The following is a 57,671-nucleotide window of genomic DNA, read 5'->3' on the forward strand; positions in this document are numbered from 1 at the left end:
TCCGGTCGTACACCACACAAGCGTTTAAAGTCTTCTGGCTTTAAGATTTTTACTTGTTCGTATGTCATCAATGCTACCCAACTCTAACCTACTTGTCCCACGTATTTGGGACTTTTGCAAGAGGTCTCATGAACAAGCAAAGCAGTGGTTTCAACATAAACGTCAGCAAAATCAAGCAATGGTAACAACTAATTATGTTGTTATTGAACTGGTGGCTTTGCTGAATAGCCCTTTACGAGTCCCTCGTCCGCAGTTATTTAAATACGTAGAAGCTGTGAGAACTGCTCCTTATATCAACTTGATTTATATTGAACCAACAATAGATTCAGCAGCTTGGGAGCTACTCAAAACTAGAGAAGATAAAGCTTGGTCTTTGGTGGATAGTACTTCTTTTATAGTCATGCAACAGCTTGGCATAAAAGAGGCATTAACCACAGATCATCACTTTGAACAAGCTGGCTTTATTCGTCTGCTGAAGTCTGAATAAATAATAAAAGGCATTCATTAAGATATGCCCTTTATTATTAAAAATTGCTAACCCGTTAACCTACGCTCCAACAGCTTCCTTCGCAGCGTACAAAACTTCAGCGTTGATTTCCTTGAAACCGCGATCGCGGGCAAATTTTTCAGTATTACGCTTCACTTTGCCGCGCACAAATCCCGGAATCTTATTCAATTCTGCTTGACCATCTTTTGTCCAATTCAAATCAGAATCAGCAGAAATTCCTCTAGTAATAACTTCTTTGGTATCGTGACCACCGAAGATTTCTAATAGGTGATCTTCCATTCCCAAAGTGAAGGAATTGTAGATCAAATCTGTAATCTGATTCGTACCTTCATAACCCATAAATGGTTTGTAACCAATCGGGAAGTTTTGAACGTGGATTGGTGCAGCAATTACGCCGCAGGGAATATCCAAACGCTTACCAACATGGCGTTCCATTTGAGTGCCGAAAATGGCAGAGGGTTCAACACGAGCGATCGCATCTCCAATTGCACCATGATCTTCGGAGATTAGCACTTCATCGCAATACTCGCTAACCTGTTCGCGGAACCAGTCTGCATCATATTTACAGTAGGTTCCAGCCCAAACAACATGAATCCCCATTTCTCGCGCCAGAATCTTAGTAATAGCAGCGGCGTGGGTGTTGTCACCAAAGACTACAGCTTTTTTGCCAGTCAAGTTTTGACAGTCAATCGAACGGGAGAACCAAGCAGCCTGAGAGACATGGAGGGTTTGCTCATTGATGAAGTTTTCATAGTCAACTTCTGCACCTTGAGCGTTAATTACCTGCTGAATCTTGCGAATACAACGGGCAGTTTCCACTACACCCATTGGAGTAATGTCTATATAAGGTGTGCCAAATTGTTCTTCCAGGTAACGGGCTGTGGTTAAACCGAGTTCCCGGTAAGGTATCAGGTTAAACCAGGCTTGGGACATCTTTTTCAAGTCATTCACCGAAGCACCTTCAGGAATTAAGGTATTTACCTCAATACCCAAGTCAGCCATCAGTCGTTTGAGTTCGGTGCAGTCGTGATTGTTGTGGAAACCGAGGGTAGTAGTACCGATGATGTTAACCGAGGGTCTTGCAGTTTTGCCCTGTGCCAATTCGCCCCGCTTCCGCGCTTTTTCAATGTAGTATTGGACGATTTGATCCAAAGTGCGATCGGCAGCTTGCAGTTCGTTGTAGCGGTAGTGGTTCACATCCGCTAGCATGACATCTCCTTTCGCTTCCAACTGCGCCCGTTCGACAAAGTTGTGCAAATCCTCTTGCAAAATGCTGGAGGTGCAGGTGGGAGTTAACACAATCAAATCTGGGTGTTCCTCGGCATCCTTGCGGACGATGTTATCTACCACCTTCTCTTGGGAGCCGCGTGCCAAAACGTTGCGATCGACGACACTGGTTGTCACCGGAGTAAAATCCCTCTCCCGCGATAGCATGGAGCGCATGACGTTAAAGTAGTCATCGCCAATGGGGGCGTGCATGATCGCATGAACATTTTTAAAAGAACTAGCGATTCGCAGAGTGCCGATGTGGGCTGGGCCAGCATACATCCAGTAAGCCAATTTCATGTTTGTGTCTCCCTTTTAAACTCAATATAACTAAGTAAGTGGGCGTAAAAAATATAAGATAGAGCTTACCACCAACCCCTTCGTCGGTGCGTAGTTTACCGCTGTAGGCATCGCCCAGCGTGTTGTTGGTAGAGAAGGGGAGAGGTTTGGAGAGAGGTATTATCTTTAATTCAGCCCATTTACTTATAAGTGCTTGATTATTAAATCGTTTCTGATTTTCTCAAACCTGCTGGCTGAAAAAAAATAAGGTTTGTTGCGGGTTTTAGGGGAGGCGATATGGCTGGAATCTATTCACTGCTTGGGATACAGCTATCAATTTCAACAACATTGCTAGTGATTTTGTAAAAAAATCTTAATGTTCCGGTAAATTAGACCTAACCCCCAACCCCTCCCGAAGAGCGGGGAGGCAGGGTGGTTTCATACAAAGAAAGAAAAAACTTTATCAAGTTGGTTGGAGAGGGCGCGTTGTGCTTGAGGAATAGTTCGGAAACCAAGTTTGCGAGCGATCGTAATAAAAAAGTTGTGTAAGATAGACCTATTCATAGGGGCATTGCCACCACGCCGTGGTGGAAAGTCTTCTTTGAATGTCACATCTCTGACCCAATGCAGTCGATTTTCGATACCCCAATGCCCTTGAATGTCGGCAAGTAACTGTTGAGCTTCGAGATATTGACTACAGATATAGAATTGACGCTCGGAGAATGGCTGACCATTGCGCTCACCCTGACGCTCGACAACCACAAAAGTTTTGAGTCCAGACCATTTTTTTTGAAGTGGTTCGGGGGCAGCAAAAACCTTGCATCTCGTTGTATGAAACCACCCTGCCTTCTTGCTCTTCGGGAGGGAGACGAAGCGTAGCTTTGGCGGGGTGGGGTTCTTGGGGTTTAGTAAGTAATCAAGCGGACATGATATAACTTGAGTTCAACGGCTAAAATAGCAATACCGTTGAGTAAAGCCCAAAATTTTTGGTAAAGATGCGAAACTGGACTGTTATCTTGCTGCGCTAAGGTGTCTCTACAACTTTCTCGGCACACCTTAAACAAAAATGTGTAGACCTCAACAGCGCCCAAGCCCAAGTAACACAAAGAAGCGCAATAAGTATTATCTCTGCAAAAAGCAGGAACTTGTCAAGAAGATAATCTTGGTTTTCGACCACAATCTAGCGATCGCTACCCAAACGAAACAAGTGATTCGATTCCAAGATGGTGTAATTAGCTAATTATGCTGTTTCTGGGTTTGTGTGCGCTTCCAAACCTCCTTCCCCTTTTTTTCAGTACACGTCGTAGTCGATCTGCACTCAAGTTTACTTGACGCTCAGATGCCAGTTTTTTTGCTAATTGTTTAGAGTTATAAGTCTCTGACTCTTGAGCTAAACAATTTTCGAGATAAACCAAATCTGATTCTGAATAGCGGGGTTTTCCTCCTCGACCAGGAGCATCCCATAAACCTGCTAAACCCATTTTTTCCCAGCGATGAAGGGTTTGACGCACTGTTGAAATCGCCCAGTTCAAACCTTTTGCAATTTGCTCATTTTTTAAGCCGCGAGTATTCAGCAGTAAAACTTGAGCGCGATCCTTAGTACGTTGAGGAACATCTTTGGCTTTTCTCAACTCTTCTAAAGTTAGCTTTTCTTCTTCTGTGAGAAACACTTTTAATCGGCATCCCATAAAAAATAACCTTTTACAAAATCAATTTTTGTCATTTTTGTATCTATTTACGCCTGTATACCGAATTACTTAAGTATTTCATAATACATTTTAAATATCTTAACTACAAGTATTAGGGATGTCGGCGTCTATAAAGCTACTACGCGATAAGTATTGGCTTGGGAAAACTATCAAAATTTGCATTTTTTCATCAACAATGGATTTTGATAAAAAGTTCGGCACATCGAGATTACACATTAACTTATATAGGCAAACTCATCTGATAGCCTGAAGCTGTAGCTTATAGCTATACCAAGAAAAACTTGTTGGCGTTATCTTGATTAATGTTTCAAGTCGATAATAAAGGACTGTATCATTAAATTCCTGAAATTATTCCTATGCTTACGGAGGTTTATCGAAACTTTAAAAATTATTTTTATGCTAATTTCCTTTTAGACAAGGGGAAAAATATATATAAGCTTAGTTTCTTTTTATTCAACTAGTCTCTGGAAATTTGCCTTGATTATCTCCAAAAAAATATCTGTTTTATCGACTTTACATAAAGTTTATATTCTATACACCATATTTTTGATTAAGACAACAACATATTGAATACCTATTGAATAAACTAATGGTAACAGCCGATTCGATGCTGTTTGGAAGTCTAATAAGGTTTGTCCTACCTTTCCCACTTTTCCTACCTTTCCTACCTTTCCTACCTTTCCCACCTTTCCCACTTTTCCCACTTTTCCTACTTTTTTAATTAAAAAAGTACCCAAAGAACATAAATTTTTCTACTTTATAAATATATTGTCTGACAATATTAAGTATTGAAAGTAATTTAGACTTGATAGATCGCCAGCAATATAATAATGGTCAAATTATGCTTTCATAGTTAAAAAATATAATTGCTACGATATTTTTAAATTAAGATAAAACTAGAGAAATAGCAAAAACAAGTACTCAGTAAAATTTAGGGATAAATTAATATTTAGTATATTTTTCGAGTCATGTTTTTTGCTAAAAAACAGCAATAATTGATACAAGTTAAATTTTTCAAAAACTGATATTTATTACAACTTCAAATAAAAATAATAGAGACAATGGGGGCAGAAGAAAAACCTGTTAATTTGCGCTCGGAGACGAATAATGGTATCGATGTCTACGACCGGCAAGGCCAATGCAGAGAACGTTCAACATCGGCTAACTATACAAACTGTAGAAATTGCCCCTAACACAACGGCGATTCGCTCTCTTGATTGGGATCGCGATCGCTTTGATATCGAATTCGGACTGCAAAACGGTACAACCTACAATTCATATCTAATTAGGGGCGAACAAACAGTTTTGATTGACACTTCTCACCAGAAGTTTCGCGATCTGTATTTAGAGACTCTGAAAGGTCTTGTTAACCCCAAAACAATTGATTACATAATTGTCAGCCATACAGAGCCAGACCATAGCGGCTTAGTAGAAGATGTCCTCCAGTTAGCTCCTAGAGCCACTGTCTTAGCCTCAAAAGTTGCGCTTCAGTTTTTGGAAGGCTTAGTACACGATCCTTTTTCCAAGCGGGTTGTGAAAACTGGCGATCGCATCGATATCGGCAAAGGACACGAAATGGAATTCGTGAGTGCGCCTAACCTGCACTGGCCGGATACAATCTTTAGCTTTGACCGCAAAACCCAAATTCTCTACACCTGTGATGCTTTTGGGATGCACTTTTGTGACGATCGCACCTTTGACGAAGATTTAGAAGCGATTGAAGCTGACTTTAGATTTTACTACGACTGCTTAATGGGCCCTAACGCTCGTTCGCTGCTGAATGCGATGAAGCGGATGGGCGATCTCGGAAAGATTAATATTATCGCCAACGGTCACGGGCCATTATTATACCATCATTTAGATGTTCTAACCGGGTGCTACGAAAATTGGAGCCAAAAACAAGCTAAAGCAGAAACAACAGTTGGCTTGTTTTTCGTCTCAGAATATGGGTATGGCGAGCGCCTTGGTCACGCAATTGCCGAAGGTATACTGAAAACTGGTGTTGGCGTAGAAGTGCTGGATCTGAGTACTGCTGAAAGCCAAGAAATTCAAGAACTAGCCGGGAGAGCAGCTGGCATCATTATTGGTATGCCTCCAACTACTTCCGCCGCCGCCCAAGCTAGTATCAGTTCGGTGCTAGCTGTCGCCAAGAACAAGCAACTGCTTGGGCTGTTTGAATGTTACGGTGGGGATGATGAACCCATTGATACAATCCGCAGACAATTTCTTAACTCTGGCATCAAAGAAGCCTTCCCAGCGATTCGGATTAGAGAGGCTCCCAGCGCATCAACATTCCAGTTGTGTGAAGAAGCGGGTAAAGACATCGGACAATTGCTAGTGCGCGATCGCAACATTAAGCAAATCAAGTCCCTCGATGTCAACATGGAAAAGGCACTGGGTCGCATTAGCAGCGGACTATATATAGTCACTACAAAAAAAGATAATGTCTCAAGTGCAATGCTGGCATCCTGGGTAACGCAAGCGAGTTTGCAACCATTAGGATTCACAATTGCCGTTGCTAAAGACCGCGCCATTGACTCCTTAATGCAAGTAGGCGATGGCTTCGTCCTCAACGTTTTGGAAGAAGGCAATTATCAAGAACTCAAGAAACACTTCCTCAAGCGCTTGCATCCTGGTGCTGACCGCTTTGCGGGAGTAAAAACTCAAACCGCGAAAAACGGTTCGCCGATTCTAACTGATGCTTTGGCATACATGGAATGTGAAATACAGACCAGCATGGAATGCAGCGACCACTGGATTTTATACTGCACCGTCCAAGAAGGTCGTGTCTCCAAAAACGATGGATTGACAGCTGTTCGCCATCGCAAAGTAGGTAATTACTACTAAAGATGGGGCATAGGGAATGGGGCATAGGGAATGGGCTAAGGAGTACGGGTTATTCTCCTTGTTCCCAATTCCCAATGCCCAATGCCCAATTCCCAATTCCCAATTCCCAATTCCCAATGCCCAATGCCCAATTCCCCAACTTTTAACAGCTATGACCAATTCCAAGCCACGCGACGTACAAGTTTTACCAATTGCTACAAATACTAAAGCTATCAGAGCACGTAGTTGGTCACGTCTGCGGTTTGAAATTGAATACGCACTTGAAAGAGGTACTACCTCCAATTGCTATTTAATTGAAGCTGATAAAACCGCACTTATCGATCCACCGCCAGAAAGCTTTACCGAAATTTATTTAGAGGCATTGCGGCAGACTTTAGATTTACAAAGTTTGGATTATATAATTCTGGGTCATTTTAGCCCCAATCGAGTTGCAACCCTCAAAGCAATTTTAGAACTAGCACCACAGGTAACTTTTGTCTGTTCTCTTCCTGGTGCGAACAATTTGCGTGCTGCTTTCTTAGAGCAAGATTTAAATGTCTTGGTGATGCGGGGGAAAGAAACTCTGGATTTAGGTAAGGGTCATGTTTTGAAATTCTTGCCCACTCCGAGTCCGCGTTGGCCGGAAGGACTTTGTACCTACGATCGGCAAACCCAAATTCTTTACACAGATAAGTTATTTGCAACTCATCTCTGTGGTGATGAAGTGTTTGATGATAACTGGGAAGCGCTTAAAGAAGATCAGCGTTACTACTTTAACTGCTTGATGGCTCCCCAAATTCCTCATGTGCAAGCAGCTTTGGAGAAAATATCAGATTTGCAGGTGAGAATGTATGCTGTGGGTCATGGGCCTTTAGTACGCAGCAGCTTAATCGAACTCACCAAAGCTTATGGAGAGTGGAGCCGTTCTCACAACGATCGCGAAATTTCCGTTGCCTTACTTTACGCTTCAGCTTACGGCAATACAGCGACTTTAGCACAAGCGATCGCTCTGGGATTAACTAAAGGTGGAGTTGCAGTCAAATCAATTAACTGCGAATTTGCTACCCCTGATGAAATTCGCATCAACCTCGCACAGTCAGAGGGTTTTATCATCGGTTCTCCTACCATCGGTGGTCATGCGCCAACTCCGATTCATACTGCTTTAGGGATTGTGCTATCGAGTGGTGACAACAGTAAACTTGCAGGGGTATTTGGTTCCTACGGCTGGAGTGGCGAAGCCTTTGACTTAATTGAAGGTAAACTCCGGGATGCTGGGTATCGCTTTGGCTTTGACACTTTGAAGGTGAAGTTTAAACCTGATGATGTCACTCTCAAATTCTGTGAAGAATTAGGTACAGATTTTGCCCAAGCCCTGAAAAAGGCTAAAAAGGTACGCGTACCCCAACAAGCCGCGACTCCAGTGGAACAGGCTGTTGGTCGGATTGTTGGTTCCGTTTGCGTGGTGACAGCGAAACAGGGAGAAGTGTCTACCGCAATGTTAGGCGCTTGGGTTTCTCAAGCCACCTTTAATCCACCCGGAATCACAGTGGCGATCGCTAAAGAGCGAGCGATCGAATCTTTGATGTATCCAGGCGGTAAATTTGCCTTAAATATTCTCCCTGAAGGCAATCATCAAGACTACATGAAACATTTCCGTAAATCTTTCGCGCCTGGGGAAGATCGATTTGCCAACTTTAGTACAGCAGTTGCAGATAACGGCTGTACCGTCCTCACTGATGCACTAGCATATTTGGAATGCTCAGTCAACCAACGTCTGGAATGTGGCGATCATTGGGTTGTGTATGCAACCGTGGACGAAGGTAAATTACTCAAGCCTGATGCTGTTACTGCCATCAACCATCGGAAAACAGGCACTCATTATTAGATAATGAGGAATTTAACTTAACTAAATCGCCTTAGCTCGAATATAGCCAAGGCGTTTTATGACAAAAATTCTCTTTTTTTGTGGGATGGGCATCTTGCCCGTCCCAATTTTTTGTCGAGATACAGAGTACGCCCAAGGAAATTTTAGTTATCTACTAAGCTATCTTTCTTTAAATAGATGTTGAAGGTTTTTAAGTTTTAGATTACACACAATATACCTTTGTGTTACAAAACCATTTATAGTTTTAAAGGGTATCAAGGAGTCTAAACCAAGTGAATTCCAGTGACAGCAACATTGAGAAAGCATCTTTGGAAATCAATGCTTCTCGCCAGTTTACCGCTTGGTTGTATGAGCAAAACCTTAGTTTGTCCTTTACTACCTATCAAGCGGGAAAGTTATTTTTCATCGGCTTGCAACCAAACGGCAAATTGTCTGTATTTGAACGTAGCTTTGAGCGTTGCATGGGATTATATACCAATGGCAACAGCCTCTACATGAGTTCCCTGTACCAACTGTGGCGATTTGAAAACATTATCCAACCTGGAGAAAGTCACCAAGGCTATGATGCTCTCTATTTGCCCCAAATGAGTTATGTGACAGGAGATTTAGATATTCACGATATCGCTTTGAGTAAAGCAGAAGAAAAAGATTCAATTTCACAAAAACTATTATTTGTCAATACTTTATTTAGTTGTTTGGGAACAGTCAGCGAAACCCACAGTTTTGTTCCTTTATGGCAGCCAAGCTTTATCAGCAAGCTGGCGGCAGAGGATAGATGTCATCTGAATGGGTTGGCAATGCAGCAAGAAAAACCCAAATACGTTACTGCTGTTAGCCAATCGGACGTAGCCGAGGGCTGGCGGGACTATCGGGCAAATGGCGGCTGTGTCATTGACGTAGAAAGCAATGAAATCGTCTTGCAGGGGCTGTCTATGCCCCACTCCCCGCGTTGGCATCAGGAAAAACTCTGGCTACTCAACTCAGGTACGGGCGAGTTTGGCTTTGCCGATTTAAAGCGAGGAGTATTTGAACCAGTCGCCTTTTGTCCGGGATATCTGCGTGGTTGTGCATTTTATGGCAACTTTGCAGTAGTGGGAATTTCCCAACCCAGGCATAACAAGACATTTAGCGGCTTGGCTTTAGACGAGAAATTGCATCAGAAAAACGTTCAACCTCGCTGTGGGTTGCTAGTGATTGACCTGAAAAGCGGCGATATTGTCCATTCCCTGCGGATAGAAGGGGTGGTACTGGAATTGTACGATGTGGTAGCACTTTTGGGGGTACGTCGTCCAATGGCGATCGGGTTTCGCAGCGACGAAATTCGGCGGGTGGTAACGGTGGGATGAAAAGCAATTCAAAATTTATGTCTAATTCAGCAATTTCTCACCTATTTCACCTATTTAATTTCAACAACAGCAAGGTCTTTATATAACAGTTTGCCTCAAGGGAACCTTATTATGTACGCCCCTTGCAATGTCTTTGAAGCAAGAATTTTGTGAAAAGTCATAATATTTCACTGGATATGGAATCAGAAAAATGGTGCGTGCAATTCTCAGTATTAAAGCGTAAACAACATAGATTCACTTGCTGGAATTCCGCAATTGCCACAAAGACAATAGCAAAAACGCAGGGTAGCCTTTAACTAGAAAAACAGTATTAGGTAATTCCTAGACACAACTTTTATATTATTTTTCTTGTTCTTATGACTCCAAAACACACCAAAATTAAATTTCCTCTTTGGCAGTATCTGAACCAGCCCTTATTTAGTCGGGATACTAAATTAGTATTAAATCCCCAACGCTTTGTATTGATCTGGCGTCTGCAACTTTTAGAACGTTGCTGGACTAAAGAATGTGACGCCAAAGGACCTCAACAGCATTAGATATTTAAAAAGCTGCTGAACTCAACTAAAAGCTGGCAAACTAAGCCTCGTCTACAGAACGTGGCTTTTTGCCATCAAGTAAAGCACTGACAGTCATATCTCCCATAACATTAATCGCGGTGCGGCAGCGATCCAAAAACCAGTCTACAGTAACTAGCAAAGCGATGTACTGGGTAGGTAAGCCGACAGAAGTGAACACTAGTGTCATTGTTACCAGTCCCGCATTAGGAATATTCGCCGCACCTACAGATGCAAAAATCGACGTAAGGATGACAATTAACTGCTGTGTCAGACTCAGATGTTGTCCAATCAGTTGGGAAATATACAACGCAGACATTGCTTCATAGAGGGCAGTACCATCATTATTAAAATTTGCCCCGACTAATGCGCCCAAAGCAGCAGAAGATTCTCTTAAACCAACTTTTGTTTGCAAAACCTCAAAGGTTACAGGCATTGCCGCCGCCGAGGAAGAAGTTGAGAAAGCTGTCAAAAAAGCATCAGAACCGCCAGCGAGAAATTTTAGCGGATGTACCCAAGAACCAAATTTTACTCTGATCAGGTAGTAGCACGCTTGCAATACCAGTGCTAACAATACGGCGACGATAAATGCACCCAAAGATTTAAACGGTGCAAAGCCCTGCATCGCAATCGTTTTAGCTACAATCCCAAAAACTGCGAACGGCACTAAGGCAATTACCCAGTTGAGGATGCGGACTACCGCTTCAAATAAAATTCCGATGACATCCTCTATCGGCTGGAATCCATTCTTGCCTTGAGCGATTTGTTCAGATTTTAATGCCCGCAGAACGATGCCAAAACTCAGAGCAATCACAATCAGTTGAATGACATTATTATCCACCAATGGCTTGAGGACAGCTTCTGGTACAGCATCTTTGAGTATTCCCCAAGGATCGAGACTCTGAGGAGCTATTTCTGTACTTGTTGAGGTGTTTACATTACCCCAAGTCCCCGGACGCAGTACATTGGCTACGAACAGTCCCACCAAAATAGCTACAGTAGTGTTAGTTAAAAGTAACACTGCCAACCGCCGTCCGGCTGTACCAGGGATATTGGTAGTCATCAAAGTATGCAGCACCGCCACCAGAATCAGGGGTGTAGCCAAGGCGCGGAGAGCCTTTAGTACCAATTCAGCCGGAATTGCTAAATTGTTGATTAAAGTGGCGTTGCTGGGATTAGAATTCCCCGCACCAAGAGCAATTCCGACGCTGACTGCTGCTATTAAGGCGATGAGAATTTGCAACGTGAGAGGGATACGCTGCCACCAAGGGCTAGCTTTGGTTTCAGGCGAAGTAGTTCTCTCTGTTTGACTCATTGGCTAGATACTGGTTAACTGCTGTAACTATTAAAACAACACTAATAATAGTGATAATTCCCGAAAAAGAACAGCTTTAATTTTGGTTAAAAACTGTTAATCTAAGATTCCGTTGCTTTGCAAAATTTGGCTCGAAAGGGTATACCACAAGGTAGGCCCCTAGAGATATCTTGGCTTGTGGTTGGAGATGCTTATGTCCTTTGTGCCTTTACATATTCACAGTGACTACAGTCTACTTGATGGGGCAAGTCAGCTACCAGAGTTGGTGGATCGAGCGATCGCACTGGGGATGAAAGCGATCGCCCTTACCGATCATGGTGTCATGTATGGAGCCGTCGAACTGATCAAAATTTGCCGTAGTCAAAATATTAAGCCGATTATCGGCAATGAAATGTATGTAATTAACGGCGATATCGAGAAACAAGAGCGCCGCCCGAAATATCATCAAGTCGTTTTAGCTAAAAATACCAAAGGTTACAAAAATTTAGTCAAATTAACCACAATTTCTCACCTCAAAGGTGTTCAAGGTAAAGGAATTTTTTCTCGTCCTTGTATTAATAAAGATTTATTAAAAGAATATCATGAAGGCTTGATTGTCACCAGCGCTTGTTTGGGTGGAGAAATTCCCCAAGCGATTCTCAGTAATAGACCAGATGCCGCCCGGAAAGTTGCTCAGTGGTATAAAGATGTATTTGGTGATGATTATTATCTAGAAATTCAAGACCACGGCTCCCAAGAAGACCGGATTGTAAATGTTGAAATTGTCAAAATTGCGCGGGAACTAGGCATTAAAATTGTTGCGACGAATGATTCGCATTTTATTTCTTGTTTTGACGTTGAAGCCCACGACGCTTTGCTATGTATTCAAACTGGCAAGCTAATTATTGAAGATAAGCGGATGCGTTATAGCGGCACAGAGTATCTCAAATCTGGTGAGGAGATGCAGCAGCTATTTCGTGACCATTTACCAGATGATGTGATTGCCGAAGCGATCGCCACTACTGAAGAAGTCGCTGATAAAGTTGAGCCTTACCATATTATGGGTGAGCCTCAGATTCCTACACCTCCTATTCCTTCCGGCCATACTGCTGACACTTACGCCGAAGATGTTGCATGGAGTGGACTTTTAGAACGCTTAAATCGCAAATCTCGTCAAGAAGTCGATTCCGTCTATAAAGAAAGATTGGAATACGAGCTGAAAATGATTCAGCAGATGGGTTTTTCTAAATACTTTTTAGTTGTCTGGGACTACATCAAATTTGCTAGAGATAATAATATTCCTGTAGGTCCAGGTCGGGGTTCGGCGGCTGGTTCATTAGTCGCTTATGCGATGCGAATTACTAATATTGACCCTGTACATCATGGGTTACTATTCGAGCGTTTCTTGAACCCAGAACGGAAATCCATGCCTGATATTGATACGGATTTCTGTATTGAACAACGGGATAAAGTTATTGAATATGTTACTGAGAAATATGGTGCAGATAGAGTTGCCCAAATTATTACTTTTAACCGTCTAACTTCTAAAGCAGTTTTGAAAGATGTCGCCAGAGTATTAAATATTCCCTACGGGGAAGCTGACAAAATGGCGAAAATGATTCCTGTGGTGCGGGGGAAACCAACGAAACTCAAGGTGATGGTTTCTGATAAAACTCCAGAACCAGAGTTTAAAGAGAAATATGATAAAGAACCCCATGTTCGCCATTGGCTTGATATGGCAATGCGAATTGAAGGAACTAACAAAACCTTTGGTGTTCATGCCGCAGGTGTGGTAATTTCTGCCGATCCACTTGATGAAATTGTCCCGCTACAGAAGAATAATGACGGTTCTGTAATTACCCAATATTTCATGGAAGACCTGGAATCAATGGGTTTGTTGAAAATGGATTTTCTGGGTTTACGGAACCTGACGCTGATTCAAAAGACCGTTGATTTGATTCAAGAAACTAGAGGATATCGGGTCGATCCTGATGAAATTCCTCGCCAGGAAAGAAAAGCTCAGAGGATATTAGCTAAAGGTGAACATAGCAGTTTACCAAAAGATGTACAAAAAACTTATGAGTTATTAGAAGCAGGTGAGTTAGAAGGGATATTTCAATTAGAATCTTCTGGGATGCGTCAGATCGTGCGAGATTTGAAGCCTTCTAATATAGAAGATATTTCTTCAATTTTGGCACTTTATCGACCGGGGCCATTAGATGCGGGACTAATTCCTAAATTTATTAACCGCAAACATGGTCGAGAAAAAATTGATTATCAACACCAAGTTCTGGAACCAATATTAGACGAAACTTATGGAATTATGGTCTATCAAGAGCAAATCATGAAAATTGCTCAAGATATGGCGGGATATTCTTTAGGACAAGCTGACTTGCTGCGTCGGGCGATGGGTAAAAAGAAAGTTTCTGAGATGCAAAAGCAGCGAGAAAAATTCGTGGATGGCGCAGCGAAAAATGGCGTGCAGAAAAAAGTTGCGGATGAATTATTCGAGCAAATGTTGAAGTTTGCGGAATATTGTTTAAGCTATGACACGGAAATATTGACTGTAGAATATGGATTAATGCCGATTGGAGAAATTGTCGAAAAACGCATCGAATGCAGTGTATATAGTGTTGATAATAATGGAAATATTTACACGCAACCTGTGGCACAGTGGCACGAGCGCGGAGAGCAAGAGGTATTTGAGTATTGCTTGGAAGATGGTTCATTGATTCGGGCAACAAAAGACCATAAATTTATGACTGCTGATGGTCAAATGTTGCCAATTGATGAAATATTTGAACGCGAATTAGATTTGATGCGGGTAGAGGGTTTACCGAATTGAAGTGCCTAGAACCCCACCCATTTCATGCTATCGCCTGACTTTTTTATAGGAATTTTTATATAAAATGGACGATGATGAGGATATCACAGAAATTCCTTTACGACCTCTGGTTTGGATGGGAGACTCTCTCAAAAATATTCGCTCATTTCCTGAAGAGGTGCGTGCATCAGTAGGCTATTCGCTGCAATTGGTGCAAGCAGGGGAAACACCAATAGATGCCAAGCCTTTTAAAGGGGTTGGAAGCGGCGTGTATGAAATTGTCAAACGCTACGATACCGATAGTTACAGGGCAGTCTATGCAGTAAAGATTGCAGAGAAAATCTATGTCCTGCACGCTTTTCAGAAGAAATCAAAGCAGGGGATTAAAACCCCACAAGCTGATGTTGACCTGATTAAACAACGCTATAAGGACGCAGTGGCAAGGGAGAAACAACAATGACACAGGAACCCGTTTTTGAAGAAAGCAGTGGCAACGTATTTGCTGACCTCGGTTTGTCGAATGCTTCGGAACTTTTTACGCGAGGCAAGATAGGGATTCAGGTATTGCGCCTTCTCTCTCAACGCAACCTGAAACAGCGCGAAATCAGCGAACTTCTGGGCATTCCCCAGCCAGAAGTATCTCATTTGATGAAAGGAGAGTTTCAAAGGTTCAGCGAGGGCAAACTCCTGATTTTCCTCAAGCGGCTCGATATGGAAATCAGTTTGCATCTTCGCCCTCGTCATGCGCCGGAACAATCTGCTGAAACTGTGATATTGCTATAGGGCAGGATGGAAGTCATGTTGGATCTTGACAAAGTAGTAGTGTTGGGGAGATGAGGGACATGGGGAGCAGGGAGAAATGCCCAATTCTCTTAATTTTGAATTTTTGTTAGCGCAGCGTAAAGCCTGCGGCATGGCTTCTATACGAGAGGCGGCGCGAACGTAGAGAGCGTCATTTTGAATTTTGAATTGTTAATTGCGGTTTTCCCCAAAGTATGGTTTCTTGCTTGTAAATAGCAATTCCCGGTTTTGCTCCTTTGGGTTTGTAGACGTGTTTTGGCTGAGTGTAAACTACTGGCACTTGCTCACTTTGACGAGCGCGACTGTAGTATGCGGCAAGATTAGCTACAAATTGCAAATCAGCTTCTTCTGCAACAGCACCCGGTTCTAGACGTAGTAACACATGGCTTCCTGGAATTTCTTGAGCGTGGAACCAGATGTCATAATCCCCTGCTACACGAAAGGTTAATTGGTCATTTTGGCGATTGTTACGACCAATTAATACTTCAAAGCCGCTAGGGGTAAGGTAACGATGAAAGTTGGTGCTGGGGGGTTCATTGGCACTCCGACTGCGGTATTCTGGATCTTCGAGATATTTTTGCCCAATCAACTCTTCGCGGATTTCTTCTAAAGCTCGTAAATCTTCTGCTGTTTGGTAGGTGTCAATCTGAGCGATCGCAGCTTCTACTTGTTCTAAATACTCAATTTCTGTCTGTACTTCCAATAGTAGCGGTTCCACAGCAGCACGAGCGCGTTTGAGCTTTTGGTGCTGTTTGTAAAGACTTTGGGCATTTTGGACGGCATTTTTATCTGGCTGGAGTGCGATCGCAATTGGCAAATTTGTCTCAAAATCAGCCAGGATAATTTCTTTCATCCCCGGTTCCCAGTTTTGCAAATGAGCCATCAATAAATCAGCTTTCTGCCGATACTCATCGGCTCGATCTGATTGCTGTAAGCGCGTCTGAAAGGTTTGAGCTTTATTCCGCAATTTCGTCAGAATATTATTCAATTTCTGACTCAACTGATGGCGCAATTGGGAAAATAACTGTTGGTCAATTTGGTTACTGTAGTAGCGGTTGAGCAACTCCTGGATATTTTTGACCTTTTCAACTGCACCCCAACCCATGACGGTGTAACCATTTTTTGTCCAAGCGGGTTGAAATTCTTTGGAATCTAAGGCTTGCAGCCATTCTTGCCAACGCTCAAACAACCGTCGCCAGTCGTCGGGGTTGAGAGTATCGGTGGATGTTTCTGGTGCGATATTTGCTTCTAGCAGCATTAACTCCAACAGCGCTGCACTCAAGCCACTATAACTTTTGAGCAATTGCCGCTTGATTGCCCCTGGTACTAAACTTACCCGTTCTTGCCAACGTTCTTGAGATTCGCTCAAACTGGGGACAGTTCCAGTTAGTTTCGGTGGTGTTTCATAAGGTTGTCCGGTTTGGATCGGACGGACGCTAGATTGTTGCTGACTGACTTGATGAGCAGCAGTGATAATTATATTGTTAGCGTCGGTGAGAATGACGTTGCTATACTTGCCCATGATTTCTGCATAGACATGATATAGAGCGCTTTCTCCAGGACGACGGGCAAATTGTAAATCAATCACACGCTCCCAAGGAGCGATCGCTTCAATCGCCACCAGTGCTAAACCACCCAATTGGTGTATCAATTGTTGGCTAAAGGTAAAAGTATCTGGCGATCGCGGTGGCGGATCGCCGATACAAATATGTGCAGCTTGGGGATGCCAAGAAATCTGTAGCCAATCTCGCTGTTCTAGGGTGCGTAATGCCATAGCAATCGTGTAGCGATCGCGCTGGTAAACCTGTTCTAAGCGTGATGGTAGCCAGTTAGCGCGGATTTCGCTACAAGCAGCTGTGAGAGTGGTAAAGTCAACTGGTTGCAAAGCGATTAGTTTTTAACATTCAAATGGTAGCGATCGCTATGCTTTTATTTTTGTTTAGTTAAAGCATAACAGACCTCACCTATCATAGCGGTTACTTGCTTTGGTGATAGCTGCGAATCAAAAAACGCAGAAATTATCGTAAGATAAGCTTCTGCGTTTAAGTGATAAGTTCGTTTTTTATACAGTTTGTTTTTGGTGTTGAGTTTTCCAAGCTCAGGCGATGCCTAGGTTGGGCAACTCTTGGAGAGGCTACGCCAACGCCTACGCTGCCAAATTTAAACCCAAAATATTATCCGAATTACTCACTCACCATTATCTGTTACGCAAAAGCATTATTTAGCAGCTAAAACTGGCTTTTTTGCTGTTGATTGCACTAGTTCGGCAGTTGATTGTACTAGTTCTTTTGCTTTTGATTGCACTAGTTCGGCAGTTGATTGTACTAGTTCTTTTGCTGTTGCCGCTACTGGTTGTGGCTGCGACAGTTGGGTGTAAAGTTCACTCAGTTGATGTGCAACACCATCCCAGCTAAACTTAGTTTCGACGCGCTTTCTACCAGCTTTACCCAATTCATCTCGCCATTCTGGACTTAAGAGAATTCGGTCAATAGCAGAGGCAAAAGCATCTACATCTTGCGGTGGAGCTAATAAACCAGTTTCTTCATTAACTACAGTAAACTGAAGTCCGCCGACATCACTTGCTATTACTGGTGTACCGCTTGCCATCGCTTCAATCGCCACTAATCCAAAGGGTTCGTAGTGACTGGGAACAACGCAAACATCGGCAGCGGCGTAATAAGTTGGTAAAATATCTTGACTCAAACGACCCGCAAAGATGGTAAAGTCGCTCATTCCCAATTCGTTGACGATCTGCCCAATGCGATCGCGTTCAATGCCGTCGCTGTTACCTGGAGTGCTACCACCACCAATAATTAGCTGGATATTTTTGGAGTCGCGTAGTTGAGACTCGTTTACCGCTCGTACCAAAGTTTCTATACCTTTGCGTTGGTCAAAGCGCCCCACGTATAGTACAACTTTGGTTTCTTTATCAATCCCCAATTCAGCCCTAGCTGCTTCTCGTGCAATGGAACCAAATCGCTGAATATCTGTACCACAGGGAATAATGTCGATATTACCTTTTGTGGAAACTAGCGATCGCATGTGTTCCTGTTCTTGCGGACTTGTCGCTACAATTCGCTCTGCTTTTTCCAACACTTGTTTTTCCACTGCTAATCGCTGACTAGCAATCAGAGGAATATCTTCTATAGTGTTATATTTTACTGCTCCTAAGGAGTGGTAGGTGTGAACCTGTTTACTCTTTTGGATTTTATTTAACTCCATCCCCACCCAACTAGAGAGCCAGTAGTTAGTATGAACTAACTCGTATGTAAAATCATTTTTTACTTGAAATTTGAGGAAATTATCCACAAATTCTGGCAGATATTCAAAAATTTCATCTCGCGGCACAAACTCAAGGGGGCCAGCTTTTAAACGGATAGTTCGACAATTGTTGCTATGTTCAACTATCGAGTCTTGCTCCAGACTCACTTTGCGGGTAAACATATCAACTTGCCATCCCAGCTGCGCTAGTGCTTCACCCACATTACGCACATAAACATTTTGTCCCCCAGCTTCTTCTTTCCCTATTTCAATCGCTGGGTCTCCGTGGACGGAAATCAAGGCGATACGTTTTTCGGTGGTAGAGTTCATAGTTTGTGTGTTGCTGATTTTAACAAAGTTTTAGGCTGTTCCAAGCACGTGTATAGCACACTTGCCTGAATTGTTTAGGAACTTTGATTATTATTGATTTTAATTTACTATGTCTAATTTTTTTTAACATCTTCTGTCAGAAGTATACTTCTAAGTTAAAAATAAACATTTAGTTTCTTTAGATATAGGAAATTGTTATACCTATATCTCATCCTTTTGATAGATAAAGATCGGATATTTTCATTCATGTCTAGCTCTAATTTCATAAATAAATATGGCAAGTCTAATTTGCTCTCTACCTAGAGACTCAGTTCTCTGACTTCTGCAAGGATATATCTGGTGAATAGGGGGTTTGACCCCCCTAATACATCTCAGAGTAGGAAGTCAGAAGACTTGAAAAAAAAGTCAGAATTCAGAATTCAGGATTCAGAATCAAGACGCGACGCTATCTGCTTTTTCGTTCAAAATACCCAACTGTTAGCGGTAGCGGGGCTTTAGCCCATTGTGGCGACTGACGCCTTTATTCTGTTTTGATAAAAATATATTTATTTAGCTTATATTCTCTAAAAGAAATCTAAATTCTGTTTTTACGCAATTCTACTGAATTTGCTTCAAACTAATAAATATAGTCACCACCAATTTTCAAACGGAGAAGATTAATATATGAGTTTGATAGATGGTATATTTCTGACGATATTAAATACTGTTGCCTGTCTAGCACTGCCTAAGCTGCTATCTGTAATTCTGACTGTCAAAAACCAAAACACTGAGTCTTCAAAGTCTGCTATGACATCACAAGATTCTAACTCTGAAATTCCCAGTTTTTCTTAATATCAACTGACGATCTATAGATATCGCCTTGATGAGGAGAAAACTTAGTTATTGGTGCAAGGCGATATCTGAAGAATAAATGATACAGATTGTGTTTTGGGAAAAGAATGAGAGCTGTTTTTCCATTCAACCTAAAATTTATACAGGAAAAAACTGGTTTACAGTACAGCTAAAACCAGGCAATAACGGAGAAATGAGATTATCGCTACTAAATAAGGTTGCTACCAAGTTAAGTTGACTTTGTTCGCGCCGATAGACCTCTAGTTTACGCGATCGCCAATCAACAATCCAATATTCTTTTACTCCTCTGGAAGAATAAAGTTTAAGTTTTGCTTCTTTATCTCGTCTTAGGTCTTCGTTGCTAGCAGACAAGACTTCGACTACTAAATCTGGTGCGCCAGTTAAATGTCCCGCTTCATCCAATGTTAGCGCCAAGGTTTCTTTAGTAGCCCAAACTACATCAGGAATCACATTATCTGATTCTGAAAACAAAACGCCAGGGTTGATTACAGCTTCTCCTAAACCAGTAGAATCTGACCAAATATTAAGCTGTTGGAAAATTCTGCCACAAGTTTGCTGATGTTTAAAGTGAGGTGCCCTGGTCATAAATAATTCTCCATCAACTATCTCGTAGCGCGTCCCTTCGTTTTCCGGGAACAATTCTACATCATGAATTGTCCAGCGTAGTCCTGTATTAAGCATCTGACTCATTGGCTAACTCCTTTGATATTGCTCTTGTATTTTAATCATAAGATTTAAGTTTAGCTTCCTTATCTAGTTTTTCAAAAAACAAATATATGAGCAAATAGTAAGACTTAAACAAAATGCACCAAATAAAATGCAAAACCAGCCACCTAATATAAGTGCGTTAGAATTGTCTTGAGTGAGCGTCAGAAATTTCTGTTGAGAATTGTTTAGAAAAGCATTAATTTTGTCAGCAAGTTTTTGTGCTTCTGGTTGCCAGTATGAGGGTCGAGAAATGCGATAGTCTTCCCCATGTTTAATAACAGGGTTGACATAATATCGGTTCTCTCCACCATCATGAATTGCCTTAACTTCTACGCCCATCCACAAATCTAATTCAGAATAGATTTTTACAGAGGACTCCCACCAATCTCGATTAGCCAACTGACAATTGATGTGCTTTGGTGTTCGCTCACAAGATAAAGTTGTAATCATCTTTGGTGCAGATATTAACTTGACTCCAAATGCAATAAACGAAATACAAAAAAGCAAATATATAAAGTTAAAGCAGTGTATTGATTTTGGCAAATTTGAGAGTTTTGATTTCTCTCCCTCGTTCATTTTTTTATTGTAATTCATGATGAAATAATGATTGTTTTGGTTTGTATTACTCATCCTTAGCAAATCATCACTTACGATTTTCGCGCCGCCACTTACTCCGTACTAAACGAATTTCATCAAAAGTGTAGCTTTCGCCTAGTTGTTCTTTGATAGGAGTGAGGGAAATATCACCGAGTACTTCTAAAACTTGCCAAATTTTTTGTTGATGTTCTAAAGGTACTAATTGATTTAAATCAACTGGCTGATTTTTTTCAATTAGTTTTTCTAGATGACTGCTAACTGTTGCTGGACTAAGATTGCGTTTTTGGGCAATTTGAGCAATATTTAAACCTTGTTGATGCAATTGTAATGTCTGCAATTCTGTGTAAGAAGAAGATGATTTGGCAGAAGATACGGAAGTAGCAGATTTATTTTGCAAACCTTTTTCTTGGCGGTAGGCGCGAATTTCTGTAATGAATTTTTCGCCATATTGAGCGAGTTTGTGACTACCTACACCAGAAAGTTTGGCAAATTCAGTTAAGTTTTGGGGTTGCACCTGTACCATCAATTTTAAAGTGGAATCGTGGAAGATCACGTAAGGTGGTACAGATTGCTCATCAGCTAATTGTTTACGTAGCGATCGCAACTTCTGTAATAATATTTCTGCAACTTCTGCTTTTTCACTCTCCTGTTCCCAGGTAATCTTTTGGACTGTGGTTATAGCTAGCGAAACTGTGCGTTGTTTTCGCATTACTTCCCAACTGTGGGCATTTAGTTTTAAAACTGAGTAACCATCGCTAGTTTGTTCTATTAACCCTTGATGTAAAAGCGATCGCCCCAACATTCGCCATTCATCTACAGTTCTATCTTTGCCAATACCATAAGTAGAAAGTTTATCGTGTTCGTACTGGATAATTTTGTCTTTTTTTGCCCCCCGCAACACATCAATTATGTGTAGCATCCCAAACCTTTCTTTGCAACGGGCCACACAAGATAAAAACTTCATGGCTTCAATTGTCCAATCTTGCATGGGTTTGGGATGACGACAATTGTCACAGTTACCGCAATTCCCAGGAAACCTTTCGCCAAAATAACCCAGTTGAATTGTTCGCCGACAATCAGTGCCTTCAGCATAATCGATCATTTGTCGCAGTTGTTGTTTAGCAATCAACTGTTCTTGAGGATCGGTTTTTTGATCGATACTCCATTCAATTGTTTTAACATCACCAAAGCTGAAAAATATCGTACATCGAGATGGTTCTCCATCTCTCCCGGCTCTACCCGATTCTTGATAATAACTTTCTATATTTCTGGGCATATCAAAGTGAACTACCAGCCGCACATCGGGTTTATTAATTCCCATGCCAAAGGCAACTGTTGCCACCATCACCCGGACATCATCTCGAATAAATCGCGTTTGATTACTACTACGTTCCTCATCAGTTAATCCGGCGTGATAAGGCAGAACACCAATCTTATCATTTTGTAGTTTAAAAGTGAGTTCATCAACTTTTTTACGAGTTAAAGAATAAATAATTGTCGAACCTTCAGTTTCTCGAATTAGTTCTAATAATTCAGCGTAAGCATATTTAGTTTTAGGACGGACTTCGTAATAAAGATTTTCACGGTTAAAGCTGGCAAGATGAATGCTTGGTTGCTTTAGTCCTAGTTGTTGAATGATATCACTACGGACGCGATCGGTTGCTGTGGCGGTGAGGGCGACTGTAGGAACATCAGGATAGCGTTTCCGCAGAGATTTCAACTGGCGATATTCTGGACGAAAATCGTGTCCCCATTCCGAAACGCAGTGCGCTTCATCAATAGCAAAGCTAGAAATACCGATTTTTTCTTTAACTAAATCGAGAAACGGTAGAAACCTTTCACTCAGCAGACGTTCCGGGGCGACGTAGAGTAATTTTACTTTACCGCTGAGGATGGCTTCTTCCCGCGATCGCACCTGGTAAGCATTCAAACTGCTATTGAGAAATGTCGCGTTAATATTATTATTTCGCAGCGCTTCTACTTGGTCTTGCATCAAAGCAATTAACGGCGACACTACCACAGTTAGTCCATTTTTCAACAATGCTGGTAGCTGAAAACATAGAGATTTCCCCCCACCAGTCGGCATCACAACCATTAAATCTCGATTTTGCAGCGCATCTTCGATAATTTGCCGTTGTCCGGGGCGGAATTGGTCATAACCGAAGTGATATTTTAGCGCTTGTTCGAGATGGGGATACTGAAGCATAGCGATCGCTTTTTCGGGAGCTGTCTGCGTTAGTAGTGATTGAAGATATCAGGATTTTAACTCACATCATCGGCAGCTTTGGCCAGACCTGCATTTGTGTTGGCGATCGCACGCCGATTAACCATCATACATGATGCAATGTCTACGACGGGCTACGCCTACGCTTGACTTTAAAGACTATCGCTACAATATTAGCGATCGGACTTGTATTGAGCTAATAAACATCGTCATGAGTACCAATGTCTAACAAAAGAACAACTTGTTCCCCACTCTCTCCATCGGTTTTCAGCGAGAAAACAACGCGGCAATCATATCCACAAGAACATGAAAAACCCTGATAGCTTTCCTTCTAGCTTGTGAGTGCCTAAATTGGCTGCAAATATGTCATTCTCAATAGCAGCAATAGTTTCTTCTATTCTGGCCTGTAAGTCAGTATTACGACGAGTAAATTTTCGGAAAGCTCTTTTAAATTTACTCGTGATAACTAACTTATACATCGGCTGCACTTGGGTTATTGAGATATTCTCGTAATTCTTGAATTGCTTCGGCAGCAGTCTGGACTTTGAGCCTACCTGCTTGAAATTCAGCAATGGAAGCTGCTGCATCTGACGCAATTTCATCTCGTCGACTTTCAATAATTCGGTTTTTGAGAATTTGTACCAGCATTTCTTGCTGCTCTAAAGTAAGCTCCATTGCGGCATCTAAAACTCTATCTAGGTTACTCAATTGCTCGATCCTCTTAATTATTTGGGTTGATACAGAACTCGTAAGATATAAAAAACTTGTAAGTCTTATCCTTATCGCTTTTTGAGCTTCGTCAAACTCATATTAACTTATCGCACTAAATCAACCTTTATAGATGAGAGATGGCTTTACTTTAAAGACTGCCGCTACAATATTAGCGATATTAGCGATCGCACTTGTATTGAGCTAATAAACATTGTCACAAGTAAGTCAGCATTACGACGAGTAAATTTTCGGAAAGCTGTTTTAAATTTGCTCGTGATAACTAACCTATACATCGCCTGCACTTGGGTTATTGAGAGTTTTTTTAACGATTGTTATTCTGAGGTTTCCCTAGCAGCTCTTGACTTTGGACAGTGAGTAAATTGAAGGGGTGTAGTCGGCTCGGCACATTTTAGCTGTGATTCTAAAACATCAATCTTTCGTAAAAGCGATACTCCCCACACTATAGAAATCACCAACTTGATAGTCATACCCACGAGCAAAAGTGTCACTATTGTGGCATTTCTCTTCTGTTGAGCCAGCCTTTTTTGTTGCTCTGCAAGCCTTGCTTCGACTTCTTGAGCACGTTCAGCCTCTAATGCTTGCTGTACTTCTCGCCGATCTAATTCTTCACTAGCAGCTAAAAACCGATAATCTAAGTTGCTCAAGCTTTTACCATTTGCCCACATTTGAGCATCCATCAAGGCTTGTCCACGCAATAAGCGAGATTTATCTTTTTCTTCTGAGGCTACCCATGCATTAAAGCTTTCGTAGTACGGGCGCAAGTAAGCTAATTTTTTTCCAACCCATTCTAAATTAAAAACTTCTTGATAAATTCGGTTTTTTACTTGGAGACAACCTTGTTTTTTGATTACCAAACCAGACAGCAACAGTTCTACCTGTTCTCGACTATCATCGGCTGGTACTTTCAATCCTTGGAGGATTTGTTGATAAATTCCTAACAATCTGGCGGCAAATTTTTCGTTTCGGAGGATGCGATCGCGAATAGTTCGTAAATGCTCCGGTTCGTCTTGTGATTCCCATTTCTCGATGATGTACGAGCGCACCACATTTTCTATCCAAAATTCTTCTGTGCCAGGAGGAATTTTCAGATTTCTACCCATCTCATCTTGAGATAAACTCACAAGTAGCCGACACAGCTTTTGAGTAAGAAATGGTTGCCCATCTGTCCAAGCTAATACTTCTTTCAAAACTTTCTGAGGATGATTGTCTTTAATATCTAGTCCCAAAGAAAGTGGTTGAGCTTCTTCAAAGGTGAAACCATTTACTTGGATAGTTTTACCAAGATTAAACGGGGTAGTATTATTTTGATATATAATTAAGTCTGAAGGTGTAGCAACCCCAAAAATTGCAAATGTAATCCGATAATACTCTGGATTTATTGCTCGTTGATTGTAACAAAACCGAATCAAATTAAAAAAGTCATCAACAGAGAAATCGAGGCTGAGTATACTATCAACTTCATCAATAAAAATAAATAGTTTTTCGTCAGGAAACTGAGTTAACAAAATGTCTGAAATAAATCGACTGGTTTTCTGAACTAAAGAAAGATCGTTTTGTTCTTGCCACCAGGTTTTTAAATTAACTTTTCCTAACAGTTTAAAACTCAACCATAAATCGCCGACAACTCCTTTATACCACTGTTCTGGAGTTATATTTTCAGAACCAATATTAGTCATATCAACGGTGGCACATCTAAAGCCCTCTTTTTGCAAGCGGTGCTTTGTTTTTACCATAAGTGAGGATTTACCCATTTGTCTACAGCTTAAAATGTGGCAAAATTCACCCTGTTTTAAAGCTTCGTAAAGTTCTACATCCGCTCTACGCTGAACATAGCTAGGAGCGTCATTAGTAAGAGTACCACCAACTTGGTATCGATAATTCTTCATTTAATTGATTTTGAATTTTAAATTTCTTCTATATCTCAATCAAGAAATTTGCATAGGTAAATTTGATAAGATGCTCAGAATTTCAATGAAATATTAGGTTCATAGTAAAATTTTAGTCCTTACTATGGACTCTTAAAACTAGTGTGAAAATTTAAGAGAAGCATTAGCACTATTTTGCTTTCCAAACTGTTGACTAAAATAAAGACGATATAACTCACACATGGCACTAGCTTGATTGCCGTTTAGTTGAACCAAACCCATACTTTCTAGTTTGTAAGCAGCGATCGCGTCTAACTCCACTTTTTCATCTGTTGCAATTACCTGTTCCATCGCTAACATTAATTCTGGTTCTTTTTGCAGTAGTGTCAACAGTTCTCGTAAATGCTGACCGTAAATTCCTACTGGTATAGATGCAGTTTCTAATAACACCTCTAGCGTCATTCCACCCTGACATAGATGATAAAATGCAAGGCTCACCAGATAGGGATGTCCTCCTACCATTGCTTGTAGGGGTGCAAGGCGTTTTGCCCCTTCCGAGTTTTCTGCCCAATCTAGTCCGTAACGTAATGCTAAACTCTGTACTTGCTTAAGGGTAAATGGTGGTAGTGTAATTGTTATCCCTACATTGAAAGGCGATTGGTTGAGCTTAAGCGGAATATAAATTTCTGTGGTGTGAACCACTATCATCCGTAGTTTTTGCCAAGTCCGATCTTGCTTTGCTTGTTCGTGCCAAAACCGCAGCATTGGCAGAAAGTCTTGGGCAATTTTGGGATGTTCAAAAATCCGATGGACTTCATTCAAAGCCAAAACTACAGGACTATCATTAATGTATTGCAACAGATAAGCTTCAAAATAGATTTTGCAGCTTACCTTGCTGCCCATTTCTATATCCCAAAAATCATCTACACAAGGAAGGAGATTTAACTGCCTACTGACATTTACACAAAACCAACGCAAAAATTTATCCAGGCAAGCAAAAACGTCTTGGTCAGCTTCTTGAAAGTCCAAATAGACAATTTGATAATCTTGCTCTCTAGCATAAGCAATTATCCGATTGAGTAGAGAACTTTTTCCCATCTTTCTAGGTGCTTTGAGCCTGATTAAGCAACCAGGATGTAAAATCTCATTACAAACAAGTTCTTCCAGAGAAGGGTGATTGATGTAAAGATGAGAACCTAGTGCTACAGGGCCGCTAGGAAATTCTATCTTGCTTGCTGAAAAAAAGTCTGGAGAAACAATTTCTAAGCTAGATTCTTCACCAAAGTTTTCTTGGAGCTGGTTTTCTTGATTACCTAACTCGTCTTGTAAGTGTTTATTCAAGGCTAAATGCAGATTTTTTTTCGTTATTCTTTTTCCAAGTGCTATAGAAAGGTCTTGCCACAACTCAGAACCAACTTCCTTGATGTAATTGTTGCCGTAGCCTGATACCTCTGCCATCTCACCATAAGTTTTACCCAACCACGATTGATAGAGCACAAACCACTGAATTGGATCGAGAGGCTTGTCTTGGAGAATTTTTTTTACAGATTGTAGAAGCTTATCCACAGAGAATAAATTGTTAAACTGCTAGGCAATTTACTTATACTTTTCAGCCTAGTAATAATATACATCTGAAATATATCTGAAAAAAAAATATTTAAAAACAGAAAAAGTTATGATTGCATTCATGAGTATACCAAAAATGTTATTACAATTACTTTTTTGAAAGTTTTTTGTATAGAGGTTAAGTCGGTAAGCACGATAAAACCAATATATATTTAGTTTTGTAAAAACGGTGAAATAACGAATTGGTAAAGTATGTGCTGTATTTACATTTCGTAAAATACTTGGGGATTTTTTCGCCCACTTACTTAGCCCTCTTTTATCACTCTCGGAAAAGAATAATCTCAGCCAAATTCTGAGACTTGGATTTAGTCTAGGTTTGAGGCTTTAATTTCCAACAGAAACTAAAATTTATAGACAAAAAGTAGAAATTAAAGCCCCGTAACCGTTTGAGCGATTGGATTCTCCCAAAGTGACAAAAGCTGTTTACGGACGCGCTCGCTTCCGTTATGGATGGAAGAAACAAGTAAAATCCTCTTCTCTTCTGCCTTCTGCTTCGATTATTGTTTTCTGAGAGTAATGGAAGGGCGTTAGTTCAGCCTAAATACAGTCCTGAAAAACCTGGTGACAATCATGGCTCACTGGTATGAGATCCTAGAGACAGTCAATGGAGTGCGAACACAATGGAACAACATCAGAAGCCAACGGTTGTAATTACAGGTGCTTCTTCGGGGGTGGGTTTGTATGCTGCAAAAGCTCTTGCTGATAAAGGATGGTATGTGGTGTTAGCCTGTCGGGATTTAGCAAAGGCACAAAAAGCTGCTCAAGATGTGGAAATCCCCTACAACAGTTATACCAGCATACATATTGACCTTGGCTCCTTGGAAAGTGTTCGACAGTTTGTGAAGAACTTCCGAGCCACTGGCAAGTCTCTAGACGCTTTAGTGTGCAACGCTGCAATTTATATGCCCTTAATCAAAGAGCCGTTACGCAGTCCAGAAGGTTACGAGTTAACTGTCACTACTAATCATCTAGGGCATTTCCTATTGTGCAACCTGATGATAGAGGATCTGAAGAAATCATCTTTAGAGCCAAGGCTCGTAATTTTAGGAACAGTCACGCACAATCCAGACGAATTAGGTGGAAAGATTCCACCACGTCCCGACTTAGGCGATTTGCAAGGCTTTGCAGAAGGGTTTAAAGAGCCAATATCGATGATTGATGGCAAAAAATTTGAACCAGTCAAAGCTTACAAAGATAGCAAGGTTTGCAACGTGCTGACTATGCGGGAACTGCACGAGCGCTATCACGAGTCAACTGGTATCGTCTTCAATTCTCTTTATCCGGGATGTGTTGCAGAAACGCCGCTATTTAGAAACCACTATCCCCTGTTTCAGAAAATCTTCCCCTTATTCCAGAAGTACATCACTGGGGGATATGTGTCTCAAGAGTTGGCGGGAGAACGGGTTGCTGCCGTGGTTGCCGATCCTGAGTATAATCAATCCGGTGTCTATTGGAGTTGGGGAAATCGCCAGAAGAAAGATGGCAAGTCTTTTGTGCAAAAAGTCTCTCCTCAAGCCCGCGATGACGACAAAGGCGATCGCTTATGGGAACTAAGCGCCAAGTTGGTTGGACTTGCCTGATGATACAGGACTTGGCGTTATCCTTGTGCATGATTCATAGATTCATTTTTTTGAATGAATTGGCATCATGTGCAGGTAAGTAATAGTTGAGGTGATTATTACGTCACCTCTAACTTTAGTAAAGTTGTAGACAAAGGAAATGATATGGCGCTTAACGATTTCAGTGCAGTATTTCTTCCTTATTGCATTGAAAAACAACTTGATGGAAAATACGTAGTGCTTAATAGAGAATACAAGCCAGTTGGTTTCAAAACAAAGGAACACATCAAGTATGAAGAGTATCCTATTTGCATTGAATTGAAAGGTATAGGTTTAGCAACAGCAGCAAAACTTTCTTACAAAGGTGATTCAAATACAGACAAAATTTATCTGTACAACGATAGTTATGTTCCAACAAAGAGTGCTGAACACATGAATAATTATCTAAAACGCCTAGAGATATTGGCAAAGCTTAAAGTTGATTAGTCAGACAATTGGCAATTACTTTAGCCCGTAGAATGCGTTACATTTTAACGTACCGATGTTAATTGTAAAGATATGTGAGATATTATCTAAACATTTCCTATGGAAACTGCTATGTCTTCCCTAAAGGCGCATTCCCAAACCCTATATGAAACTGATTACTTGCAATGGATAGAAACGACTGTAGAAAAATTGCAAAGTCAGGATTACGCAAACGTTGAGTGGGAGAACCTAATTGAAGAAATTGCTGATATAGGAAGGAGTGAGCGCCGGAGTCTCAAGAGTAATCTGATTGTAATTCTGATACATTTGCTCAAATGGCAATTTCAGCCCGACAAAAGAAGCGGTAGCTGGGAAGGAAGCATCATTGAACATCGTAGACGTGTCAAAGAAGCTCTAGATGATTCACCTAGTCTCAAATCCTATATTGAGATAGTTTTTGCTGAGTGTTACACACAAGCGGTTAAGCAAGCAAAAGCTGAAACTGGTTTGTCAATGGAATCCTTTCCTCTGAACTGCCCATATCAGCTAGCAGAAGTCACAGATGATGAGTTTTTACCTCAATAAGCCCTGAATCGGTCTGTATGTAACGCTTCACTCTACAGTTATACCTCTATATGCCTACTCTCTTGACTTAATACATGGAAAATATGTATAATGACGGACGCATAGAAGGGGAGTAGCTGCTGGCAAAAAACTTGAAAGCCAGTACATCTGAATCAACATACTGGCGATGAGCCTGGTTCAGATGGCAAGTAATCAAATATTTGAAAGCGAGACCTTCACTAAGTTCACACCGAAAAGTGTAAACTTGGTGAGGTCTTTTGGTTCTCATCAAGCTTCACATCGGTAAACGATTCTTCAGGAGCTTGAGAGAGTGTTAACAGCTTTTACCGCAGGTTTATTACTAATTACAGTTTCAGAACTAGGCGATAAAACATTTTTTATTGCTGTAATTTTGGCAATGCACCACCCGCGGCGGCTGGTATTTATCGGTGTGACAGCTGCTTTAGCCGCGATGACAATCCTTTCGGTGCTATTTGGACAAGCGGTATCTTTGTTGCCAAAAGTTTATATTCATTACGCCGAAATAGCTTTATTTATTGCCTTCGGTATCAAGCTGTTGTATGACGCTAGTAAGATGTCCGCTGCTGCTTGTGATACAGAAGTTGTGGAAGAAGCTGAAGCTGCGGTGAAACAAGCAGATTTGCAGTTACCAAAGCAAAAGACTGGTTTGGCAATTGTTATAGAAGCCTTTGTGTTGACATTTATGGCAGAGTGGGGCGATCGCACCCAAATTGCCACCATTGCTCTAGCGGCTGGTAATAATCCCATTGGAGTGACAATCGGTGCAATTTTAGGACATGCCATTTGTGCTGCGATCGCAGTTATCGGCGGCAAAATGATTGCCGGACGCATTTCTGAGCGTCAACTCACCCTGATTGGCGGATGCCTGTTTTTAGTCTTTGGTATTGTTGCTGCCATTGAAGGAGCATGAGGGGAAGAAGCAGGGGAGAAATCAATTCAAAATTCAAAATTCAAAATTAAAGAACTTTTGCCTCCTGCCTCCTGCCTCCTGCCTCCTGCCTCCTGCCTCCTGCCTCCTGCCTCCTGCCTCCTGCCTCCTGCCTCCTCTTCCCCAATGCCCATTACTTAGGAGTATTTCCCACTGAAGGCGCGGGAGAGGTCGCAGATTTAGGAATGGGGGAAACCGTTCCTGCCTTCTTAATTTCGTCTCTGTACTTAGCAGGTGCTAAAGCTGCGGCACTATCAAATAAAGGTTTTGCATCTGCATCTTTGCCCTGTTGTTTCAGAAGCATCGCTTTTGCCACGACGGGGCGAAAATCTTTGGGATCTTTCTTAATTGCCTGGTCATATACAGAGCTAGCTTGAGCGTAGCGTTTCTGGGAAGCATGAACAGAACCTAACAGTACCTGCACGGCTACTATATCTACACTTCCAGGCTGAATTGTATTTGCTTGGGCTGCATTAGATAGGGTTTCTTGCAATAAACCAATGGCTGCTTCCGGGCGTTGCTGACTGATCAATAAAGCCACCATTCCTTGCAAAGCCTTCAAATCGCCTGGTTTCGTGGACAAAATCGAGCGATAAGCTTGAGCGGCTCCTTCGCGATCGCCAATTTGCTGTTTGGCTTGAGCTAGTAATACTGAATATTCTGACTGTTCGGGATTCAGCTTTGCTAGCTTTTCTAGGGGTTCAATGACAACTTGGATATCAGCTGGTTTAACCTCACTTTTATCTTTTTGACTCAGTAATTGCAGCCGCGCCTGTAACAGACCCTTAAGCGCAGTCTGATTTTCTGGTTCCCGTTGCAAAACCTGTTCATAACCCCGTGCTTCGTCTTCCAGTTTTGATTTTTGGTCAGCAGAGGACAAACTACCTCTGGTGCTAGCGGTATTTTGACTTGAGGGTGGCGTATTATTAAATGCTCCAATTATGGGAATCACCGAAACACCCACAAAAGCAAGAATTGCCACCGCTAAGACGACTTGAACTATCCAACGATTGCGCGGTTGAGACACGGTTTTGTCTTTCTCCTAAATTTTAATGACATTATCATTTACACAAATCGTAAAGTTAAAAATTTCCAAAACTTTGCGGAATACCGCCAATTGCCTGTGAATTTTATAACAATTAACTATCCACACTGCTAAAGTAAGTGATGACTTTAGGAGGAGCCGTCAGAATTGTAGCTATGATATGCTTCCGAAACTAGTGTAAAGCCGCTAAATTAGACATTTAGTGTTTATACATTAAATTTAGCGCCTTTAGGATTGTATAGAGTACCCTAGTGTGATTTTGTGAAAAGCCAATATACTTTCATCAGTTGCACAAATGCTCTTTCCAGCTGCCTTTGTAAAATCCCACAATGGGATGTGTCTCCGCCGCAAGGAGTTTTTATGAATTCCGACCTGATGCCGTTGCCTGAATCTTCCAATTCTTCTGCCTCTAACCAGGGCCCAACTAACGTAGAGGCAGCCGCTAATGTTCATATAGCAGCCCAGTCCTCTAAACAAGTTGACAATTTGCCTGTCAACAACAGCGAGACTGACTCAAATGGGAACTTGATTAATCGCCAGCAACCGATTCCGCCTCCCAGTGAACCGATGCAGTATCGAGCGATCGGCTTAGTCCGAGGTCGCTATCATGCTAGCAGCGAACAATTTACTCAAGGTACGCTGCTGACTCCAGATGGTGTAGAACTCAATGCCGTCCTCCTAGGCCGGATTATGAGCTTAGTCAAGAATCATCTAGACTTAGAAAAAGAACACTTGTGGGTAGTATATCCACGTACTAGACAAGAAAATGATACCTTGCACATCCAAATCGTCGGAGTTTGGGAGCCAGAAAATCTGGCTAAAAACTCAACAGATGAGGACGAATCGGATTTTGAGTTGCAAGATTTACAGACACTCGATGATGGCTTATCCGAGAACTCTGAACTAAATACAACTGCCCCCAGACCTTCATCAGAAGTTGCAGATGGTGGTTTTTCTGTTCGTGGTGAAGTAGTATACCAATCCTTTGATGCTAAAAGCTTGGTAGTCAAAATTAGGCAGGCTCCACGTAAATCAACTGACAAACCCAAATATTTTAAGTTGAAATTGAGGGGTGTGCTAACCACCAAAGCAGTGGGTAAATTCTGGGACTTCCAAGCCAAGCGGGAAGCAGACGTTTTAGTAGTAGAAAAAGCTGAAGCGATCGCTGATTTGCCCAAAAAACGCAAACCACCATTTAAAGGTGGGCCTCGTGCTGGCAGTGGTGGTGGTGCTGGTGGTAGAAAACCATTCCCCCCCAGACGCACTGGCGAAACTCCTCGTCCCATCAAGAAAACAAGTACAGGCGGCGACCCTTCAGTGGTGTCAAAACCTATACCAAGAACACCCGCTCCTAAACCCATCAAGCGACCGAAACCGACTCAAGATTAGGGAATGGGGCATTGGGCATGGGGCACAAAAGGCAGAGGTGCGGAGGGGCAGAGGGGCAGAGGGGAAAGACTTACTCTACTTCTCCTCGGTCACTGAGCGGCTTGCCCTGAGCGGAGCCGAAGGGAGCCGAAGGGAGCCGAAGTGCTGCTTCCCTGCTCCTCGGTCACTGAGCGGCTTGCCCTGAGCGGAGCCGAAAGAGAGCCGAAGTGCAGCTCCCCTGCTCCAATCAAAAATCCGTCCGACGGTCTTGGGGTAGAAAAGATCGCTCCATCGGAATTGGAGAAACTGGTTCTGTCAGGGTAAACGTACCTGCTTCGATCCACTTTTTCAACTCTAGGGCGACTTGCCTAGAAAAAAACAAACTCGCTAAGGGGGCAGAGCGTACTGCTTTGCCCTCTATGGCGATCCACCCAGATTTTAGTTGGGCGTAACTTACTAAACCAAAGGTGGGACGGACGCGCCGGGGAATGGAAAAATCTACTATTGGGGCTACTAAGTCTCGATCTTGGACGGCACAGTGTTCAATTACTTGTTCATTTAATACAGGTAGCGGTACACCAACCCCTAACATTAATGAGGGGCCATAACTTTTGAAGTAACACCCCCGCACCCAATGAGCATCCATTTGCTTGGCATCACCAATTAAAGCTAAAGTGGCAGAAGGCCCAATCGGTGTACGATTAGCTAAACGCTTTTGTAAGGGGAAGTGCTGAGTGCCTTCCCAAGCGACATAACCAATACCGCCGCCTAAAAAAATTCGAGTACCTATACCAACGAGTTGCAAATCGGGATCGTTGAGTAAGGGGGAAATCGCACCTGGGTTAGAATAAACAGCGTTCCCCAGACGCGGTTGTAAAGGGCCGAGATAGGTAAAAAGGGGGCGATCGCCACCATTTACACCAACAATAAAATTTTGATAAAGATTGCGCGGATTGAATAAATAAAACTGATTAATTGTGTCACTGGTAATTGTAGTTTCAAAATTTGCTCTGGGGTAACAATCTGTTACTTGTCCTTGCGCTTTCACGTGTATAGATTTGCCAGCGATCAAATCTTCGATTACATGACCACCACCACGTTCTCGCACTTCTTCCCCATCCGTCGTCTCCACAGCGCAACTCGCACCCAAATATAAATCTACTGCCCCAAAACCAGAGTATGCTGGCACGCCATCTAACCAACAACGGCGAATTTTTATTGGGGGATCGGTATGTCCCAAATTGATAATTGCACCACTTGATTCCATCGGCTCAAAAGTACCAGTGGTAATTACATCAACTTCTTTAGCAGCTTTAGTAACACCGATTTCTACAACTCGTGCTTTTAATTCTTCAGTTGTCAACACCACCGCACGTTGGCGCTTAATTTTTTCGTTAATTTCTGCAATTGTTCGCATCTTCTCAGTGCTTGCGCTTCCTGCTGAATGGTGAATAGGGAGAAACACGATTAATCGCGTCTGTAACTAGGGAGTAGGGAAAAGAAATTTTCATTGCTCTTTGTGGGCGCAGACGATCGAGGCTTTTGGATAATTTCATCTCGAAATAGCGATCGCCAATCTCTGCGCGACAGCTTAACACCCCGAATAAGGATAAAATTCCAAAAAACAATCCAAAGATTGCAAAATTAAAATGATATATTTTTTGGGGCAAACAAGCTATTTGTATCCAAAACACTTTCTTTCTACGTAAAATTACTATAGACAAAACCTTGCATTATCAATCAAATGTATGTATGGTTAGGATTAAGTGGATTTACTGGACTGAAATAATTTTACGTCAACCGAAAGAAACATTTCACCTAATAACGAATTGAGTAAGAGGCAATGACTACTTCTGAATTAGCTAATCTTGAGCAAAGAAACCAAAATAAGATTTCCGATAGGATTGAAAATTTATCCTCTCCATCAGATGATAAAAAGTTGTTTAACTTGAAGGTTATAGAGTATTTACTACTTGCAGCTTTTGTCTCTGCTGGACTCTTTATTATTTTGCTTTCAGATGATAAAACAGTTGTAATTTCTGGAGCAGTATCTCTAACTTTTTTGTTTTTTTTGTTGCTCATCAATAGACAAGTATATCAGAACTATAAGCAGTCCGCTTATAAATCTGAACTCACCAAAAAAGCTGAACTCTATAGTTATTTATTGACCAATCCTAATTCCTGGGATAAAGATACACTGACTCTGACAAGAGGGAAGGCTTTACAATACAGCCAAGACTTGATTGACGATTATAAAAGAATTAGGGGTTTATCAAGAAACCTTTACTATAGTTTGCAAATTGCGACAGTGATTTTATCAGGAGTCACACCGATTTTAGTTCTGGTAGACAAATTAGAAGCAGGACAAGCTTGGCTCAAGTGGCTCCCTGTGCTTTGCCCAGCTGTTGCTTCTATAGTTGCTAGTATAGTTACCTCTTTTCCTTTTCAGAAGAATTCCCTTGCTGCTAATACAGCCGTTGAATTATTAGAAGCGGAACAAGAGAAATTTATATTGGGCGTGACTTTGCCTTATCGTTGTTATGATGTATCTGACGAAACCCAACAGCAACAAAAGGCAAGTCAGGCATTAGAATATTTTATTGTTCAAGTCAACAATATTCATCTCAACCAATTGCAACAAACTAGTGAGACGCAATCAGAGAAGACAGAATCAGCTTCATCTAATGAGTCAAACAAAGCAGAAGCAGAGGTAACAAACCAGAACAAACAATAGCTGATTAGCTAATTGTGTCCATACTCATGGCTATTCTTTCAAATAGGATTTATTCAGATTGACTCAAAAGTATGAGATTCCCAAGTTTTTTAAGAAGTTGGGAATCTTATTGTTTTTTCACTCCAACACTCATTATCCCAATAGCTTCAAAATTTGCAAGACTTCATATAACTCGTGTCATTGAGTTTTTTGGCTTTCCAGAGATTATTGTTGCTATCTTCGGTTAAGGCAAGAGACGCGATGAATCGCCGTCTCTACAATAATTAGTCTTTCGTATTGACGGTGATTTATAGCATCTTTTCGATCTAAAATTTTCATCAAAAAACCTTAACCGAACCCTATTGCCGCATTGAAAATCGAGTGACTAATCTTATTTTTTCAAGATATCATCATCAATCGAGGGGTTCTCATTTATATCTGGATTTTCTGCCGTCCAATTATCATCTGTTCTAGGAGATTCAGAAACTATCACAAACTCAGTCTCTTTTTTATGATTATTTCCCCATTCATCTAAAACATCTTTAATTAATACCTCTTGTAACCAAATCTTAGCGACAACAGTTAAAGGTAGCGCTAGAAATAATCCTAAAAAGCCAAAGAAAGTGACGAAAAATAGCTGGGCAATTAAGGTTATGGCTGGCAGCAATGAGACTTGATGCGCCATGACAACAGGCGTGATGAAATTACTCTCAATCTGTTGAATAATAAAGTAGAGAATCAAGACAGCGATCGCTTTCCAAGGTTCATCCAAGAAGGCGATCGCCATTGCTGGGATTACACTCATTGTTGGCCCCAAATTGGGAATCAAGTTAAAAAATCCCGCTAAAACCGCTAAAGCAAGTGCTGCCTTGACATGCAAAATTGATAAGCCAATCAGACTCATCACCCCCACTACAAAGATGGCAATGAAAGCGCCTGTAATCCATCCCTCCAAAGAGACTTCACATTTATCTAAAATCCCATCTACCCGCCGCCGATAAAATGAGGGGAAAAGCCGGACAAATACTTTGCGGTAAGCCACGGGGTCGGCTAACATCATTCCTGTTAAAACCAACACTAGCAAAATCTTGAGGACAACTTCCAAAGAGCCAGATACAAAGGCAAAGGAGTTTCCCAGTAGGCGATTGGCGAAGGGCTGTACTTGTTGGATGAGACTATTGATATCTGGGATATAAGGAACTAACTGGTCAGGAATACGAGTTCTCAGGGCATCAAGCCAACTATTAAAGCGTCCAAAGCCTCTAGGAACTTGATAGGTTAGTTCTTGAAACTGCTGGGCAAATGGCGGCACAATTAGCCAGAAAAAACCCACGACACCTGCGAAAAAGATAGCTACTGCTAGGAGGACGGCGAATCCGCGCCTCATCCCAAAGCTTTGGAAGCGTTTCGCTAGCCGATTTAAGGTGGTGGCTAACACAACTGCCGCAAACATCAGCAAAAGCACTTCCCGAATTTGCCACAAGATGTATAAAGAAAGAACTATGGCGATTAAGCCGATCCATTGACCCAGGTTCACAGGCTAACTCCCAACCGTTGGCGAGATGCAATTTTCTTGTAATTAAGCTAGGTTAGCTGATTTTAGGAACTTGTGCGTAAATGCTTTGAGTTAATTTTGTTTTTGTGCTTGAAATCGCCACAGTAGAGCGATCGCTACGATCGCAATCGGCAAGAATACTATAATCAGCGCGTTGGTTGCTGTCGCCGGAATTGGTAGACTTGGCCCTGCATACTTAATCAATACCGATAACAAAGCCGAGAGTAAAAGCAGTTTTAGAATTAATCCTAGTTGATTTTCCATAAAAGTACGGCAATACAGATTTTTATGGTACATACAAATTTGCGCTGTACCGTGTAGTTTCTAGAATAAACCCACAGATACAATCCTTGTAGTTTTCACAAAAATATAATTTTTAGTACCTGTCAGGAGTGAAAGATGTGAGGCGCGATCGCTATTAGACTTTGTTAGTGCTGCCTGAACCTCAAACACCTCAGACAGCATATTATACACTATTAAAGCTTTACATAAAGTAACTAAAGCAGGCTTTGAGTAATTTAAATTAAGCACAAAGGAATGCAGAGTTTTAGAAAACTTTATTTGCTCCGAACTGGCTCAATTCTATATTTAGTTTTAATCAACTCAGGCAATTGTATCAAAAGTTTTTTCACTCTAGCTTGAATATATTTAGGATTTTTAGGTACACGTTTAGCTATATATCTTAATAAAGCAATTTGATAGCCAAACTTATACTGAATTGCGGAAAATATATTAAACTTGACCTGGTGGGCTGCATCTTTATCTAGGTTTTTTAACTTTGTTACTTCACGATGATATACGGGATGCTCTCCCCAAACGCAGGCAAAGTGTACAAGAGCCGGAGACACCACCTGATTGTATTTTTTAAAAGTAGATTGACCTTTAATAGCATCTATATTAAAAGAACCACGAAGACCGATAGGTGTCCGCATCATCTGACCATTATCTTCCAACATACTTTGATTGTGTAGCATCATAGCTAGACCAAAAATACGTTCATCATTAGGGCCATCACCACGAAATTCACTAATACCTAGCTTTTCCCAATTCCTTGCCAATTCTAGTGCGGTTTCAAAAAATGCCTTAGCAGTATCGTTTTTTTCCAAATAATAGAGACCTCCATTAAATTTAGGTAATTTTGTCAGATTAAATCGTTTGAGTGTGTCATCTACATTAACGAATTTATCTTTATCGCCTACTTGAAGATATACATCACCTGCCACACTAAAACTTCTGCCTTTAAAATCATCAAAAATGAAATTAATATCCCTTACTGCTATGCAATCACTATCAATACAAAGTGTATATTTAAATGGAGAATAATCATAAAGATGAAACTTTTGTTTTACGTTAGAACCGTATTCTTTTTTAAGATTTATAACGCAATCATAAAGTTCTAGCAAATCTTTATCATGTTGATTATCAGTAACAATAGCACGCGGAATATTTGGTGAATGAAGACGTAGAGAACGTGCTAATGACTTTGCCATTTCTAGATAATAAGATGCTCCGTAAGCATAGGTGATAATGCCACGTTGTGAAATAAACATTATTTTTATTAATTAACAGTATCTAAGCTTTAACTTTCTAATTGCATTTTAACTTACACTCCAAAAAATAGATATCTACTAATATCAATTCAGCTTAAAATCTGTGTAAAGTGTCCGTAAAGTATAGTCTAAATAAAATTTAGATCTGTAGAAGCATACACTTATTGATTGCCTTTAAAACAAAATTTTAAAGGTATGGATAGGTTAAAACAAAAAGACATGTATGCAGCAAAAAACAACACAGATAGCGGATCGTATATTCATCCAACCCTAAAATTAAATATAGAAAATGGATTTCCATTACATTTATTAACTTGATATTAAAATCAGTACCAGAACTTAGTGCAAGTCGGCGGAAATAAACAGACCATATTGGTGGGAGAATAAATAATCAGGTTAAAAGCCATCTATTTGGTGGCGCGGATCGAGGAATCAGGATGTGGCTAGATTAACTTCTAAAATATTAAATTTAAGCGATGGCGAGCGAGATCAACTCCAACAGTTGATCGACAGACACAACACGCCGCAACTCCTAGCGCTATGAGCCAAAATATTATCATGGCATCAGAGGGTCAAAATCATCGTGAAATCGCCCTAAATTTAGACATCAAGAACCAAAGTACGTTCTTTGGCGATCGCTATACAACGCTAAACTGTCCACAGCTTGGAGTATTGGTATAACTTTGATTTTGACTTGGAGATTGAAATGGTAGCGAGTAAACATTTCATTAATTTGGAATGGGTGGTTTATTTCCGCCGTGCTGTAGTAGTTGGTTGTTCACCTATTAAGAGATACTAAAAGCAGGTACATAGGCAAGAAAATATGGAATCCCTAACCTCTCGTATGCAGGCGATACAGTCGCCAATTATTCCTGTGGTTGGGGAACTGATTAAAAACTCTCCTGGAACAATCTCTCTAGGACAAGGTGTTGTTTCTTACAACCCACCACGTGAAGCCATAGAATTTTTAGCCAAATTCTTAGCCGAACCAGCTAATAATTTATACAAATCAGTTGAGGGAATTCCCCCTTTACTGACAGCACTTGCAGGAAAATTGCAAGCCTTCAACGGCATTGAAATCAACGAGGAAAACCGTATCGTTGTGACAGCAGGGAGCAATATGGGATTTATGAATGCCATTCTTGCTATCACTAACCCAGGCGACGAAATTATTCTGAATACGCCCTACTATTTCAACCACGAAATGGCGATCGCAATGGCTGGTTGTCGTGCGGTATTAGTGGCGACGGATGAAAATTACCAATTGCACCCAGAAGCGATCGCTCAAGCAATTACTCCCAAAACACGGGCTGTGGTGACGATTTCACCAAATAATCCGACTGGAGTTGTCTATTCTGAAGCCGCATTGCGGCAAGTAAATCAAATTTGTGCTACTCACAGTATTTACCACATTAGCGATGAAGCTTATGAATACTTTACATATAACGGTGTAAAACACGTTTCACCTGGCTCATTTAGTAATAGCAGCGAGTACACCATTTCTCTCTATAGCTTTTCTAAAGCATACGGTTTTGCTAGTTGGCGCATTGGCTACATGGTCATTCCTAAACACTTACTTGTCGCTGTTAAAAAAGTCCAAGATACAATTTTGATTTGCCCGCCAGTCATTTCTCAATATGCAGCTTTAGGGGCATTGCAGGCAAAAGAGGAATATTTGAAGAGTCATATAGGAGCGATCGCTCAGGTACGCCAACTAGTATTAGACTCTCTTAATCGTCTACAAGGCTTATGTAGCATTATCCCTGCCAATGGCGCTTTCTATTTTTTCCTCAAAGTTCATACCCAGATGGATGCTTTTGAGTTAGTCAAACAACTGATCCAGCAACATAAAGTAGCAGTTATTCCAGGTACAACCTTTGGCATAAATGACGGATGCTATCTACGCGTTGCCTATGGGGCGCTACAAAAAGAGACAGCAAAAGAAGGTATACAAAGATTAGTACAAGGTTTGGAAACTATAGTTAGGAGTTAAAAGTCATTCAATTTCTGCCTCCTTCAAGAAAGCGTTAAGCTGTGTTAGCGTACCTAGTTCGCAATCCCAAATATAAAATTCAACAGATGCCAATTATTCATAAGTTAATTGAAATTGAAACTGAGCCAAAAATTAATATTCATAATATCACTCCACAAATTCAAGATTTTATTGCCTCAACATCAATTAAAAATGGACAAGTTTTAGTATTTTCTCAACACACTACAACAGCGTTAGCTATCAACGAAAATGAAGTCAGATTATTAGGAGATATAAAAGTATTCTTGCAAAAAATAGCACCAGAATCAGACCGTTATTTGCATAATGATTTGCATTTAAGAGATGTTCCAGAAGATGAGCCGATCAATGCTCACTCTCATTTGATGGCAATGATGCTGACCACAAATGAGATAATTCCCATTGTGGATGGTAAATTAGCTTTGGGAACCTGGCAATCTGTGTTGTTTTTTGAGTTGGATGGCCCGCGTAAAAGAACGGTATTTGTACAAATTTCTGGTGAATAATGCAACTTAACACTCACAGTTCTCTCAGAACAACCTAAATCTGCGAGAATCACGAACGCGATCGACAAATGTATCAGTTGAATTTATCTACAGTAATTTAAAACCTGAAAGAATGTTTTCCAGCATCAGCTTCCTTTCCACAAACCAGGACTTTCGTTGTGTCAAAGGCAGAGGCCATTAGTTATGAAAAATAACGATAATTTTGTATTACGTAATACTTGGTACTATGCTTTGCCCAGCAATCAAATCAAGCCAGGTATGATGATCGACCGCATTTTCTTAGGAGAACCAGTGCTGTTAGTTCGCAGCCAGGATGGCAAAGTATCTGCGATGACGGACATTTGTCCCCATCGTGGTGTGCCCTTGAGTTGTGGGAGATTCAATGGGCAGGAAGTTGAATGCTGTTACCACGGTTGGCGCTTTAACTCTGCTGGGCGCTGTACTGCGATACCTTCTCTTGTGGAGGAACAGCAAATAGATTTGAGTCGCTTCGACGTGCAGTCATATAGTGTTCGCGAAGCCCAAGGAAATATCTGGATATATATGCCCGATCCCGATAACCCTAAACCTGCTTCTGAGATGGAAATTCCGGTAATTCCTGGGTTTGACGATCGCTCGCACCAGTTTGTAGAGGTGGTAAAATTTCCTTGTTTTATAGATCATGCAGTGGTAGGTCTGATGGACCCGGCTCATTCACCTTATGTTCATCGCGCTTGGTGGTGGCGAAATGAGCAATTGCACGAAGAAGTAAAGCAGTTTGATGCTTCGCCCTACGGCTTTACGATGCGACGACACCGATTACCTGCGAATGGGGGTCGATTATACTGGCTGATTGGCGGTGGTGTCCCGGAAACGGAGATTTCCTTTCGTTTACCTGGAGTCAGAATTGAAGAAACCACCATTGGTAATAATCGAGTCGTTAATTTGACGGCAGTTACACCGATTTCAGACACAGAAACGGAGGTAACTTTTGCTCTTTACTGGACACTTCCTTGGGTAGGATTTTTCAAGCCACTGTTACACGTGCTGGCGCGGACTTTCATTGGCCAAGACAGAACGGTGGTAGAAAAACAGCAAATTGGACTGAAATATAATCCTGTGCTGCGGCTGATTAAGGACTCAGATATGCAGGCGCAGTGGTATTACCAGTTAAAGCGGGAGTATGCTCGATCTGTTGCTGAAGGACGAGAATTTGTCAATCCTGTCAAGGGTCAAATACTCCGCTGGCGTGCTTAAATTACTCTAAAGTAAATTCCGCAAATTCTCTTTGTCCAAATAGCATATTTCGGTCTACGGCTGACAATATTTTATTATTGGCACGTTGGCTATTTAAACTGCGACCAACTAACTGCGCGACATCTGCACGATTGATGCTACCAATAATGTGCGGATCTTCGGTTAAAACGCCATTACCCGTTGCTGGTTCTGACTTTAGTCCACCAGGACGGATGATTGTATAGGTGAGTCCACTGGCAATTAAGTGTTGTTCGGCTTTGTCTTTCTCAGCTAAAACTTTTCCCAGTACCTCTAAAACTTGGGGTGAGGCAGCAACAACACTACTGCCAGCACCTATGGAAGATACAAGAATAAACTTTTGCACTCCAGCTTTAACTGCTGCATCGATCAAATTTCTGTTACCAGGGTAATCCGGCCTTTCTACATCTGATGGTAAACCGCCAATTGTACTGATAACGGTGTGAATAGGTTCCTCTGTCAGCATTGCGCGTTCGACATCGCCAAGATTCAAGGCATCTCCCTGAACTACTTCAATACCCATTGCTTCTAGTTCACTAGCAACTGTTGCTGTTCTCAGGAGTGCTTTAACCTTTAGCTGTTGTGCTGTGAGGTATTGAGCAATTTCTCGACCAACACCGCGACTTGCACCAGCCAGAAAAATATAAGATGCACTTGTCATAATAAATTTAATTATTTACGCTCAAAGGATTTTATCAGAGGATTGGCAGTATTTAATAATTGCTCAAGCGACCGAGATGCTTCTGGTTGATGGCGAAGATGAGTGTCAATAAACAAATTAATCATTTCAACCATCAGCAAACGGAAGCTTTCTTGGGGTTGGGTGGCGGGAAAGTCCAACAAGGGTATCTTTAAGGTGGAGTCTGCCTGATTAGCCATCGAAAAGTGATTTGCCCCGTCCAAAAGTAGTAAATAGCTATCATTTCGTCCTATAGTAATTGCTTCTTGGAATGTACGGATGACTGGGGTGGTAGCATTTCCAGGACTTATACCATAGCGATCGCAAATAATTGAGTAACCATAATTACAAAAATATATAAGATAGCAATTATACCTAACCCAATGGTAGGAAGTAATTTAGTAAATATTTATGCAAATGTAGCAAATAACTTTTCTGTGGATAAACTTATGGCTAAAAAACCTCAACACAATCTAGAACAATACCAAGATGTCAGATTATCTGCTACCACAAGAATTTGGGTAATTACAGTAGCCATTCTTGGAGTTTGCGTGCCACTGTCAGCCGTTACTAGAAGCGGTGCTATTCTTCCTTTAGTTGCAATTGGTGGCGCAGCTGTTGGTACAGTTGCAGTTTGGCGTTCTGATGAGCAAAAATCAAAAATTAACTATTTGCACCAGCAACAAATAGAGATGCTAGAACGGAGATTAGCGAATTTAGAAACAATTGTTAGCAGTGATGACTTGAACTTACAAATGAAAATTAAACAGATCGAAGCAAGGGATACTTTTGGCGACTCATCCGATATAAGTACTACACCCAGACAACCAAAACGCAAAGGTTAAAATTAGCCAATATTCACCATTTATTTCGATTTCAGATGATATTTCCCAGAATTATCGTTACTAGGTTATTTTTATGTAGCTATTTGCTGACTTAACGTTACTGCAATCTTTAAATTCGTCTCAAATTCAACTTTCCTTTGCAGCTAGAAGTGTTTCTCTAGAAACAGTATCTCGATCTCTATCTCCGTTAGAATTGACTGATATCATTTAATTCTATATACTTCAACTGCATCAGTTCATGAAATGTCTAAGTGCTATCCATCTATCTCTTTCCCGGAAACATTTGTCAATGGCTGTGTTTTATTAGACTGTTAATATTACTGAATTTTTAATTAACTAAGGTTATAAACTTGAGTAATTGCGTTTGTATAGCTTACCGTAGGTATGCAATAGTTTGCCGCAGGAATGCAGATGGATTGGATTAGCTTACTCAAAGCTCAACAAATTGACTTCCTTCAACGTGTGAAAAAACCTAAAACTTATGACTTATCTTTGCTGAAAAGTCAAGTTAAAGGTTGTCACACTGAAGTTATAGCCTTTTGGGGCGAGCCATTGGCTAGACTCCAAGAACTTTCTCGCCAACAAGCAGAAGTTCTCGCCAGAAATCCGCCGCCGACGCCGCCGGAATATCCTGAGCCTCCTGACTGGACGATCCCTTTTCCTAAATACTTCCAACAACAAGCCCAAGATTATCTTTTCCGGGAGCATATTGTTGACAGGATAATAAGTGAACGCTTGGGCAAGTTAGTAAAAAAGGTGTCACAAGATACTTTGCAAAACATGATTTTGGATGATGAGGGAAATTTAGGTGGCGAAAGTAAATTTCCTTATATACTCAAAGATCATCCTCAGCAAAGTGTTCAAGTTTATGTTGCTGATGGAGAAAGTTTTAATGGTATTAAGAAAGACAAAATTAGGTGGTCAGTTACTCAAGAAGATTTAAAAAATCACCAAGTATTAATTTTTCTCTGTTTATTTTATCCATCTACAGGTAATTTAGGTTACGAGAAGCAAAGTATCATAACAGGCTTTTTACCTACAAATCAACTTGAATTTAGCGAACCAAAACTGTATGTCACTCCGAGTAATTTGTTATATGCAGGGGGGTTAAGTTGGTATTTAGAATCACTGATGGATAAAAAAGACACGTCGCCAGTAATTAATGAGAGAGCGATCGCAGATACAATACAGACTCTACCATCAGAACATTGTCTCAAGGGTATAGTCGGTGACTGGGAATGCTGGCAGACTTTGCAAGGACACACCAGAGGGATTAATTGCCTAGCTTTCAGTTCTGGGTGTAACAATGGCAAAGCCTTACCCATATTGGCAAGTGGTAGTCGTGGCGAGACGAAACTCTGGGATTTAAGCAAGGGCGAATTAATAGAGACATTATCAGAGTATCCTTGGGTAATATCTGGGCTGGTGGATGAAGTGAATTCCCTAGCTTTTAGTTCAGATGGACAGACTTTAGTAAGTTGCGGTGCAGATTCGACAATTAAGCTTTGGCACGTAGGCGCTTTAGACTTGATAGATATTTTGCACAAACACAATGGGGTAGTGCGGTGTGCTGCTTTCACCCCAGATGGCAGAATGTTAGCGACAGGCGGAGATGATAGAAAAATTCTCTTTTGGGATTTGATGCATCGTCAGGTTGCGATCGCACTTTCCTTAGATGATACAGCTGCTCATTCCCTAGTTTTAAGTCGAGACGGCGAAACTCTAGTTACAGGTAGCTACCGCAAAATCAAAGTTTGGCGCACCTCACCGCAAACGGGAATCAAAAGTTTAAAAGATGCACAACCACTGCATACCCTTATGGGTCATTCTCACATCGTTTGTTCCTTAGCAATCAGTGCAGATGCTAAACTGCTCGTGAGTGGTAGTTGGGATCAAACGATTAAAGTTTGGCAATTGGAGACTGGGGAATTACTTCATACCCTCAAAGGACATAGAGATAGGGTATATGCGATCGCTTTAAGTCCTGATGGACAAATTATCGCTAGCGGTAGTGCTGATAAAACCATCAAGTTGTGGCATTTACAAACCGGGGAATTGCTGGCTACGTTTACAGGTCATGGGAATATAGTCACAGCATTAGCCTTCACAGCTTCCGGTGAAATGTTAGTCAGCGGCAGTTTGGATAAGACAATTAAAATTTGGCAACGCAGTTAATCGTAGTTGGTAATTCATCATCACACTTTCTCCGTAGCTTGCTTCTTTGCAGGAGTACAATAGACACCTGGCAAAAATAACAAATGCCAAATATTGATTGTAAAAAGTAGGAGTCAGCGCTACCATCGGCAGCACTGACTCCTTATTTTGTAGTAAATTCAACTATGTCAGGTTGGAGTTTTTAGTCAATCGAAATCTGCTGAGGACCAGTGGCTTTGCCGTTATGTGCATCCGTTGTGGTGCTGCTGGTGTAACTATTTGAGCGGATCTGTTTATCTAGCCAGCTTTTAACTGGATCGTCTGCAAGATTGAGTCGAAGCACACCAGAGAAAAACCCACCTACAAATGAGACTGGATGCCGAGTAAATTCTCTGAATATAGGTGACAATTCATTAATGAACATAAAAAGACTCCTGGCACTGCCGTAAAAAATTATTACTTCTTAATGCGATCGTAACGTGTTACGGCATTGGTTATGGGGCATTGGGCACTTGTACTGAGCGAAGCCGTTGGCGTAGCCTCTCCAAGAGTTGTATTGGGCATTGATTATTTTCCTCTCCTTTACAGTCCCTAGCCCCTAGTCCCCAATCCCTCGTCATTTCGCCTTATGAGCTTGGTTGCTGATCGGGAAACATACATTTATCAGAATCACAACCACTAGGGCCAGCCTCTGTCATTTCGCCTAAATCGTAGCGGCTTAGTACTGCACAGAAATCATCTGTTTTGCGTCGCGCTTTCACCTCTTGAGTTAAGCGATCGTAAGTTGATTTATCAATTGGTTCAAATGGCAAACGTGGGAATGATTGTAAATCGTCAAAACGCGCTAAAAGAGCAGCTGAAATATATCCCTCATCATTCTGAATGGTTTCGTAAATGCGCTGTCCCAAAGGCTCAATTTCATCAGAGCGAAGTTCCAAAGTAGCTGATGTGTTATGAGTCACGTACCAACGTTGAACCTGGAGGACAAAATCAAATTGGGCTGAGACTGAAAACTTAGAAACATCAATTTCATCAGCACCTGCTAAATCAGCCCAAGTTACAGAAACAGGGATTTCCACTAGCCATTCACTCACCCGTGGATCGAAGGGATCGTTCAGCAAATTGCCTTGTTCATCTTTGTCTGATTGAGAAGGAATGACATTGTAACCATAGTCAATACAAGCTAAGGCTACTGGGTCATTTTTACCGAAGGTGATCCGACGAATAAATCTTTGCGCTTTGGGAGGATGCCACCCCGAACTAGCATTAGTTAATAAAGCCTTAGTACCACTTGGTTGCACTGTGGTACAACGATTTGGGCGTTTGAGATTGTGGCGATCGCAGTAATCCCAAACCACCCGATGTACAATATCTTTCCAAGAACTTAGATATTTTTCTTCCTCACGCTTGAAAGCTAATCCTTGCGGCGTTGCGGGTCTTCCTTCCTCCCACCAGCGCAGCCAATTAACACCAAAAGCATGGACAAAGAAATCAAATAAACCTGTAAAAGAAACTCCCACAATTGGGTCTAATTCACGGCTGTATTGATAGCGTGGTTCCAGGAATTTGTGATTTAAAAGTGCTGCTACAGATAACGCCCCAGCAGTGAAAGCCTCCTCTTGTTCTTTGTAGTTACGTGGGTCAATTTGATTGAGGTGAACCTCTGACAAATTGCAGTGGAAGTTACTACCGATGATTTCCAAATTTGTTACCCTAGAGGCTTTTTATCCCCTAGTTCTACTGCTTGATTATTTGCAGTAGCTCCGCGTACCTTTTGCAGATGTGACTTCAGATAATAAAAGTGTTTTTCACATCTGCCCCCGCACTCTTGGAGAGATTATATTCTAAACAACAATTTTGGATGTAATCTAGTTTCACTCTCTACGCTGTACGGTGTCAAAGACTTTTTAATTCCTTTGATTACCACGGGATTAGCATCTCAGCCTTCCCCGTTTTTGCGAGGTTTTTAACGTGAGGCAAAATCACTTACCACACGGATTTAGCCCATAGCGAGCTAAACGATGTTCTAGTTCATTAGCATCAAGATTTGGATAACGTTCTTTTAACCACTGTTTTGCTGTTCCTTGTTCATAAGCTTGCAAAAAATTAACTTTCAAAGCCTGTGTTGGTAGCAAATCAATGTTCGATCGCGCTACGGCTTCACCAGCCCATTGAATCGCTCCCTCTCCGCTGTAATATTGTTTGCGGACGGCATCAAGACATTCTTCTAAGGTTGGCTTGCGGTGAAAAACTCTCGTATGGTTTGCCATCCTAAGTGCATCACGCTCTGGATCAATTCGCCAGTTGCCATTTTCATCTTGCTGCCATAAATTATCTTTGGCGGTGGCTGCTAGGTTATCCCCAGAATCAAACTGACGCATCCCCGCACTTCTGCGTATATTTCCAGCAACAATTGTTACTGCGCCTTGGTCGATTAACAAACAGCATTCAACTGAATTTAATTGTCGTCCTACAGCTTTACTCAGGATGGAAGCACAACGTTGATAAAGTCCGGGCAATTTGACCGGATTAGCAACTCCTCCAAAACCGTTGAGAGTTTCCCCTGCTTTTCGGACATCGCTGATATCAACTAATACTTCAACTTCTGCTGAAAATTGTTCATCAGTAGAGAGTTCTAATAAGGCTTGATATGATTCAACCCAACCTTCACGGCTATCTCCAACGTGAATAGTGACGTTATTTCCTTCTATATGAGTTTCAGTATATTCACGTCGCTGTTGGACAGGAGTGCTGCCAATTTCACCTTTTACAGTGACATTCAGTTGATTACGAATTGGAGGCAACTGGTTAATAAATTGTGGTTCTAAGACGGCTCCAGTACCACAGCCCATCATTGCTAGATCCATCATTAAGCCGAAGGCACTCCAGTCTTCGAGATTGGTAGAGGTGCAATTATAAGCGCCGGAAAAATTCTTTGGTTTGGTTATCCAGTCTGTGCCACCAACCCATAACCAGCGTCCACTGGGCATAGCTTTCAAGTTGCGCTGCATCTTATCCAGTGTGGCAGCTTCTTCTTGAGTTAGCTTTCCTAATTCGACTAAGCCGAGTATAGTGCGATCGCATACCTCATCCCATGTTTCCCTTAGTCCCGCCTTTGTCCGGCGGCTATAAGTTCTAAAAAATACGGGATTAGCAGCCGGTGCAGTTTCTGGAAACCTTGCACTCTGGCGTGTTCTTTCGAGATTCTGAACCATATATCAAATGTCTTGCGTGCGGACAGATTATGACTATACGCCAAGTAGTTTTAGTATTAAAGATTGTCAAATTGTCCACTTTACGCTAGCTCTACCCTGCATTAATTACAACAGAAATTTATGATGTATAATGTCTCTCACCCTTGGGTAGGAGATATATACTCTGTTCTAATTAGCACATATTCAGTTATGGGTAAATTATTTCTATATGGTATGGACTCCTCTACACGCAAAAATCCATCGCACGATCCGATCGCGCCACTTATTTGAGCGCAACCAGCGGCTATTAGTCGCTGTCTCCGGCGGACAAGATTCTTTGTGTTTAATAAAATTACTTTTAGATTTACAATCCAAATGGGGATGGTATTTAGGTATCGCTCACTGCGATCATCGCTGGCGTTCTGACTCCGAAGCTAACGCTAACCACGTCGAAAACTTAGCTAAAACTTGGGGTATATCTTTTTGTTTAGAAACAGCGAACAAGCCTATAAATAGTGAAGCTGCTGCACGCGATTGGCGCTATCAAGCTTTAAGTGCGATCGCACAAGCAAATAATTATCAATATATAGTTACAGGACACACCGCCAGCGATCGCGCCGAAACTCTCCTCTACAATTTAATTCGCGGTACTGGTGCTGATGGTTTACAAGCCCTGACTTGGCAACGCCCCCTAACTACAGGCATTGGGTTAGTGCGTCCACTTTTAGAAATTACTCGGATACAAACAGAGCAATTTTGTCAAGAATTTAAATTACCAATTTGGGAAGATTCCACCAATCAAGATTTGCAATATGCCCGCAACCGCATCCGTCAAGAATTATTACCATATTTGCGAGATAATTTCAACCCAAAAGTAGAATCAGCCCTAGCTCAAACAGCAGAACTTTTACAAGCGGAAGTGGAATATTTGGAAAAAACTGCCCAGCAGTTGCGGGGTGCGGCATTGGGCGTGAGGCATGAAGAAGATTCTCTTACTGTTTTTCCCTTACGGTTAAATCGTCGGGTATTACAGAAAGCACCACTGGCATTGCAACGTCGGGTGATGCGTCAGGTATTGCAGCAAATATTGACTGATGCGCCCAGTTTTGAACACATTGAAAAATTAACGGCTTTAATTATAGCGCCCAACCGATCGCAAACCGATCCATTTCCTGGTGGTGCGATCGCTCAAGTAGAAGGTGACTGGATCTGTTTGAAATAGTTATTTAAAAGCTTTTTGTTATCAGGGACGATGCACATTATTAGTACAGCAAATTTTTATTAAAGCTGAAGCTGTTGGTAACTTTACAGTATTCAATATTAAAGGAAATAAATATCGCTTGATTGTTAGTATAGATTACGAAGGGCAGTTAATTTATATTAAATATATCCTCAACCATACAGAATATGATAAGGAGAACTGGAAAAATGACCCTTACTTTTAATCCAGATAAATACAAGGAGTTATTATTTCATGTAGAATCTAGTTTATTTATAGAGTAATAACTAAACTCCTAGTTCATACTTGGGCTTTAGCTAGGCTAAAGCCCCAAAACTTGTTAAGACGCTAGTAATTCTGGCTGAGGCATTAAACTCTGGAGAGTATGACGCAACTGAGCGATCGCTTGGACTTGATAATCACCAGTTTCCTGGAATTGATCTAAAGATTCTGCAATTCCTTGCAGCTTTTGCCGTAATCCATCTAGAGAATCTTGAATTGGTTGTAGTGCTTCTTGATAAAGATTCACTCGACCAGATAATTCAGCAGTTGTTCTTCGTAGGGATAGCAAGTTTTCCTCAATCGCTTTTAATTCTTGGCGCTTTTCATCTAGATCGTGAGTTTGATTGTCAATCATTCCCTGATTTAGTTCAACACCAGAACGAATCTGCTCAATTTCACGTTCCAGCTTTTGGATTTCCTGTGAATATTGTTGTCGCTGGGTTTCAATTTGTAACAAAATCGGTTCTAAATTAATTTTGTTGTTACTTTCCTCTTCTTCAGTAACAGTATGTCCTTGCCGCCGTAGCAGTACAGCTTGATGTTGCTTGAGAAACTTCTGGTGCTGTAGCATATTGCGGCGTTGCCCCACCAAACTGGAATTTAGCATCTGATAAAGGTCTTTTTCATCAGTTAGTTCTAATTCCAAATTGATGTGGTCATGGTCAGATGCTTGATTTAATTTAGTTTGGAGTTCTTCTATAGCTTCTTGTTTATATTTCAGTTCTTGTTCTTGATCGTGAACAAAGCTAGCGTCGATTTCTAACTTATGCTGCAAGTCTTGCACTATCTTTTGTAGTTCTTCTAAAGGCATTTTATCCAAAGCCTCCACATCAGCTTGCTTGCCGAGAACTACATCACCAGATGTTACCGCTAAAGAATGCATCTGTTGATATAACTCTTCGGCGTTTCGTAACTGCTCTTTGACGAGCCGAGCATATTCTTGCTTACTGGTAAGGTCTGCTGTATTTATTTGTAATTGGGCAGTTTGCTGAATTAAAGAATTTTGTGCTTGTTGTAATGCATTTTGGCGATCGCTAAAAGTTTGTGATAAACGCTCAACTTCTTCTTGCTGTTGTGCGATCGCATTTTTATGCTCCTCCAGTTTTTGCCAGTGCGGGGTAAGAGTTGCTTGCTGCTTTTCGACCAATTCAAAGGCTAGATGCAGGTGTTCTCTAACTTTTTCCGTAGGAGTAACACGACTAGACAAGCGATCGAGTAACTCACTCATTACTCGACTTTGCTCCTCATCCAAAACCGTCCCTTGTTGAAAATCCGCTTGGCGTTCTTCCAGGCGACGCTGCTCACCCCGTAAATGCTCCCAAGCGCCTTCCAACTCTTGGCGGTTGCGCTCAATTTCTCCTTGTAATCGTTCAATTTCCTGGCGGGAGGTGTCAACTTCTTGTTTTTGCTCCTCTAGATGTTGTACCTCATCCTCCAATTGCTGCAACTGTTCTGCTCGTACCTCCATGTCCATTTCACGGCGATTCAACTCTTGCGCCTGAAATGTGAGTGACTGTTTCCACTGATCGATCTCATCTTCCTTGAGCTTAAATTTCTCCAACTGGCGGGAAAAATTCTGCAAAATGTTGACGAGTGGACGCCCTGCTTCTTGAATCCGCTGCACTTGACGATTCGGATTCAGTTCAACCAATACCAAAGCACCATCATTTAATTTGCTTGCGTCCTCAGCGGCAATCACCTCTTCCGACACAGTACTCCAATTCTGGTCAGTTCGCTGACAAGCTAGCAGTTTCAGTTCGGTTTTGCCACCGCCACTGAGTAAACCACCTTTCTGTTTTTGTACTTCTGCTAAATACAGCACACCGTTAGTCCTTTATTGATGCACTTAAAGTTCGTGTTTTGAGATATACCTTAAATAATTCTGTTAACTTGTCTCACTGAACCAAGGTTTAGAAGAACAAGACAGACAAAACTATAGACGCAAGATGTTACGTCTTGATACTTATAGAAGCGATCTGGTCGCGCCTTTATATTTTGTACTGATGACAGTGGTGATGACTTCCGTGTTAACACTAGCTTTGTCAAACTGTATTACGAAAGATAAAGGTTTATAGCTTAATGTATTCCCTATAACAATCAGAATAGAGTAAAGATCTTTTCAATACTCCATAATCAATACTTAAAGAATAAGTCATAATTCACGATTCAGAATTCAGCAATACTTAAGGAGTACTTTTTAGCTAAATGCAGGGAAATTTAAATGAAATTGATATTTGCAGTATCCTGCAATTGATTGAATTGGGACAGCGAACTGGGCAACTATGGGTGGAAGCTTATAGCTCTCACCATAACAACAAACTGGGTGGAGATGGAGCAAACATTTATCGCCCTAAACAACAGTCTTGGTTCGTTTTTTTCCTTAATGGTCAAATTATCTATTGCCAAGAAGGCGAGAGTAGTTTATCCAGAATTAGCGATTATTTACGTCATTATCGAGTTGAGATGCGACTCCCCGACAAACAAATTGCCACCCTACCACCAACCGACGCGCCAGAGTATGCCTATCTTTGGGCACTCTTGGAGCGGAATATCATTAACCCAAAGATAGCTGCTAGTATCATTTACGGTTTGGTGCATGAAACCCTCTTTGATTTGCTGAGTTTACGCCAAGGTAACTTCATTTTCCATCAGGGTGCAGCACTTGCCCCGCAATTAAACACTTATGAGATTGCTCCCTTGGTGACAAAAATCACCAAGCAGCTGCAACAGTGGAAGCAACTCTATCCACACATTCAGTCTCCAGAGCAATTGCCAGTGCTATCTGACAAAGTTCAGCTACAATCTTCTTTACCAGAAGCAACCGTGAATAAGCTACAACATTGGGCTGATGGTAAAACATCCTTGCGACAACTAGCTCGCCATCTCAACCGAGACATTTTGACAGTCGCTAAGGCAATATATCCTTATGTGCAACAAAGTTGGCTACAACTAGTATATTCAGAGACTAATCACCCAGATCCACACACGGATAGCTGGGAATTAAAAGAAAAACCGATGGGGCGGATAGTATGTATTGACGATGCGATCGCCATCGGTGAGACTATAAATTCCATCTTACAACCACAAGGCTATGAAGCGATCGCTCTCACCAATCCTTTAGAAGCACTGAGTTTGGTTTTTCAACTCAAACCAGATTTAATTTTATGCGACATAGCTATGTCGGAATTGGAAGGATACGAGGTTTGCGCGATGCTGCGACATTCAACAGCATTTCGGCTCACACCGATTATCATGCTTACTGGGAAAGATGGGTTTATGGATAGAGTCAAAGCTAGGATGGTCGGGGCAACAGATTATTTGACAAAACCGTTTACAGACACTGAGTTACTGATGCTCGTAGAAAAATATATCAACAACCAATGAAAATTGGGCATGGGGCATTAATTATTTTTCCCTCATCTCTCTCACCTATGGGGCATATAAAGAGATCAAAGATTTGTTGATCTACTAAAAGATGAGTTAAAAGATGTTATCACAGAGTCAGTTAACTGAGTGAAACGTCAATCTCCGGGAAAATAGTGAAGACATAAAATTAATTTATACAGTTAATACTTGCGGAGGAATCAGGGAATGTTCCAATTAGGAACGTCTAAATCAGGAGGTAAATAGACACTTATGAGCACAGTTCTGATTGTGGAAGACAGTATAGCGCAAAGGGAGATGATTACAGACCTCCTGAAAGCAACTGGCCTAACAGTTACCCATGCTAGTGATGGATTAGAAGCATTAGAGGCAATTCAAATAGCACCTCCAGATTTAGTGGTATTAGATATTGTCATGCCCCGAATGAACGGCTACGAAGTTTGTCGGCGGTTAAAATCCGATCCAAAAACCCAAAACGTCCCAGTAGTTATGTGTTCTTCCAAAGGCGAAGAATTCGATCGCTATTGGGGCATGAAGCAGGGTGCAGATGCTTACATAGCCAAACCGTTTCAACCAACCGAGTTGGTAGGAACAGTCAAACAACTGCTGCGAGGATAAGGATAAAAACAACATGGTCAGCAAACCGGACTTTTTAAGTGGCGGCGGTCAAGACCACTTTCGACCAGAATTACAAGTAGAAAGTCCTGAAGGTGAGTTACATTTGAGGTTTTACATTCCCTCGCATCAGGAGTTTGCACTACAAGCAACTGGCATCCGAGAGGTAATTGAACTAAGTCCTGATAGAATCACCCCGATTCCTAATGCTTCTCCTTTACTTTTGGGTACTCTAAATTTACGAGGTCGAGTTATTTGGGTGGCCGATTTGGGTCAATTTCTGGGGGAAGCAGGTGCATTAAACACGGATAGAGCTGAAATTTCGGTGATTGCCATTGAAGAGCAAGACACAATAGTGGGTTTAGCAGTAGAGGAAATCGGTGGTATGGACTGGTTGGATGTCCAAAATCTGATGCCACCAACTAGTGTTCCAGATACGATGGCTCCCTTTTTACGTGGAGAGTGGTCATTAGGTGCTAAAAATAATCAGTGTCTACGACTGCTCGATCAAATGGCAATTGTACGAAGTGCTAGGTGGGCAGGATGAAATTGGAGGAGGAAATGGCAGCAAGTATTGATAATTACGAGCCAACATATCAACAGGCGATGACCGCCTATGTTCAAAGAAATTATGAGGTTGCGGCCACTTTAGTTGACGAAGTGGTGCAAAATTTACCAGATGACCCCAATACCCATTTGTTGAGGGGTCACATCTACTATGTTTTACAGCACTATGATGTAGCAAAAGAAGAATATCAACAGGTGTTAGGCTTGACTAACGATCTAGAAATTATTGGTTTTGCCAAGAATGGAATTGACAATATCAATCAATATTTAGAGTCATTTAGTGGGCAGATCGATCCATCCGAAAGTCAAGAGGAAATAAACTCTTCAGAGATATCCGATCCACTAGCATATAGAGAATCAGAATTAGAAGATTTAAGCGCTAATCAGGAGTTTGACAGCGACAACCTTGATTTGAACTTTTTTGGAGAGCATCAAGAAAGTATGAATGGCATTGAAGATACATCTTCAAAAAGTCCATTCGATCTGCCCACAGAAGATAGTATTGGAACAGAAAAAATATCAGATTCTTCTATAGCTTTTGGTGATGACCCTTTTGCCATGAATGAAGAATCACAGGAACAAGAGTCAAATAAAAACTGGGAGGAGAACGCAGAATTAGAGTTGCCTGCTTTTTGGCAGGAAAGTATCTCAGAAGATATTTCTGAAGAATCATTAGCAAATAGTCAATTCTCAGATAATGGGATAAATTCTCCTTACGGAAATTCAACTATTGATAATAATAACTCTTCATCTTCTAATTCACAAACTGATAATAACGAGAATAATTTCCCTGATTTGTTGAGTGAGCCAAAGTCTCCATCTCAGAGTATGGGAAATTTAGAATATAAAAAATCTAGTTTTGGAGACGAAACTTTACTGATTGTTTCAGAAGAACCGATAAATGATTCGTCAACAACAAATAACTTGGAATACGGCAGTCAAAACAACTTATCTGAAACCGAATCCCATAGCTGGTTAACGCCAAAAAAAGTTGAAGCAGAATCAGATTTTCAGCCGAATTTGCCCGATAATGAATCATCTTTTAATAGTAATTTACCTCGAAAAGAAAAGCAGTTTAAATCAGGTGAATTAATCGGTAAAAATAGCTTCGATGACGATGAAAATTTTGATATGGAAGCATTTGAGTCTGCCTTTGGCTCAGAGAGTTTAAACTCTTATGAAGACTCAAGCAATATACTGAATGGAGAAAATTCTAAGAGCAATATCGAGTTTTTAGATGACTTTGAGGAATTTGACGATTTAGGCAATATTCCAGGGTTTGACCTGATCGAAGGAGATTCTAACTTCGGTAGTGTCGGAATGCATTCTGCTACATCAGAAGCTAGTGACACTGGACGCCCTCAAGTAGCAGAGGCTTTTGCAAGTAATTCAGCCGATCGCGAAGAGGAACTGTTCTCAATGACTGGTTCCCATGAAGCCGTTCCAGTCTTTAGCCAAACAGATATCTCCAAACTAGAACCCAACGTCAGCATCGAGCAGGGATGGTTAGCACCATTAGAAAATGCCTCCATCGAACGAAAACAATGGCTAATTGCTGGAAGTGTGGGCATTGTCTCAGCGCTGGTTGTAGCCACAGTTAGTTTTGTCGCTACCACATTTTCGCCACCCCAACAACGAGAATCAGTACGAAACACGGGTTGGGCAATGTCACTAGCTGCTGGGAT

At 41.3% G+C, this 57,671-nt stretch carries 47 protein-coding genes and 4 pseudogenes (1 of these 51 running past the window's edge); 27 read left to right on the forward strand and 24 right to left on the reverse strand.

All coding sequences use genetic code 11. The features are described from left to right. Nucleotides 1–70 precede the first annotated feature (70 nt). Nucleotides 71–487 (forward strand): type II toxin-antitoxin system VapC family toxin, encoded by a 417-nt coding sequence (locus tag AC1F2U_RS26210; RefSeq protein ID WP_480263798.1) that lies wholly within the window; start codon nt 71–73, stop codon nt 485–487. 60 nt (nt 488–547) lie between these two features. On the opposite strand, the gene bchB is transcribed toward AC1F2U_RS26210, so the two are convergent. The 3 genes from bchB to AC1F2U_RS26225 all read right to left on the reverse strand — a co-directional run bounded on the left by bchB (nt 548) and on the right by AC1F2U_RS26225 (nt 3,741). Then, nucleotides 548–2,074 carry a ferredoxin:protochlorophyllide reductase (ATP-dependent) subunit B gene (gene bchB / locus AC1F2U_RS26215; RefSeq protein ID WP_334898876.1) on the reverse strand — a complete coding sequence of 509 codons (1,527 nt, stop codon included), beginning with the start codon at nt 2,072–2,074 and terminating at the stop codon, nt 548–550. Nucleotides 2,075–2,491: 417 nt separating this feature from the next. Beyond that, nucleotides 2,492–2,986, reverse strand: coding sequence for an ISAs1 family transposase (locus AC1F2U_RS26220; protein ID WP_480263799.1), 495 nt, complete (start codon nt 2,984–2,986; stop codon nt 2,492–2,494). A gap of 299 nt (nt 2,987–3,285) precedes the next feature. Continuing rightward, nucleotides 3,286–3,741 carry a helix-turn-helix domain-containing protein gene (locus AC1F2U_RS26225; protein ID WP_375472990.1) on the reverse strand — a complete coding sequence of 152 codons (456 nt, stop codon included), beginning with the start codon at nt 3,739–3,741 and terminating at the stop codon, nt 3,286–3,288. A gap of 1,128 nt (nt 3,742–4,869) precedes the next feature. Here AC1F2U_RS26225 and AC1F2U_RS26230 point away from each other — a divergent pair. The 4 genes from AC1F2U_RS26230 to AC1F2U_RS26245 all read left to right on the forward strand — a co-directional run bounded on the left by AC1F2U_RS26230 (nt 4,870) and on the right by AC1F2U_RS26245 (nt 10,355). After that, nucleotides 4,870–6,609, forward strand: coding sequence for a diflavin flavoprotein (locus AC1F2U_RS26230; protein WP_480263760.1), 1,740 nt, complete (start codon nt 4,870–4,872; stop codon nt 6,607–6,609). Nucleotides 6,610–6,760: 151 nt separating this feature from the next. Next, on the forward strand, nt 6,761–8,473 hold the full coding sequence (locus AC1F2U_RS26235) for a diflavin flavoprotein (protein WP_480263800.1): 1,713 nt from the start codon (nt 6,761–6,763) through the stop codon (nt 8,471–8,473). Between the two features lie 272 nt (nt 8,474–8,745). After that, nucleotides 8,746–9,819 (forward strand): TIGR03032 family protein, encoded by a 1,074-nt coding sequence (locus AC1F2U_RS26240; protein ID WP_480263761.1) that lies wholly within the window; start codon nt 8,746–8,748, stop codon nt 9,817–9,819. A 356-nt stretch (nt 9,820–10,175) separates the two neighbouring features. Further along, on the forward strand, nt 10,176–10,355 hold the full coding sequence (locus tag AC1F2U_RS26245; RefSeq protein ID WP_292785777.1) for a hypothetical protein: 180 nt from the start codon (nt 10,176–10,178) through the stop codon (nt 10,353–10,355). 40 nt (nt 10,356–10,395) lie between these two features. On the opposite strand, the gene AC1F2U_RS26250 is transcribed toward AC1F2U_RS26245, so the two are convergent. Then, nucleotides 10,396–11,688: a dicarboxylate/amino acid:cation symporter gene (locus AC1F2U_RS26250; RefSeq protein WP_480263762.1), complete on the reverse strand. Its 1,293-nt coding sequence runs from the start codon at nt 11,686–11,688 to the stop codon at nt 10,396–10,398. A gap of 193 nt (nt 11,689–11,881) precedes the next feature. On the opposite strand from AC1F2U_RS26250, the gene AC1F2U_RS26255 reads away from it, so the two are divergent. The 3 genes from AC1F2U_RS26255 to AC1F2U_RS26265 all read left to right on the forward strand — a co-directional run bounded on the left by AC1F2U_RS26255 (nt 11,882) and on the right by AC1F2U_RS26265 (nt 15,274). Beyond that, entirely contained in the window at nt 11,882–14,512 is a 2,631-nt protein-coding gene (locus tag AC1F2U_RS26255; RefSeq protein ID WP_480263763.1) for a DNA polymerase III subunit alpha, read from the forward strand. Nucleotides 14,513–14,576: 64 nt separating this feature from the next. Next, on the forward strand, nt 14,577–14,951 hold the full coding sequence (locus AC1F2U_RS26260) for a type II toxin-antitoxin system RelE/ParE family toxin (protein WP_334839366.1): 375 nt from the start codon (nt 14,577–14,579) through the stop codon (nt 14,949–14,951). After that, nucleotides 14,948–15,274: a helix-turn-helix domain-containing protein gene (locus AC1F2U_RS26265; RefSeq protein WP_480263764.1), complete on the forward strand. Its 327-nt coding sequence runs from the start codon at nt 14,948–14,950 to the stop codon at nt 15,272–15,274. Before AC1F2U_RS26260 ends, AC1F2U_RS26265 begins: the two co-directional genes overlap by 4 nt. A 169-nt stretch (nt 15,275–15,443) precedes the next feature. Here the strand turns inward: AC1F2U_RS26265 and AC1F2U_RS26270 are convergent, their stop codons facing one another. Both AC1F2U_RS26270 and AC1F2U_RS26275 read right to left on the reverse strand, forming a co-directional pair. Beyond that, nucleotides 15,444–17,177: an Rqc2 family fibronectin-binding protein gene (locus AC1F2U_RS26270; RefSeq protein WP_480263765.1), complete on the reverse strand. Its 1,734-nt coding sequence runs from the start codon at nt 17,175–17,177 to the stop codon at nt 15,444–15,446. A 470-nt stretch (nt 17,178–17,647) separates the two neighbouring features. Beyond that, nucleotides 17,648–18,883, reverse strand: a pseudogene (locus tag AC1F2U_RS26275) (glycosyltransferase family 4 protein); the annotation flags it as partial. Nucleotides 18,884–19,546: 663 nt separating this feature from the next. Here AC1F2U_RS26275 and AC1F2U_RS26280 point away from each other — a divergent pair. Next, nucleotides 19,547–19,714, forward strand: a complete 168-nt coding sequence (locus AC1F2U_RS26280) for a hypothetical protein (protein WP_334898529.1) — start codon at nt 19,547–19,549, stop codon at nt 19,712–19,714. A 138-nt stretch (nt 19,715–19,852) separates the two neighbouring features. Here the strand turns inward: AC1F2U_RS26280 and AC1F2U_RS26285 are convergent, their stop codons facing one another. From AC1F2U_RS26285 to AC1F2U_RS26310, 6 genes are all read right to left on the reverse strand, one after another. Then, nucleotides 19,853–20,416, reverse strand: a complete 564-nt coding sequence (locus AC1F2U_RS26285) for a Uma2 family endonuclease (RefSeq protein ID WP_480263801.1) — start codon at nt 20,414–20,416, stop codon at nt 19,853–19,855. Nucleotides 20,417–20,488: 72 nt separating this feature from the next. After that, nucleotides 20,489–20,893 carry a hypothetical protein gene (locus tag AC1F2U_RS26290; RefSeq protein WP_480263766.1) on the reverse strand — a complete coding sequence of 135 codons (405 nt, stop codon included), beginning with the start codon at nt 20,891–20,893 and terminating at the stop codon, nt 20,489–20,491. Between the two features lie 193 nt (nt 20,894–21,086). Further along, nucleotides 21,087–23,246: a DNA helicase RecQ gene (gene recQ, locus AC1F2U_RS26295; protein ID WP_480263767.1), complete on the reverse strand. Its 2,160-nt coding sequence runs from the start codon at nt 23,244–23,246 to the stop codon at nt 21,087–21,089. Between the two features lie 489 nt (nt 23,247–23,735). Beyond that, on the reverse strand, nt 23,736–23,972 hold the full coding sequence (locus AC1F2U_RS26300; protein WP_194047619.1) for a hypothetical protein: 237 nt from the start codon (nt 23,970–23,972) through the stop codon (nt 23,736–23,738). Nucleotides 23,973–24,307: 335 nt separating this feature from the next. Next, entirely contained in the window at nt 24,308–25,882 is a 1,575-nt protein-coding gene (locus AC1F2U_RS26305; protein ID WP_480263768.1) for an AAA-like domain-containing protein, read from the reverse strand. A 138-nt stretch (nt 25,883–26,020) separates the two neighbouring features. Further along, nucleotides 26,021–27,427, reverse strand: a complete 1,407-nt coding sequence (locus AC1F2U_RS26310) for an AAA-like domain-containing protein (protein WP_480263769.1) — start codon at nt 27,425–27,427, stop codon at nt 26,021–26,023. A 680-nt stretch (nt 27,428–28,107) separates the two neighbouring features. Here AC1F2U_RS26310 and AC1F2U_RS26315 point away from each other — a divergent pair. The 4 genes from AC1F2U_RS26315 (at nt 28,108) to AC1F2U_RS26330 (ending at nt 31,027) form a co-directional block, all read left to right on the forward strand. Beyond that, nucleotides 28,108–29,067, forward strand: a complete 960-nt coding sequence (locus AC1F2U_RS26315; protein ID WP_480263770.1) for a protochlorophyllide reductase — start codon at nt 28,108–28,110, stop codon at nt 29,065–29,067. 144 nt (nt 29,068–29,211) lie between these two features. Then, on the forward strand, nt 29,212–29,532 hold the full coding sequence (locus tag AC1F2U_RS26320) for a hypothetical protein (protein ID WP_480263771.1): 321 nt from the start codon (nt 29,212–29,214) through the stop codon (nt 29,530–29,532). A gap of 111 nt (nt 29,533–29,643) precedes the next feature. After that, nucleotides 29,644–30,096, forward strand: coding sequence for a DUF29 domain-containing protein (locus AC1F2U_RS26325; protein ID WP_480263772.1), 453 nt, complete (start codon nt 29,644–29,646; stop codon nt 30,094–30,096). Between the two features lie 310 nt (nt 30,097–30,406). Then, nucleotides 30,407–31,027 carry a TMEM165/GDT1 family protein gene (locus tag AC1F2U_RS26330; RefSeq protein ID WP_480263773.1) on the forward strand — a complete coding sequence of 207 codons (621 nt, stop codon included), beginning with the start codon at nt 30,407–30,409 and terminating at the stop codon, nt 31,025–31,027. Nucleotides 31,028–31,178: 151 nt separating this feature from the next. Here the strand turns inward: AC1F2U_RS26330 and AC1F2U_RS26335 are convergent, their stop codons facing one another. Beyond that, entirely contained in the window at nt 31,179–32,072 is an 894-nt protein-coding gene (locus tag AC1F2U_RS26335) for a tetratricopeptide repeat protein (RefSeq protein ID WP_480263774.1), read from the reverse strand. Between the two features lie 378 nt (nt 32,073–32,450). Between AC1F2U_RS26335 and AC1F2U_RS26340 the strand changes: the two genes are divergently transcribed. Beyond that, the gene (locus tag AC1F2U_RS26340) at nt 32,451–33,479 is read left to right on the forward strand and encodes a hypothetical protein (protein WP_480263775.1); all 1,029 of its coding nucleotides are present in this window, start codon (nt 32,451–32,453) and stop codon (nt 33,477–33,479) included. 226 nt (nt 33,480–33,705) lie between these two features. On the opposite strand, the gene AC1F2U_RS26345 is transcribed toward AC1F2U_RS26340, so the two are convergent. Then, nucleotides 33,706–34,875: a homocysteine biosynthesis protein gene (locus AC1F2U_RS26345; protein ID WP_322715079.1), complete on the reverse strand. Its 1,170-nt coding sequence runs from the start codon at nt 34,873–34,875 to the stop codon at nt 33,706–33,708. A gap of 4 nt (nt 34,876–34,879) precedes the next feature. Further along, a complete protein-coding gene (locus AC1F2U_RS26350) occupies nt 34,880–35,056 on the reverse strand; it encodes a hypothetical protein (protein WP_480263776.1) in 177 nt (58 codons plus the stop codon). 245 nt (nt 35,057–35,301) lie between these two features. Here AC1F2U_RS26350 and AC1F2U_RS26355 point away from each other — a divergent pair, with 245 nt between their 5' ends. Further along, nucleotides 35,302–36,192 (forward strand): DUF4231 domain-containing protein, encoded by an 891-nt coding sequence (locus AC1F2U_RS26355; RefSeq protein WP_480263777.1) that lies wholly within the window; start codon nt 35,302–35,304, stop codon nt 36,190–36,192. Nucleotides 36,193–36,562: 370 nt separating this feature from the next. Here AC1F2U_RS26355 and AC1F2U_RS26360 read toward each other — a convergent pair whose 3' ends face one another. The 3 genes from AC1F2U_RS26360 to AC1F2U_RS26370 all read right to left on the reverse strand — a co-directional run bounded on the left by AC1F2U_RS26360 (nt 36,563) and on the right by AC1F2U_RS26370 (nt 39,276). Continuing rightward, nucleotides 36,563–37,708 (reverse strand): AI-2E family transporter, encoded by a 1,146-nt coding sequence (locus tag AC1F2U_RS26360; protein WP_480263778.1) that lies wholly within the window; start codon nt 37,706–37,708, stop codon nt 36,563–36,565. A 90-nt stretch (nt 37,709–37,798) separates the two neighbouring features. Continuing rightward, nucleotides 37,799–37,990 (reverse strand): hypothetical protein, encoded by a 192-nt coding sequence (locus AC1F2U_RS26365; protein WP_289800122.1) that lies wholly within the window; start codon nt 37,988–37,990, stop codon nt 37,799–37,801. A gap of 293 nt (nt 37,991–38,283) precedes the next feature. After that, a complete protein-coding gene (locus AC1F2U_RS26370) occupies nt 38,284–39,276 on the reverse strand; it encodes a hypothetical protein (protein WP_480263779.1) in 993 nt (330 codons plus the stop codon). Between the two features lie 540 nt (nt 39,277–39,816). On the opposite strand from AC1F2U_RS26370, the gene AC1F2U_RS26375 reads away from it, so the two are divergent. The 4 genes from AC1F2U_RS26375 (at nt 39,817) to AC1F2U_RS26390 (ending at nt 43,029) form a co-directional block, all read left to right on the forward strand. After that, entirely contained in the window at nt 39,817–39,957 is a 141-nt protein-coding gene (locus AC1F2U_RS26375) for a hypothetical protein (RefSeq protein WP_480263780.1), read from the forward strand. A 142-nt stretch (nt 39,958–40,099) separates the two neighbouring features. Continuing rightward, entirely contained in the window at nt 40,100–41,269 is a 1,170-nt protein-coding gene (locus AC1F2U_RS26380) for a pyridoxal phosphate-dependent aminotransferase (RefSeq protein WP_480263781.1), read from the forward strand. Nucleotides 41,270–41,355: 86 nt separating this feature from the next. Then, the gene (locus AC1F2U_RS26385; RefSeq protein WP_480263783.1) at nt 41,356–41,793 is read left to right on the forward strand and encodes a secondary thiamine-phosphate synthase enzyme YjbQ; all 438 of its coding nucleotides are present in this window, start codon (nt 41,356–41,358) and stop codon (nt 41,791–41,793) included. Between the two features lie 183 nt (nt 41,794–41,976). Continuing rightward, nucleotides 41,977–43,029: a Rieske 2Fe-2S domain-containing protein gene (locus tag AC1F2U_RS26390; RefSeq protein WP_480263784.1), complete on the forward strand. Its 1,053-nt coding sequence runs from the start codon at nt 41,977–41,979 to the stop codon at nt 43,027–43,029. A 1-nt stretch (nt 43,030) separates the two neighbouring features. On the opposite strand, the gene AC1F2U_RS26395 is transcribed toward AC1F2U_RS26390, so the two are convergent. Both AC1F2U_RS26395 and AC1F2U_RS26400 read right to left on the reverse strand, forming a co-directional pair. Next, the gene (locus tag AC1F2U_RS26395) at nt 43,031–43,708 is read right to left on the reverse strand and encodes an SDR family oxidoreductase (RefSeq protein ID WP_480263785.1); all 678 of its coding nucleotides are present in this window, start codon (nt 43,706–43,708) and stop codon (nt 43,031–43,033) included. A gap of 11 nt (nt 43,709–43,719) precedes the next feature. Further along, nucleotides 43,720–43,926: a hypothetical protein gene (locus AC1F2U_RS26400; RefSeq protein WP_480263786.1), complete on the reverse strand. Its 207-nt coding sequence runs from the start codon at nt 43,924–43,926 to the stop codon at nt 43,720–43,722. Nucleotides 43,927–44,175: 249 nt separating this feature from the next. Between AC1F2U_RS26400 and AC1F2U_RS26405 the strand changes: the two genes are divergently transcribed. After that, nucleotides 44,176–44,571 carry a hypothetical protein gene (locus AC1F2U_RS26405; RefSeq protein WP_480263787.1) on the forward strand — a complete coding sequence of 132 codons (396 nt, stop codon included), beginning with the start codon at nt 44,176–44,178 and terminating at the stop codon, nt 44,569–44,571. 405 nt (nt 44,572–44,976) lie between these two features. Continuing rightward, entirely contained in the window at nt 44,977–46,746 is a 1,770-nt protein-coding gene (locus AC1F2U_RS26410) for a WD40 repeat domain-containing protein (protein ID WP_480263788.1), read from the forward strand. A 181-nt stretch (nt 46,747–46,927) separates the two neighbouring features. Here AC1F2U_RS26410 and AC1F2U_RS26415 read toward each other — a convergent pair whose 3' ends face one another. The 3 genes and pseudogenes from AC1F2U_RS26415 to nrdJ (AC1F2U_RS26425) all read right to left on the reverse strand — a co-directional run. After that, a complete protein-coding gene (locus tag AC1F2U_RS26415; RefSeq protein ID WP_480263789.1) occupies nt 46,928–47,149 on the reverse strand; it encodes a ssl0294 family protein in 222 nt (73 codons plus the stop codon). A gap of 202 nt (nt 47,150–47,351) precedes the next feature. Then, nucleotides 47,352–48,425 (reverse strand): annotated as a pseudogene (gene nrdJ, locus AC1F2U_RS26420) (ribonucleoside-triphosphate reductase, adenosylcobalamin-dependent); the annotation flags it as partial. A 285-nt stretch (nt 48,426–48,710) separates the two neighbouring features. Then, nucleotides 48,711–49,940, reverse strand: a pseudogene (nrdJ, locus tag AC1F2U_RS26425) (ribonucleoside-triphosphate reductase, adenosylcobalamin-dependent); the annotation flags it as partial. A 208-nt stretch (nt 49,941–50,148) separates the two neighbouring features. On the opposite strand from nrdJ (AC1F2U_RS26425), the gene tilS reads away from it, so the two are divergent. Both tilS and AC1F2U_RS26435 read left to right on the forward strand, forming a co-directional pair. Next, nucleotides 50,149–51,141, forward strand: a complete 993-nt coding sequence (gene tilS, locus AC1F2U_RS26430) for a tRNA lysidine(34) synthetase TilS (protein ID WP_480263791.1) — start codon at nt 50,149–50,151, stop codon at nt 51,139–51,141. A gap of 43 nt (nt 51,142–51,184) precedes the next feature. Beyond that, nucleotides 51,185–51,364 (forward strand): annotated as a pseudogene (locus AC1F2U_RS26435) (type II toxin-antitoxin system HigB family toxin); the annotation flags it as partial. 114 nt (nt 51,365–51,478) lie between these two features. Here the strand turns inward: AC1F2U_RS26435 and hmpF are convergent. Beyond that, nucleotides 51,479–53,242 carry a pilus motility taxis protein HmpF gene (gene hmpF / locus AC1F2U_RS26440; RefSeq protein WP_480263792.1) on the reverse strand — a complete coding sequence of 588 codons (1,764 nt, stop codon included), beginning with the start codon at nt 53,240–53,242 and terminating at the stop codon, nt 51,479–51,481. A gap of 383 nt (nt 53,243–53,625) precedes the next feature. Between hmpF and AC1F2U_RS26445 the strand changes: the two genes are divergently transcribed. From AC1F2U_RS26445 to AC1F2U_RS26460, 4 genes are all read left to right on the forward strand, one after another. Continuing rightward, nucleotides 53,626–54,804 carry a response regulator gene (locus AC1F2U_RS26445; protein ID WP_480263794.1) on the forward strand — a complete coding sequence of 393 codons (1,179 nt, stop codon included), beginning with the start codon at nt 53,626–53,628 and terminating at the stop codon, nt 54,802–54,804. Nucleotides 54,805–55,056: 252 nt separating this feature from the next. Then, nucleotides 55,057–55,422, forward strand: a complete 366-nt coding sequence (locus AC1F2U_RS26450) for a response regulator transcription factor (protein WP_069073698.1) — start codon at nt 55,057–55,059, stop codon at nt 55,420–55,422. Between the two features lie 13 nt (nt 55,423–55,435). Beyond that, nucleotides 55,436–55,966: a chemotaxis protein CheW gene (locus AC1F2U_RS26455; RefSeq protein ID WP_322662863.1), complete on the forward strand. Its 531-nt coding sequence runs from the start codon at nt 55,436–55,438 to the stop codon at nt 55,964–55,966. A gap of 14 nt (nt 55,967–55,980) precedes the next feature. Further along, nucleotides 55,981–57,671, forward strand: the 5' portion of a protein-coding gene (locus tag AC1F2U_RS26460; RefSeq protein ID WP_480263795.1) for a methyl-accepting chemotaxis protein. Its footprint extends 1,249 nt past the window's final position; 1,691 of the gene's 2,940 nt are visible here — the first part of the coding sequence; its start codon is at nt 55,981–55,983; the stop codon falls past the right edge of the window.

The organism is Nostoc sp. LEGE 12454, from assembly GCF_056620565.1.

Excerpts from the sequence above, each read along its gene's own strand:
- bchB (WP_334898876.1), bottom strand. The coding sequence starts at position 2,074 with ATGAAATTGGCTTACTGGATGTATGCTGGCCCAGCCCACATCGGCACT.
- AC1F2U_RS26415 (WP_480263789.1), bottom strand. The coding sequence starts at position 47,149 with ATGTTCATTAATGAATTGTCACCTATATTCAGAGAATTTACTCGGCAT.
- tilS (WP_480263791.1), top strand. The coding sequence starts at position 50,149 with ATGGTATGGACTCCTCTACACGCAAAAATCCATCGCACGATCCGATCG.
- AC1F2U_RS26260 (WP_334839366.1), top strand. The coding sequence starts at position 14,577 with ATGGACGATGATGAGGATATCACAGAAATTCCTTTACGACCTCTGGTT.
- AC1F2U_RS26245 (WP_292785777.1), top strand. The coding sequence starts at position 10,176 with ATGACTCCAAAACACACCAAAATTAAATTTCCTCTTTGGCAGTATCTG.
- AC1F2U_RS26280 (WP_334898529.1), top strand. The coding sequence starts at position 19,547 with ATGAGTTTGATAGATGGTATATTTCTGACGATATTAAATACTGTTGCC.
- AC1F2U_RS26355 (WP_480263777.1), top strand. The coding sequence starts at position 35,302 with ATGACTACTTCTGAATTAGCTAATCTTGAGCAAAGAAACCAAAATAAG.
- AC1F2U_RS26235 (WP_480263800.1), top strand. The coding sequence starts at position 6,761 with ATGACCAATTCCAAGCCACGCGACGTACAAGTTTTACCAATTGCTACA.
- AC1F2U_RS26320 (WP_480263771.1), top strand. The coding sequence starts at position 29,212 with ATGGCGCTTAACGATTTCAGTGCAGTATTTCTTCCTTATTGCATTGAA.
- AC1F2U_RS26445 (WP_480263794.1), top strand. The coding sequence starts at position 53,626 with ATGCAGGGAAATTTAAATGAAATTGATATTTGCAGTATCCTGCAATTG.
- AC1F2U_RS26315 (WP_480263770.1), top strand. The coding sequence starts at position 28,108 with ATGGAACAACATCAGAAGCCAACGGTTGTAATTACAGGTGCTTCTTCG.
- AC1F2U_RS26370 (WP_480263779.1), bottom strand. The coding sequence starts at position 39,276 with ATGTTTATTTCACAACGTGGCATTATCACCTATGCTTACGGAGCATCT.
- AC1F2U_RS26400 (WP_480263786.1), bottom strand. The coding sequence starts at position 43,926 with ATGGCTAATCAGGCAGACTCCACCTTAAAGATACCCTTGTTGGACTTT.
- recQ (WP_480263767.1), bottom strand. The coding sequence starts at position 23,246 with ATGCTTCAGTATCCCCATCTCGAACAAGCGCTAAAATATCACTTCGGT.
- AC1F2U_RS26405 (WP_480263787.1), top strand. The coding sequence starts at position 44,176 with ATGGCTAAAAAACCTCAACACAATCTAGAACAATACCAAGATGTCAGA.
- AC1F2U_RS26225 (WP_375472990.1), bottom strand. The coding sequence starts at position 3,741 with ATGGGATGCCGATTAAAAGTGTTTCTCACAGAAGAAGAAAAGCTAACT.
- AC1F2U_RS26380 (WP_480263781.1), top strand. The coding sequence starts at position 40,100 with ATGGAATCCCTAACCTCTCGTATGCAGGCGATACAGTCGCCAATTATT.
- AC1F2U_RS26345 (WP_322715079.1), bottom strand. The coding sequence starts at position 34,875 with ATGCGAACAATTGCAGAAATTAACGAAAAAATTAAGCGCCAACGTGCG.
- AC1F2U_RS26365 (WP_289800122.1), bottom strand. The coding sequence starts at position 37,990 with ATGGAAAATCAACTAGGATTAATTCTAAAACTGCTTTTACTCTCGGCT.
- AC1F2U_RS26375 (WP_480263780.1), top strand. The coding sequence starts at position 39,817 with ATGAGCCAAAATATTATCATGGCATCAGAGGGTCAAAATCATCGTGAA.
- AC1F2U_RS26455 (WP_322662863.1), top strand. The coding sequence starts at position 55,436 with ATGGTCAGCAAACCGGACTTTTTAAGTGGCGGCGGTCAAGACCACTTT.
- AC1F2U_RS26250 (WP_480263762.1), bottom strand. The coding sequence starts at position 11,688 with ATGAGTCAAACAGAGAGAACTACTTCGCCTGAAACCAAAGCTAGCCCT.
- AC1F2U_RS26385 (WP_480263783.1), top strand. The coding sequence starts at position 41,356 with ATGCCAATTATTCATAAGTTAATTGAAATTGAAACTGAGCCAAAAATT.
- AC1F2U_RS26395 (WP_480263785.1), bottom strand. The coding sequence starts at position 43,708 with ATGACAAGTGCATCTTATATTTTTCTGGCTGGTGCAAGTCGCGGTGTT.
- AC1F2U_RS26290 (WP_480263766.1), bottom strand. The coding sequence starts at position 20,893 with ATGATTACAACTTTATCTTGTGAGCGAACACCAAAGCACATCAATTGT.
- AC1F2U_RS26340 (WP_480263775.1), top strand. The coding sequence starts at position 32,451 with ATGAATTCCGACCTGATGCCGTTGCCTGAATCTTCCAATTCTTCTGCC.
- AC1F2U_RS26325 (WP_480263772.1), top strand. The coding sequence starts at position 29,644 with ATGTCTTCCCTAAAGGCGCATTCCCAAACCCTATATGAAACTGATTAC.
- AC1F2U_RS26255 (WP_480263763.1), top strand. The coding sequence starts at position 11,882 with ATGTCCTTTGTGCCTTTACATATTCACAGTGACTACAGTCTACTTGAT.
- AC1F2U_RS26230 (WP_480263760.1), top strand. The coding sequence starts at position 4,870 with ATGGTATCGATGTCTACGACCGGCAAGGCCAATGCAGAGAACGTTCAA.
- AC1F2U_RS26285 (WP_480263801.1), bottom strand. The coding sequence starts at position 20,416 with ATGCTTAATACAGGACTACGCTGGACAATTCATGATGTAGAATTGTTC.
- AC1F2U_RS26450 (WP_069073698.1), top strand. The coding sequence starts at position 55,057 with ATGAGCACAGTTCTGATTGTGGAAGACAGTATAGCGCAAAGGGAGATG.
- AC1F2U_RS26265 (WP_480263764.1), top strand. The coding sequence starts at position 14,948 with ATGACACAGGAACCCGTTTTTGAAGAAAGCAGTGGCAACGTATTTGCT.
- AC1F2U_RS26305 (WP_480263768.1), bottom strand. The coding sequence starts at position 25,882 with ATGAAGAATTATCGATACCAAGTTGGTGGTACTCTTACTAATGACGCT.
- AC1F2U_RS26410 (WP_480263788.1), top strand. The coding sequence starts at position 44,977 with ATGCAGATGGATTGGATTAGCTTACTCAAAGCTCAACAAATTGACTTC.
- AC1F2U_RS26390 (WP_480263784.1), top strand. The coding sequence starts at position 41,977 with ATGAAAAATAACGATAATTTTGTATTACGTAATACTTGGTACTATGCT.
- AC1F2U_RS26210 (WP_480263798.1), top strand. The coding sequence starts at position 71 with ATGCTACCCAACTCTAACCTACTTGTCCCACGTATTTGGGACTTTTGC.